This window comes from Streptomyces sp. NPDC048442, assembly GCF_040651475.1.
Classification (GTDB): Bacteria; Actinomycetota; Actinomycetes; order Streptomycetales; family Streptomycetaceae; genus Streptomyces.
The window spans coordinates 115,343-173,013 of sequence record NZ_JBEZKB010000003.1; the positions used below are offsets into that span (position 1 = coordinate 115,343).

At 69.1% G+C, this 57,671-nt stretch carries 43 protein-coding genes (2 of these 43 running past the window's edge); 26 read left to right on the forward strand and 17 right to left on the reverse strand.

Annotation, left to right across the window (positions count from 1 at the left end):
- From AB0D18_RS06505 to AB0D18_RS06515, 3 genes are all read left to right on the forward strand, one after another.
- On the forward strand, positions 1–536 hold the 3' end of the coding sequence (locus AB0D18_RS06505) for an aldehyde dehydrogenase family protein (RefSeq protein WP_362413588.1). Its footprint begins 859 nt before the window's first position; only the last 536 of its 1,395 coding nucleotides appear in the window; the start codon falls outside the window, past its left edge; it ends in the stop codon at positions 534–536.
- A gap of 53 nt (positions 537–589) precedes the next feature.
- The gene (locus AB0D18_RS06510) at positions 590–1,309 is read left to right on the forward strand and encodes a GntR family transcriptional regulator (RefSeq protein WP_362413590.1); all 720 of its coding nucleotides are present in this window, start codon (positions 590–592) and stop codon (positions 1,307–1,309) included.
- A 79-nt stretch (positions 1,310–1,388) separates the two neighbouring features.
- On the forward strand, positions 1,389–1,823 hold the full coding sequence (locus AB0D18_RS06515; protein WP_362413592.1) for a VOC family protein: 435 nt from the start codon (positions 1,389–1,391) through the stop codon (positions 1,821–1,823).
- A gap of 231 nt (positions 1,824–2,054) precedes the next feature.
- Here AB0D18_RS06515 and AB0D18_RS06520 read toward each other — a convergent pair whose 3' ends face one another.
- Positions 2,055–3,392: an aminopeptidase P family protein gene (locus tag AB0D18_RS06520; protein WP_362414048.1), complete on the reverse strand. Its 1,338-nt coding sequence runs from the start codon at positions 3,390–3,392 to the stop codon at positions 2,055–2,057.
- Between the two features lie 253 nt (positions 3,393–3,645).
- Between AB0D18_RS06520 and AB0D18_RS06525 the strand changes: the two genes are divergently transcribed.
- The gene (locus AB0D18_RS06525) at positions 3,646–5,985 is read left to right on the forward strand and encodes a collagenase (protein ID WP_362413594.1); all 2,340 of its coding nucleotides are present in this window, start codon (positions 3,646–3,648) and stop codon (positions 5,983–5,985) included.
- Positions 5,986–6,045: 60 nt separating this feature from the next.
- Here AB0D18_RS06525 and AB0D18_RS06530 read toward each other — a convergent pair whose 3' ends face one another.
- Both AB0D18_RS06530 and AB0D18_RS06535 read right to left on the reverse strand, forming a co-directional pair.
- Positions 6,046–8,109, reverse strand: coding sequence for a prolyl oligopeptidase family serine peptidase (locus AB0D18_RS06530; RefSeq protein ID WP_362413596.1), 2,064 nt, complete (start codon positions 8,107–8,109; stop codon positions 6,046–6,048).
- A gap of 142 nt (positions 8,110–8,251) precedes the next feature.
- Positions 8,252–9,517 (reverse strand): DUF2993 domain-containing protein, encoded by a 1,266-nt coding sequence (locus tag AB0D18_RS06535; RefSeq protein WP_362413598.1) that lies wholly within the window; start codon positions 9,515–9,517, stop codon positions 8,252–8,254.
- 277 nt (positions 9,518–9,794) lie between these two features.
- Between AB0D18_RS06535 and AB0D18_RS06540 the strand changes: the two genes are divergently transcribed.
- A complete protein-coding gene (locus tag AB0D18_RS06540) occupies positions 9,795–10,607 on the forward strand; it encodes a PaaX family transcriptional regulator C-terminal domain-containing protein (RefSeq protein WP_362414050.1) in 813 nt (270 codons plus the stop codon).
- Positions 10,608–10,622: 15 nt separating this feature from the next.
- On the opposite strand, the gene AB0D18_RS06545 is transcribed toward AB0D18_RS06540, so the two are convergent.
- From AB0D18_RS06545 to AB0D18_RS06560, 4 genes are read right to left on the reverse strand one after another with little or no spacing between them, the layout of a single operon-like run.
- Complete coding sequence (locus tag AB0D18_RS06545; RefSeq protein ID WP_362413600.1) at positions 10,623–11,075, reverse strand: MaoC family dehydratase; 453 nt, start codon at positions 11,073–11,075, stop codon at positions 10,623–10,625.
- Between the two features lie 60 nt (positions 11,076–11,135).
- Positions 11,136–12,641, reverse strand: a complete 1,506-nt coding sequence (locus tag AB0D18_RS06550) for a long-chain fatty acid--CoA ligase (RefSeq protein ID WP_362413602.1) — start codon at positions 12,639–12,641, stop codon at positions 11,136–11,138.
- Positions 12,642–12,669: 28 nt separating this feature from the next.
- Positions 12,670–13,605: an amidohydrolase family protein gene (locus AB0D18_RS06555; protein ID WP_362414052.1), complete on the reverse strand. Its 936-nt coding sequence runs from the start codon at positions 13,603–13,605 to the stop codon at positions 12,670–12,672.
- A 23-nt stretch (positions 13,606–13,628) separates the two neighbouring features.
- Positions 13,629–14,564: an SDR family NAD(P)-dependent oxidoreductase gene (locus AB0D18_RS06560; RefSeq protein WP_362413604.1), complete on the reverse strand. Its 936-nt coding sequence runs from the start codon at positions 14,562–14,564 to the stop codon at positions 13,629–13,631.
- A gap of 299 nt (positions 14,565–14,863) precedes the next feature.
- On the opposite strand from AB0D18_RS06560, the gene AB0D18_RS06565 reads away from it, so the two are divergent.
- From AB0D18_RS06565 to AB0D18_RS06590, 6 genes are all read left to right on the forward strand, one after another.
- Positions 14,864–15,289, forward strand: a complete 426-nt coding sequence (locus AB0D18_RS06565) for a MarR family transcriptional regulator (RefSeq protein ID WP_362414054.1) — start codon at positions 14,864–14,866, stop codon at positions 15,287–15,289.
- Positions 15,290–15,372: 83 nt separating this feature from the next.
- Positions 15,373–16,851, forward strand: coding sequence for an MFS transporter (locus AB0D18_RS06570; RefSeq protein WP_362413606.1), 1,479 nt, complete (start codon positions 15,373–15,375; stop codon positions 16,849–16,851).
- Positions 16,848–18,227: an alpha/beta fold hydrolase gene (locus AB0D18_RS06575; RefSeq protein WP_362413608.1), complete on the forward strand. Its 1,380-nt coding sequence runs from the start codon at positions 16,848–16,850 to the stop codon at positions 18,225–18,227. Before AB0D18_RS06570 ends, AB0D18_RS06575 begins: the two co-directional genes overlap by 4 nt.
- Before the next feature lie 26 nt (positions 18,228–18,253).
- The gene (locus tag AB0D18_RS06580; protein WP_362413610.1) at positions 18,254–19,057 is read left to right on the forward strand and encodes an IclR family transcriptional regulator; all 804 of its coding nucleotides are present in this window, start codon (positions 18,254–18,256) and stop codon (positions 19,055–19,057) included.
- A 47-nt stretch (positions 19,058–19,104) separates the two neighbouring features.
- Positions 19,105–20,184, forward strand: a complete 1,080-nt coding sequence (locus AB0D18_RS06585; protein WP_362413612.1) for an aromatic ring-hydroxylating dioxygenase subunit alpha — start codon at positions 19,105–19,107, stop codon at positions 20,182–20,184.
- Complete coding sequence (locus tag AB0D18_RS06590; protein WP_362413614.1) at positions 20,181–21,176, forward strand: PDR/VanB family oxidoreductase; 996 nt, start codon at positions 20,181–20,183, stop codon at positions 21,174–21,176. The genes AB0D18_RS06585 and AB0D18_RS06590 overlap by 4 nt, the downstream gene beginning before the upstream one ends.
- A 47-nt stretch (positions 21,177–21,223) precedes the next feature.
- Here the strand turns inward: AB0D18_RS06590 and AB0D18_RS06595 are convergent, their stop codons facing one another.
- A complete protein-coding gene (locus tag AB0D18_RS06595) occupies positions 21,224–21,868 on the reverse strand; it encodes a MerR family transcriptional regulator (RefSeq protein ID WP_362413615.1) in 645 nt (214 codons plus the stop codon).
- A 113-nt stretch (positions 21,869–21,981) separates the two neighbouring features.
- Between AB0D18_RS06595 and AB0D18_RS06600 the strand changes: the two genes are divergently transcribed.
- Positions 21,982–22,599 (forward strand): DUF4188 domain-containing protein, encoded by a 618-nt coding sequence (locus AB0D18_RS06600; RefSeq protein WP_362413617.1) that lies wholly within the window; start codon positions 21,982–21,984, stop codon positions 22,597–22,599.
- Between the two features lie 3 nt (positions 22,600–22,602).
- On the opposite strand, the gene AB0D18_RS06605 is transcribed toward AB0D18_RS06600, so the two are convergent.
- The 3 genes from AB0D18_RS06605 to AB0D18_RS06615 form a co-directional block, all read right to left on the reverse strand.
- Positions 22,603–24,132 (reverse strand): UDP-N-acetylglucosamine 1-carboxyvinyltransferase, encoded by a 1,530-nt coding sequence (locus AB0D18_RS06605; RefSeq protein ID WP_362413619.1) that lies wholly within the window; start codon positions 24,130–24,132, stop codon positions 22,603–22,605.
- Positions 24,133–24,228: 96 nt separating this feature from the next.
- A complete protein-coding gene (locus tag AB0D18_RS06610) occupies positions 24,229–25,602 on the reverse strand; it encodes an FAD-binding oxidoreductase (protein ID WP_362413621.1) in 1,374 nt (457 codons plus the stop codon).
- A gap of 107 nt (positions 25,603–25,709) precedes the next feature.
- The gene (locus tag AB0D18_RS06615) at positions 25,710–26,603 is read right to left on the reverse strand and encodes a virginiamycin B lyase (RefSeq protein WP_362414056.1); all 894 of its coding nucleotides are present in this window, start codon (positions 26,601–26,603) and stop codon (positions 25,710–25,712) included.
- A 301-nt stretch (positions 26,604–26,904) separates the two neighbouring features.
- Between AB0D18_RS06615 and acnA the strand changes: the two genes are divergently transcribed.
- Entirely contained in the window at positions 26,905–29,616 is a 2,712-nt protein-coding gene (acnA, locus tag AB0D18_RS06620) for an aconitate hydratase AcnA (RefSeq protein WP_362413623.1), read from the forward strand.
- Between the two features lie 73 nt (positions 29,617–29,689).
- Here acnA and AB0D18_RS06625 read toward each other — a convergent pair whose 3' ends face one another.
- A complete protein-coding gene (locus AB0D18_RS06625) occupies positions 29,690–30,622 on the reverse strand; it encodes a VCBS repeat-containing protein (protein ID WP_362413625.1) in 933 nt (310 codons plus the stop codon).
- A 168-nt stretch (positions 30,623–30,790) separates the two neighbouring features.
- Positions 30,791–34,675, reverse strand: a complete 3,885-nt coding sequence (locus AB0D18_RS06630) for a GH92 family glycosyl hydrolase (protein WP_362413626.1) — start codon at positions 34,673–34,675, stop codon at positions 30,791–30,793.
- 429 nt (positions 34,676–35,104) lie between these two features.
- Here AB0D18_RS06630 and ngcE point away from each other — a divergent pair, with 429 nt between their 5' ends.
- The 13 genes from ngcE to AB0D18_RS06695 all read left to right on the forward strand — a co-directional run bounded on the left by ngcE (position 35,105) and on the right by AB0D18_RS06695 (position 53,206).
- Positions 35,105–36,538: an N-acetylglucosamine/diacetylchitobiose ABC transporter substrate-binding protein gene (gene ngcE, locus AB0D18_RS06635; protein ID WP_362413628.1), complete on the forward strand. Its 1,434-nt coding sequence runs from the start codon at positions 35,105–35,107 to the stop codon at positions 36,536–36,538.
- Positions 36,539–36,707: 169 nt separating this feature from the next.
- Positions 36,708–37,649, forward strand: coding sequence for a sugar ABC transporter permease (locus tag AB0D18_RS06640; protein WP_362414058.1), 942 nt, complete (start codon positions 36,708–36,710; stop codon positions 37,647–37,649).
- 21 nt (positions 37,650–37,670) lie between these two features.
- Positions 37,671–38,582 carry a carbohydrate ABC transporter permease gene (locus AB0D18_RS06645; protein WP_362413630.1) on the forward strand — a complete coding sequence of 304 codons (912 nt, stop codon included), beginning with the start codon at positions 37,671–37,673 and terminating at the stop codon, positions 38,580–38,582.
- Positions 38,583–38,842: 260 nt separating this feature from the next.
- Entirely contained in the window at positions 38,843–40,114 is a 1,272-nt protein-coding gene (locus AB0D18_RS06650; protein ID WP_362413632.1) for an extracellular solute-binding protein, read from the forward strand.
- Between the two features lie 54 nt (positions 40,115–40,168).
- Positions 40,169–41,116: a sugar ABC transporter permease gene (locus AB0D18_RS06655; RefSeq protein ID WP_362413634.1), complete on the forward strand. Its 948-nt coding sequence runs from the start codon at positions 40,169–40,171 to the stop codon at positions 41,114–41,116.
- Positions 41,116–41,994: a carbohydrate ABC transporter permease gene (locus tag AB0D18_RS06660; RefSeq protein ID WP_362413636.1), complete on the forward strand. Its 879-nt coding sequence runs from the start codon at positions 41,116–41,118 to the stop codon at positions 41,992–41,994. The genes AB0D18_RS06655 and AB0D18_RS06660 overlap by 1 nt, the downstream gene beginning before the upstream one ends.
- A 271-nt stretch (positions 41,995–42,265) precedes the next feature.
- The gene (locus tag AB0D18_RS06665) at positions 42,266–43,489 is read left to right on the forward strand and encodes an ROK family transcriptional regulator (RefSeq protein ID WP_362413638.1); all 1,224 of its coding nucleotides are present in this window, start codon (positions 42,266–42,268) and stop codon (positions 43,487–43,489) included.
- 121 nt (positions 43,490–43,610) lie between these two features.
- Entirely contained in the window at positions 43,611–44,726 is a 1,116-nt protein-coding gene (locus AB0D18_RS06670) for a substrate-binding domain-containing protein (protein WP_362413640.1), read from the forward strand.
- Positions 44,727–44,889: 163 nt separating this feature from the next.
- Complete coding sequence (locus AB0D18_RS06675; RefSeq protein ID WP_362413642.1) at positions 44,890–45,690, forward strand: ATP-binding cassette domain-containing protein; 801 nt, start codon at positions 44,890–44,892, stop codon at positions 45,688–45,690.
- A 164-nt stretch (positions 45,691–45,854) separates the two neighbouring features.
- Positions 45,855–47,030, forward strand: a complete 1,176-nt coding sequence (locus AB0D18_RS06680; protein WP_362414060.1) for a sugar ABC transporter permease — start codon at positions 45,855–45,857, stop codon at positions 47,028–47,030.
- Positions 47,031–47,267: 237 nt separating this feature from the next.
- Positions 47,268–49,187 (forward strand): 1-deoxy-D-xylulose-5-phosphate synthase, encoded by a 1,920-nt coding sequence (dxs, locus tag AB0D18_RS06685; RefSeq protein WP_362413644.1) that lies wholly within the window; start codon positions 47,268–47,270, stop codon positions 49,185–49,187.
- A 363-nt stretch (positions 49,188–49,550) separates the two neighbouring features.
- On the forward strand, positions 49,551–50,984 hold the full coding sequence (locus AB0D18_RS06690) for an amino acid permease (RefSeq protein ID WP_362414062.1): 1,434 nt from the start codon (positions 49,551–49,553) through the stop codon (positions 50,982–50,984).
- Positions 50,985–51,688: 704 nt separating this feature from the next.
- A complete protein-coding gene (locus AB0D18_RS06695; RefSeq protein ID WP_362413646.1) occupies positions 51,689–53,206 on the forward strand; it encodes a glycosyltransferase family 39 protein in 1,518 nt (505 codons plus the stop codon).
- A 4-nt stretch (positions 53,207–53,210) separates the two neighbouring features.
- Here AB0D18_RS06695 and AB0D18_RS06700 read toward each other — a convergent pair whose 3' ends face one another.
- From AB0D18_RS06700 to AB0D18_RS06715, 4 genes are all read right to left on the reverse strand, one after another.
- Positions 53,211–53,600, reverse strand: coding sequence for an NTP pyrophosphohydrolase (locus AB0D18_RS06700; RefSeq protein WP_362413648.1), 390 nt, complete (start codon positions 53,598–53,600; stop codon positions 53,211–53,213).
- A 128-nt stretch (positions 53,601–53,728) separates the two neighbouring features.
- Entirely contained in the window at positions 53,729–55,861 is a 2,133-nt protein-coding gene (locus tag AB0D18_RS06705) for a 3-hydroxyacyl-CoA dehydrogenase NAD-binding domain-containing protein (protein WP_362413650.1), read from the reverse strand.
- The gene (locus AB0D18_RS06710) at positions 55,858–57,081 is read right to left on the reverse strand and encodes an acetyl-CoA C-acyltransferase (protein ID WP_362413652.1); all 1,224 of its coding nucleotides are present in this window, start codon (positions 57,079–57,081) and stop codon (positions 55,858–55,860) included. The genes AB0D18_RS06705 and AB0D18_RS06710 overlap by 4 nt, the downstream gene beginning before the upstream one ends.
- Positions 57,082–57,361: 280 nt before the next feature.
- Positions 57,362–57,671 carry the 3' portion of a ribonuclease D gene (locus tag AB0D18_RS06715; RefSeq protein WP_362413653.1) on the reverse strand. Its footprint extends 974 nt past the window's final position, so 310 of the gene's 1,284 nt are visible here — the last part of the coding sequence; its start codon lies beyond the right edge, outside the window — the gene reads right to left on this strand; it ends in the stop codon at positions 57,362–57,364.

Consider the following 57,671-nt stretch of genomic DNA (forward strand, 5'->3'; position numbering starts at 1 on the left):
CCCTGCGCGACGCGCTCGCCGACGCCCTGCGTGCGATCCCGGCCGCCGACCCGGCCCAACCCACCACCCTGTGCGGCCCGTTGATCTCGGAACAGGCGCGCCGGAAGGTGCTGGAGGCGGCCCGCGACGTACCCTTGTTGGCGGGCGGAAAGCCCGTGGAGGGACCCGGCTGGTACGCCGGACCGACGCTCGCCGAGCAGGTGCCGTCCGGTCATCCGCTGCTGCACGAAGAGATCTTCGGGCCCCTCGCGGTCCTCCTGCACGCGACCGACCTCGACCAGGCGGTCCGGATGGCCAACGCGGTCCCCTGCGGCCTCGTCACCTCCGTCCACACCGGCGACCTCGACGCCACCCTGCACGGGCTCAACAGCCTCGACACCGGCATGATCCGCCTCAACGCTCCCTCGACGGGCGTCGACTTCCCTCTCCCCTTCGACGGTACGAAGTCCTCCAGCCACGGCCCGCGCGAACAGGGCCGCAGTGCACTGGACTTCTACACTTCCACCCACACGTACTCACTGCACCGGGCCACTTAACCTGCAACGTGACATTGTACGCTGGGCAGTCCGCAGCAACCCGGAGGACCGCCATGGGCGAACTCAAGCAGCAGCGCCACCTGATCACCGCCCAGGAACGGCTCCGCGACCAGGTGGCCAACGCCCTGCGTGCGGCCCTCATCGCGGGCGAGCTCCGCCCAGGATCGGTCTACTCCGCACCCGGCCTCGCCGCGGACTTCGGCGTCTCCGCGACGCCCGTGCGCGAAGCGATGCTCGACCTGGCCCGCGAAGGGCTCGTCGAACCCGTACGGAACAAGGGCTTCCGGATCACCGAGGTGAGCGAGCGTGACCTCGACCAGTACAGCGAGATCCGTGCGCTCATCGAGGTGCCGGTGATCGGGCAGGTCACCAGGACCGCCACCCGCGAGCAGCTGGAGGCACTGCGTCCGGTCGCCGAGGAGATCGTCGCGGCGGCCCGCCGGCACGACCTGATCGGCTACCTGGAGGCCGACCGCCGCTTCCATCTGACGCTGCTCGGGCTCGCGGGCAATGAGCGGCTCGTCGAAACGGTCGGTGACCTGCGCAAACGCTCCCGTCTTTACGGGCTGACCCGGCTCGACGAGCGCAACGAACTGCTGCCGTCGGCCGAGGAGCACATCGAACTCCTCGATCTGATGCTGACCGGGGACGCGGCGGCGGCCGAGGCCTGTATGGCCCGCCACCTCGGGCACGTGCGGTCGCTGTGGGCGCAGTCCCGCGACGAACCGGTGGAGACCGCGCTGCCGACCGCCCGGAAGCTGGGCGTCCGCTAGCGGACGGTGGGGGGTGCGTACCAGGATGGGGACCATGCGGCCGCTCGGCCGTGCAGCGCCCCAATAGCGGAGGCCCCTTATGGAATGGACCCTCGAAGTCGTCGCCGTGCCGGTCTCGGACATCGACCGGGCGAAGGACTTCTACGCGGAGAAGTGCGGATTCAAGGTCGACGTCGACATGCAGATGGGTGCGACGTCCCGGGTCGTGCAGCTGACTCCGCCGGGCTCGCGCTGTTCGATCGCCCTCATGGAGGGGGTGGCCCCGCCGGCGGAATGGGTCACTCCGGTCGTTCCCGGCTCGCTCCAGGGGCTTCAGCTGTGTGTCGTCGACATCGCTGCGGGCCGGGAGGAGCTGGCGGGGCGCGGGGTGGATGTGAGCCCCGTGATGCACCTGGGGGAGAAGGGGTGGGAGGAGGGGAAGGGGGACACGTGGAATTCGTGGGCCTACTTCAGGGATCCCGATGGGAATGGGTGGGTGGTGCAGGAGGTGCCGGCGGGGTTGGGGGAGCGGTAGGGGGTTGGCGGTCGAGGCCGAGGTCGCGGTGGGGCTGGGCCGTGGCGAGCGCGTGCCGGAGCGAGGGGGCGGCTCCGCCGGGGCCGCCCCTGTGCCCACCCTTCCCCAAGCTCTCGGCTTCGCTCGAGCAGGGGAGACCCCAATCGCCCCCAGGGGCGTCCCTGCTGCCCACAGCGGTGGGCGGCGGCGTCCCTGCTGCCCACAGGGGCGGCGGCGGGGCCGCGGTGGGGTTCACCCCAGTAGGTCGCCCATCCAGTTCTCCACGGCTGTTGCTTCGCGGGGGAGTGCGCTCGACATCAGGCGGGCGCCCTCGGACGTGATCACCAGGTCGTCCTCGATGCGGACGCCGATGCCGCGCAGTTCCCACGGCAGTGTTTCGTCGTCCGGCTGGAGGTAGAGGCCGGGTTCCACCGTCAGGACCTGGCCCTCCTCCAGCACGCCGTCGAGGTACTGGTCGGCCCTCGCCTGTGCGCAGTCGTGCAGGTCGAGCCCCAGCATGTGGCCCGAGCTGCACAGCGAGTACCGGCGGTGCAGCCCGCTGTCCGCCCGCAGCGACTCCTCCGGCGAGACCCGCAGCACGCCCCAGTCGTGCAGCCCCTCCGCCAGCACCGCCGAGCACGCCCGGTGGAAGTCGCGGAAGCTCGCACCCGGCTTGAGGGCGGCGATCCCCGCGTCCTGGGCGGCCAGCACCAGGTCGTACACCTGCCGCTGGACCGGTGAGAAGCGGCCCGACAGGGGGAGGGTGCGGGTGATGTCGGCGCAGTAGAGGGAATCGGTCTCCACGCCCGCGTCCACCAGCAGGAGCTGGTCGCGGTCCAGCGGGCCGTCGTTGCGTATCCAGTGCAGTACGCAGGCGTGGGCACCGGCGGCGGCGATGGTGTCGTAGCCGGTGCCGTTCCCCTCGGCGCGGGCGCGCAGGTTGAAGACGCCCTCGATCCAGCGCTCCCCGCGCCGGTGCGCGAGGGCGGTGGGCAGCGCCCGTACGACGTCCTCGAAGCCGACCGTGGTGTGGTCGACGGCGAGCTGGATCTCCCCGATCTCCCAGGCGTCCTTCACGAGCCTCAACTCGCTCAGTGCCGTGGCCAGTTCGGGATCCCGGTCCGCGCGCCGCGCGGTGGTGGCAGGTGCGTAGTCGTCCAGATGGGCGCACCGGATGCCGGTCAGGTGTGCGGCCTCGTCCAGGTCGGGCCGCCGGCCCACCCAGAACTCCCCGTACCTGCGGTCCCGGAAGAACTCGCCGCGCCCGTCGCTGCGGGGCGAGCGCGGCCGTACGTACAGCACCGCGTCCCCGTCCGGCTCGATCACCAGCACGTGGCCCGGCTGGTCCTCGGTCGTCAGCCCGGTCAGCCACGCGTACGCGCTGTGCGGCCGGAATCGGTAGTCGCAGTCGTTCGACCGCACCTTCAACTCGCCCGCAGGTACGACGAGTCGCTCGCCGGGGAAGCGCGCCGCGAGCCTGGCGCGCCGCCCCGCGAAGTGTTCGAAGCCGGGCACCCGGGCGCCGGACGAGGAGGAGGGAGGCGCCCACCGGTCGCCCATGTAGGCATCGAGGGCGGGCGAAACCGGCAAATCGTGGCTGACGGTGTTGAGTTGGGGAGATTCGGGAGATTCGGGGGATTGGGCGGCTTGCGGGGTTTTCGCGAGGTGTGAGGTCACGTTTTCGCCTCCGGAGGCAGGTGAGTTGTCTGAAGTCTTGTCAGTGCAATTTCACATTACTATGTTACGGGTCACACCTCGGGGTGCGGAAGCCGACGGCACTCGTCGACGCCGGCCCCGTCAACTCCCCACACAGATACCGGAGATCCAGGTGTCACACCCGCGTATGCCGCGCAGGATTGTGCTGGCCGCCACTCTCGCCGCCACCCTCGCCCTCCCGGCCATCCAGTCCGCCCAGGCCGCACCCTTGCCGCCCGTGCAGAGCTCCGCCGCTCCGAAGCCGCAGCCCCGTGCGGTGACCTCGGACGCCAATCCGTTCGACGAGGTCCAACGCCTCGCGACCGCACCGAAGTTGGCAAAGGAGGCCGCTCCCGCACCCGGTGCGCTCACCGAGCGGGGCCGGATACCCGGAGCCCAGACGAAGGCCCTGAAGGGGGACGAGAGACCCGGCGCGAGATCCGCCGCGCCGAGAGCGGCCGTCGCCCCCTGCACCCTCGACGGCATCACCGGCCTGTCGCCCGAGCAGTTCGCGGACTTCCTCGCCGACCCGGCCGTCACTGGCGACGGATGTCTGCGCGACCTCATCTGGAAGTGGGACGCCCGGCTTGTCCCGGTCATGTCGGACGCCCACGTACAGGCCGTCGCCCGCCGCGTATCGAGCATCGCGTCGTCCCACGACGGCAAGAACACCACGCACCTGTACGAGATGTTCACGTACCTGCACGCGGTCGCGTACCACGACTTCTCGCGTGACGAGATCGACACCACCGACTCCGCCACCGTCGAGACCGTGCGCCGCGCGGTCAACGCCTTCGGTACCGCGGCCCGCACCTTCGACGTTACTCCGAGCAACGCCACCACCCTGCGCGAGGCGCTGTACGCGGCCAGCGCCCCCGGTCTGCGCCACTCCCAACTGGGCCTGATCCAGAAGGTGCTGGCCACCATGGACCAGTACCACAACACCCAGTACAAGGACCCGGCCTGGGGCGGCGCCGCACTCGCCGCGCTCTCGGTGAACTACCTCGGGGTCTACCCCGGAAACAAGGACACCGCGTTCCACACCGTCGTCACGCAGAACGCCACCTACCGGGAGGCGTTCAAGAAGTTCGCCGGCTACGTCCACCTCAAGGGCACCCCCAACGAGTGGGTGGTGCGCGACGCGCTGGGCGAGTACGGGCGCTTCGGCGAGATCCCGGCCCTGAAGACCGAGACCGTCGCCGGCCTCGGCACGCTCCTCGGCCTCACCAAGCAGAACTTCGGGGAGGGCAGCCAGCCCTGGGCCAAGGTCGCCGGCTGGCTCAACTACTACGGCGCCTGCGAGCAGTACGGGGTGTGCAAGGGCGACATCGAGAAGCGGATCTTCCCGTACACCTACGTCTACGACAACGGCGCCATCAAGGTCCGCACCGCCCTCGACCGCGCCACCGTCGACCAGCTCTACTACGCGTCCAAGCAGGTCAAGGCCCAGTTCCACCGGGTGGTCGGCTCCACCGAGCCGATCGCGGGCGACACCAACACCAGCCTCAACATCGTGCTGTACGCCTCCCGCGCCGACTACGAGACGTACCACCCGCTGCTCACCGGCATGGACACCAACAACGGCGGCGTCTACATCGAGAGGGGCGCCACCTTCTACACCTACCAGCGCCGCGTCCCCCAGGACTCCTCGCTCACGCTCGAAGAGCTCTTCCGCCACGAGTACGTCCACTACCTCAACGGCCGCTTTGCCGTGCACGGTTCCTTCGGCGAGGGCCCCTGGTACCAGAACGACCGCACCACCGCCATGGACGAGGGCACCGGCGAGTTCTTCGACGGGGCCACCCGCGACGACGGCATCGCCGTACGCAAGTCGCTGGTGAAGAGCATCATCTCCGACACCGCGGGCGGCGGGCCCCGCATGACGGTCAATCAGCTTCTGCACGCCACCTACAACGGCGACGGCTTCCGCTTCTACTCGTACGCCGGAACCTTCTTCGAGTACCTGTGGCGCGACCACCCGGGCAAGCTCCAGGAGATGTACAAGCACCTGCGCGCCAACGACCCCACGGCCTTCGACGCCTGGCGCAACCAGCAGGGTGCCGACGCCAATCTGCAGCGCGGCTACGACGCGTTCCTCGACCAGCAGATCGCCATCGTCAACGACCTCTTCGTACCCAACACCCAGTACACACCCAACGGTTCGCTGAGGTACACGTCCGCCGCCGACGTGCAGAGCGCCTTCAAGTCCGCCACCTCCATGGACCCCGCCTGCAAGGACGACGGAGGCAAGGAACTGGGCCGGTTCGTGTGCACCGGCCGCATCACCGCCAACCTCAGCAACTCCGGTGATGCCAGCAAGGTGTTCAAGGACATGACCGAGACGGTGGACTACTTCATCCTCGACCGGTCCAAGCCCGCCGCCAACAACCTCGCCGACATGAACTGCTCCTTCGGCAAGGTCGACGTCTGGTCCAGTGGCCAGGCCGGCAGCGCCGACTACGTCTGCGAAGGCCCGCTGCGCCGCTAGCACGGAAGGGCGGTCCCCCTGGAGGTGCACCTCCAGGGGGACCGCCCTCGCTCTGCGGCCTCAGACCTCCAGAGTCTTTCGCAGGAAGGCGAGTTCACGCTCCATCAGCCGCTCCCGCACGCCGCCGGGCGTCATGTGCGACACCCCGGGCAGGGTGAGCAGTTCGTGCTCGCGGCCCGCGTCCGTCAAGGCCTGGGACAGGGCGAGGCTGTGGGTGGGGTGGACGTTGTCGTCGGCGAGGCCGTGGATCAGCAGGAGGGGACGGCTCAGATTCGGGGCGTCCTTGACGAGGCAGTCCGCCTCGTACACCTCGGGGTGCTCGGCCGGCATCCCCAAGTAGCGTTCCGTATAAGCGGTGTTGTACGTACGGAAGTCGGTGGGCGGTGCGCCCGCGATGCCGACGTGGAACACGTCCGGCCGCCGCAGTACCGCGAGAGCCGCCAGATATCCGCCGTACGACCAGCCGCGCACCGCCACCCGGGACAGATCCAACTCCGGGTACAGATCGCCGAGTTCGCGCAGCGCCGCCACCTGGTCGTCGAGGGTGACCTTGGAGAAGCCCCGGTACATGGCGTACGTGAAGGCCGGTGAGACGTTCGAAGTGCCCCGGTTGTCCACCGTCACCACCGCGAAGCCCTGGTCGGCCCACCACTGGCGGTGCTGCTGTGTGCGCGGGTCGTTCGTCACCGCCTGCGCACCGGGGCCGCCGTACACATCCACCAGTACCGGCAGCCGCCGGCCGCTAACGTGCCCGCGCGGCAGGACCAGAGCGGTCGGCAGCCGGTGCTCGGTGACCCGGGCGAGGCGGGGAACGGTCCGGTACGGGAGCGGCTCGGAGAGGTCCCGAAGGGCCAACTCCCTTCCCTCTTCGGCGTGTACGGTCCGCCGCACCGGCCCGTCGGGGCCGGCGGAGGTGATCAGCAGGGCCCCCGGCGACACCGTGACGGCGTGCACTCCGGGGCCGTACGTGAGCGGGCGCAGCTCGCCACTGTCCGGGCCGACGAGGACGACGTGCTGGTCGGCCGGTTCGTCCAGGGCTGCGGTGACGACCAGAGCACCACCGAATTCCCCTTCGACGGACCGTACTTGAAGATCGTCGCCGGTCAGCAGCCGACCGTCCACGGCCAGGCCGCGCGCCGCGCCGCCCTCGGTGTCGGCGGCCGTCAGCATCCGCCCGTCCGCCAGCCGGGCCGGTGTGCCCGGGAGTCCGTCGACCCACAGCGGATGCGTGGTCCGCGACAGCACACGGGTGGCGCCGGTGGCGGGGTCGGCGGACAGCAGCAGCACCTCGCGCTGGAGCCGGTCCCGCACGGTCAGGAGGATCTCGTCGTCGGACTCCCAGCCCGCGTCCGTGACGTACGGGTACGCTGCCGCGTCCCACTCCAGCCGTACGGGATCCCCGCTCTCCAGCACCCACAGCTGCACGTCCGCGTTCGGCCCGCCCGCCCTCGGGTAGGCGAACTCGCCGCCGTAGTCGAGCCGGGGCAGCGCCGACTCGTCGACCCGGGCGGCGAGCAGCGCACGGCCGCCCGGAGCCCACCAGTGCCCGCGCGAACGGTCCAGGTCCTCCGCCACTGCGGCCTCGGCGATGCCCCAGCGTGCGCCGTCGTCCGGGGAGACCGGGCGCGATGCGCCCCCGGCGCACTCGGCCACGTACAGCCGGTCCTCGCTGACGTACGCGATGCGCGAGCCGTCGACGTTCGGGCGGGGGTCGAAGACGGGCCCGGCGGCCTGGATCTCCTCAGGCTTGCCGTCCGGTCCCGTACCGACCCGGAACAGGCGGCCGTACAGAGCGAAGACCGCGAACAGGCCGTCACCGGAGAGGGAGTAGAGGCCGATCCCCGCAGCGACGAGCCGGATGCGCTCCCTCAACTGCCGCTCGACCAGTGGCGGTTGACCCCCACCGGGGATCAGAGCCTGAGGATCGGCGAGCTGCCGCTCCTCGCCCGAGACGGTGTCGAGCACCCAGAGGCTGTCGCAGGGGTCGGCGGGGCCGGCCGAGCGCAGGAAGTACAGCAGCCGTCCCCCTTCGGTGAAGGTCGCGGCGCGCGGGGCGCCGTGGGTGAACCGGCCGGTGCGGGCGGAGAGGCCGAGGAAGGGGTCGGTGAGGGGTGGCAGAGGCATGAGGAGATCGTCGCCGGTCGTACGGCCACGGTCAAGGATGTGACATATGAAATGGCATTGCCCTTGGCGGGAAGCTTCGGGGCCCTGGAATCGTGGAACAGCGCGAAGGGGCGGGGGAGACACAATCCCCCGCCCCCGTACGTCACTTGTCCTTGCCGGCCACGTCCCCGAACGTCAGCCCCGTCCCGTTGAGGTCGGCCCGGATGCCCTCCGGCTCCACCTTGACCTCCCGCAGCCGCAGCTCGCCCGGCGTCTTCGGCAGCCGGAACGACATCGACAGCTTCTCCGACAGCTCCGGCGGACGCATCGCGAGCAGCGAGGCGATCATCTTCGGGTTGATGCCGACCTTCTCCAGCAGCCACGGGTGGTCGATCACCACATCCACCAGGTTGAGGCTCATCAACTGCTTGACGAACTGCGGCGACCCGGTCAGCCGGTTCAGCTCCGCCTCGCTGCTCAGCGCCTTCTTCACCCACTCCTTCGGTACGCCGAGCCGCTCAACCACCGAGGGAACCGCCAGCAGCGCCTTGATCCGCTCACCCTGCCGGGCCAGTTCCGCCGCCGCCTGCGGGTGCAGCCGCAGCCCGGAGGTGGCACGGTCCTTGCCCGGCCGGTACGTCACGATGCCGGGGAGGTCGAGGCGCATGTGGTCGATGGTGGTGGAGACGGCCTGGTCGCCGTCGCGCTTGATGTGCGCCTCCGCGCCGATCAGCACCTTCGTTCCGGCAATCGGAAGTTCACCGCTGACCTTGATGCGGTCGTGGCCGTCCTTCTTGAACTTGGCCTGGGAGGAGCCGAGTTCACGGTTCAGGTCGTCGAAGGAGAGCAGTACGTCGCCCTCCACGCTGCCGATGACGGCGCCCTGGATCGACGACGGCAGACTGCCCACGATGCTGATGTCGCGAGCCGTCGCCCGCACCTCCGCGATGGACACCCGGTCGGCCGCGACGTCGGGCACGGCGACGTCGACGCGGTCCAGACGCTTGTCGAAGACCTGGGTGAGGAACGGGAAGCCGTGGATCTTGACCTCGGGGGCCGTCGCCAGCTTCATCGACTTCTTCAGCTGGTCCTCGGCCTTGTCCTGCGCGTACATCAGCGCGAACCGGTCCGCGAGCAGCGCGAACGCCACCACGACGACCCCGGTGACGGCCACCTTGAACACCACGGGAACGGCGCGGAGGCGGCTCTTGCCCCGGTGGTTCGGCGGCTGCCACTCGTCGTCATCGTCGTCGTCGGACTTCAGGCCGAGACCGAGGAGCCCTTCGTCCGGTTCGTACGCCGCGTAGTCGGGTTCGGGTGGAGCGAGACGGGCGAGCTCGTCGTACGGATTCCTGGGCTTGCTGGGTCCACTGGGCCCGCTGGGTCCGCTGGGATAACTGGGGTTGCTGGGATTGCTGGAGTTGCTCAATTCATTCCGTATGTGGGGGGATTCGGGATGAGGGTTCATGCGTGTGGGGGTGCGCATCGCGTCATCCCACCATGCGCACTACCCTCGAACGCAAGCTCGATGACCGGCTTCGCCGCGTTTGGGGCGCTTTGTGGTACGGGAAGGGAGTCCGGTCGGCAGTTACGGTGGGCGGGTGACCACCGAAGTGACCGCCGGGCCGAACGCGGAGTCGAACACGGGGCCGAACGCGGGGCCGAGCGTCGGGCCGACCCCCGGGGAGGCCCTCCGGCCCCAGTCGCTGATGCTGACCTTCCTGGGTGACCAGGTGCTGGGCCGGGACGTGTGCGTGTACTCGGGCAGCGTCATCGAGCTGTTCGGGCGGGCGGGCGTGGGGGAGCAGGCCACCCGCTCCACGCTGACCCGGATGGCGGGCCGCGGGCTGCTGCGCAAGCAGCGAGAGGGGCGCCGCATGTACTTCGGGCTGACCGACAGGTCGGAGGCGATCCTGCGCGACGGCGACCACCGGATCTGGCACACCGGTGCGGTCAACAGCGACTGGGACGGCACCTGGACCCTGCTCGGCTTCTCGCTTCCCGAGGCCTGGCAGCGGCAGCGGCACGACCTGCGCTCACGGCTCGTGTGGAGCGGATTCGGGCCACTGTTCAGCGGACTGTGGATCGCGCCGGGAGAGGTCGACGTCGCTGCCCTCGTCGCCGAGCTGGGCCTGTCCTCCCACGCGAAGGTCTTCCGCGCGCACGCCGACGCGGGCACCGATATCGGCGCGATGATCGAGGAGGCCTGGCAGCTGCCCCAACTCGCTTCGCGGTACGAGGAGTTCCTGGGCCGCTGGCTGCCGTTCGCGCAGGACGGCGTGGAGGTCCGCGACGACGACGCGCTGGTGCTGCGGCTGCGGATGGCCACCGAATGGCTGCAGATCGTACGGGGCGATCCACGACTGCCGGTGAAGCACCTGCCGGACGACTGGCCGGCCGAGGAGGCCGAGAAGACGTTCCGCGCCGTGCACACCCGGCTCGACGCGCGGGCGCGGCGGTCGGCGAAACGCCTCCTCGACCTGGTGCCGGTACGGACGGGGACACCGGCTCAGGCATAGAACCGGGGCACCGGCTCAGGCGTAGAACCTGGAAACGCTCTCCAGTACGCAGGCGGGCTTGGCCCCGCCCTCGATCTCGATCGTGCCGCCCACGGTGATCTGCACCCCGCCCGCGACGTCCGTCACTTCGGTGAGCTTCGCGACCAGCCGCAGCCGGGAACCAGCCGGGACGGGCGCGGGGAAACGCACCTTGTTCAGACCGTAGTTGACCTTGGTGCTGACGCCCTCGACGTCGAGCAGCTCGGTGAAGAGCGGAATGAAGAGGGAGAGCGTCAGATATCCGTGCGCGATGGGTGCGCCGAACGGGCCGTCCTTCGCGCGCTGCGGGTCCGTGTGGATCCACTGGTGGTCCCCCGTCGCGTCCGCGAAGCCGTTGATCCGCTCCTGCGAGACCGTGATCCAGTCACTGGCGCCGAGGTCGCTGCCCGCGAGCTTCTTGAGTGCGTCGAGGCTGTTGACTGTGGTCATGGGTGAAGGGCCTTTCAAGTAAGGGGAGTTGGTGGATCACATGCCATGAAGACGGGGGGATCACATGCCGTAAAGGGCGCGGACCCGGGGCTTGGCGAGCTTTCCGGACGCGGTGCGCGGCAGCTCCCGCGCCACCACCACGGATTTCGGGATCTTGTACTTGGCGAGCCGCCCGCCGAGCGAGCCGAGGATCTCCTCGGGCCCGGCCGCCGAACCCTCCCGCACGACGACGACCGCGCGCGGCACCTCGCCCCACTGCGGGTCCGGGACGCCGATGACCGCACATTCGACGACATCGGGATGGGCGAGCAGCACGTCCTCGACCTCGGCGGGATACACGTTCTCGCCACCGGAGACGATCATGTCCTTGAGTCGGTCGACGATGGTGACGAAGCCGTCCTCGTCGACCCTGGCCATGTCCCCGGTACGGAACCACCCGTCGTGGAACGCCTCCGCGCTCTCCGCCGGAAGCCCCCAGTAACCGGGCATGACATGCGGTCCGCGCACCTGGATCTCACCGGTCTCGCCGGGGGCGACGGGCACGAGATCCGGACCGACGACGGTCACGTCGCTGAAGAAGTGCGGCACGCCCGCCGAACCCGCCTTCTCGACGGAGTGCTCCGCGTCGAGGAACAGCGTGCCGGGCGCCGCCTCCGTCATCCCGTATCCCTGCTGGAAGTTGAGGCCGCGCCGCTGGTACGTATCGATGAGGCCGGTCGGCACCGGGGCGCCGCCGCAGTTCAGGTGCCGCATCGAGGACAGGTCGGCGTCGGGCCAGCGGGGGTGGCGGGCGATCCGCTCGTACATGGTGGGCACGCCGAACATGAAGGTGATGCGGTGCTCCTCGATCAGGTCGAGGGTCTCGGCCGGGTCGAAGGACTCCACGAGGACGCAGGTGCCGCCCTTGAGGAGCACGGGCAGCGTGAGCATGTTCAGACCCGCGGTGTGGAACAGGGGAGCGGAGACCAGCGCGCGTTCGTCGGCGGCGAGGTCCTGGTCGACGAGGACGTTGACCGCGTTCCAGACGAGGTTGGCGTGGGTGAGCATGGCGCCCTTGGGGCGGCCGGTGGTGCCCGAGGTGTACATGATGATGCAGATGTCGTCAGGGGAGACGGGCTCGTCCAGCGGTACGGCGGAAGCCCCGGCTATCAGCTCCTCGTACTCCCGACCCACTTCGAGCAGGTCAGGAACGCTTCCGGCGGCATTGTCAGTGGCGTCGTACAGACTGGGTGCGTGGACGAGGACCCTGGCTCCCGAGTCCGCGAGCTGGTACGCGATCTCCGGCGCGGCCAGCCGGATGTTGAGCGGAACGAAGACCGCACCGAGGAGACCGGTGGCGAAGAGGGTCTCCAGGAAGGAGGGGTGATTGGGGCCGAGAAAGGCGACCCGGTCGCCGCGCCGTACACCGCGTGCGTGCAGGACGTGCGCCAGGCGGGTGGTGCGGTCGTGGAGATCGGCGTAACTGAACGCGCGGTGTCCGTCGGCGAGTTGGTGGATCAGCGCGGTGCGGTGCGGGGTCTTGCGGGCACGGCGTGCGGGCCAGGAACCGATTCCCTCGTTGCGCATCGTTGCGTTCCCCTTCGAAGGTGGCGGATCACAGTGGGCCGGAGCCGGAGCCGGAGCCGGAGCCGGAGCCGGAGCCGGAGCCGGAGCCGGAGCCGGGGCCGAGGCCGAGCAGCCGGGCGGCGTTCTCCTTCAGGATCTTCGGCCGGACCTCGTCCTTGATGGCGAGCTTGTCGAAGTCGGCGAGCCAGCGGTCCGGGGTGAGGACCGGAAAGTCTGAGCCGAAGAGGATCTTGTCCTTGAGGAGGGTGTTGGCGTACTGGACGAGCTGCGGCGGGAAGTACTTCGGCGACCAGCCGGACAGGTCGATGTGGACGCCCGGTTTGTGGGTGGCGACCGCGAGGGCCTCGTCCTGCCAGGGGAAGGAGGGATGGGCAAGGATGATCTTCAGATGCGGGAAGTCGGCGGCCACGTCGTCGACGTACATCGGGTTGGAGTACTTCAGCCGAATACCTCCGCCGCCCGGCACCCCGGCGCCGATGCCGGTCTGCCCGGTGTGGAAGAGCGCGACGGCCCCGGCCTCCTCGATCACCTCGTACAGCTCGTAGGCGATGCGGTCGTTGGGGAAGAAGCCCTGGATGCTCGGGTGGAACTTGAAGCCCTTGACGCCGTACTCCTCGACGAGCCGGCGTGCCCGCCGGACCCCCGCCCTGCCGCGGAACGGGTCGATCGACGCGAACGGGATCAGTACGTCCGGGTGGGCGGCGGCCGCCTCGGCGACCTCCTCATTGGGGACCGGCTCGGTGCCGGTGGCGTGCTCGGCGTCCACGGTGAAGACCACCGCGGCCATCCGCCGCTCCCGGTAGTACGCGGCGATCTCGGGCAGCGTCGGCTTGCGGTTGCGGCCCTCGACCTTGAAGTACGCGCTGGACGCGTCGGCCAGGTCGTCACCGAGGGAGGCGTGCCCCTTGGCGGAGACCTCGGCGTGGGTGTGGACGTCGATGGCGACGAGGTCGTCGACGTTCATGGCGTTCGCGGCGGGTGCGCCGGTCATGCGGATCGGGCCTCCGGGGTCGACGGGACCTTCGGGGCGGGGATGCCGACGGTCTGCGGCTCGCTGCCCACCGAGGTGTGCCAGGACTCGGCGATCGTCTCCGGGCTCCAGCCGCCGTCCGCGTACGCCACCGACACCTCCTGCGGGTGCGACCACAGCGCCAGCTTGTCGCCGCCGATGCCGATGCACTGCCCGGTGACCCCGCGCGCGGCCTCCGACGCGAGGAAGGGGACGAGCGCCGCACAGTCCTCGGCGGTGCCGAAGCCCTCGCCCTTGCGCAGGAAGCCGGGCAGCGGCTCGCCGCCGCGCAGTGCCTCCACGTACGGGGCGAACGCCGGGACGGTCTCCGTCATGGCGGTCGCCGCCACCGGCACGATCGCGTTGACGGTGATGTTCGCGCGGTCCAGCTCCATCGACCAGGTGCGGGCCATCGCCGCGATACCGGCCTTGGCCGCCGCGTAGTTGGTCTGCCCGAAGTTGCCGCGCTGCCCGGCGGGGGAGCCGACCAGGATCAGGCTGCCGCCCTCGCCCTGCTCCCGCATCCGTACCGCGGCTGCTCGGGCGCAGGTGAACGTACCGCGCAGGTGCACACCGACGACGGCGTCGAAGTCCTCGTCGGACATCTTCCACAGCACCTTGTCGCGCAGTACGCCCGCGTTGGTGACCAGGACGTCGAGGCGCCCGAACTCGGCGACCGCCCGTGCCACGAGGCGGTCGGCGGCCTCGGTCGTACCCACTGTCACGGCTTCGGCGACCGCGCGGCCGCCCGCCTCCCGGATGGTCTTCGCGGCCTGCTCGGCCACCGCCTCGTCGAGATCGTTGACGACGACGGACGCACCGGCGGCGGCCAGCGCCTGCGCATAGGCGAGCCCGAGGCCGCGTCCGCTGCCGGTGACGAGGGCGACCTTTCCGGTCAGATCGAGAGTGGGCACAGAAGTGTCCTTACGTAGCAGGTGGGTTGGGGGAGCGGGCGGCGGACCGGAGCCGGACTCCGTCGCCCAGATCGAAGCTAAGGACAATCATTGTTGACGTCAATGGTTGTTGGCACATTCGATCTGCGTCATGCTGTGGCCCGTACACGCCGAATGGCCGCCCCGTGCGCCCCGAACGGCCGCCCCGTACGCCACGGCCGCCCCGTACGCCCCGAACGACCAAGGAGTCCGTCATCACCAGGTCAGCAGCCGCCCCGACCTCCGAAGCCGAAGAGCCGATCGATGCCCGTGAGCCCTGGATGCGCGGCCTGCACGCCGACACCGGCTATCTGCTCTACCGGCTCGGCCTGCGCTCCGGTCAGCTCTTCAATGCCTCCCTCCAGGAGTTCGGCCTGCGCCTGCGGCACTACGCGCTGCTGCGTTTCCTGGCCGGCTCAGAGGGTGCGCTGCAGCGTGAGTTGAGTGCCCGGCTCGGCTACGACCCGAGTGCGATCGTCGGCCTCGTCGACGACCTCGAACGCCTCGGGTTCGCCGAACGCCGTCCCGCTCCCGGCGACCGCCGCAGTCGCGTCGTCGTCCTGACCGAAGCGGGCCGCGAGTTCCTCCAGGGTGGCGAAGCCGCAGGTGAGCGTGTGACCGACGAGCTGCTCGCACCTCTCGACGCTGCCGAGCGCGACACCCTGCACGCGCTCCTGCGCCGCGTCTCCGAGGCGGGTCTCGCCTGATTGATGTTGTGCAAAACATTGACGGCGGTGAACAAGGTGCCTAACTTCGCGGTGACATTGGCCCTGCCCCAGGGAGTCCCGTCGTGCAGTCACCCCGTCCCCAAGTCGGACAACCCCCGTCCTCGAAGCAGCAGTTGCGCCGTGTCGCGCTCTCCGGCCTGCTCGGCACCGCAGTGGAGCTCTATGACTTCCTCGTCTACGGCACGGTCGCAGCCCTCGTCTTCGGCGAGCTGTTCTTCCCCGAGGCGGACCCGGCCGTAGGCACCATCGCCGCCTTCGGCACCTTCGCCGCGGGATATGTCGCCCGCCCCCTCGGCGGCATCGTCTTCGGCCACTTCGGCGACCGGGTCGGCCGTAAATCGATCATGCTTCTCACCATGGTCATGATGGGCGCGGGCAGCTTCCTCATCGGCCTGCTCCCGACCTACGACGCCATCGGCGTCTGGGCACCGATCCTGCTGGTCACCCTGCGCGTCGTGCAGGGCCTGGCGATCGGAGGCGAGTGGGGCGGCGCCACCCTGATGGTGGTCGAACACGTCGAGCACGCGGGCGGGAAGCGCCGCGGCCTGTGGTCGAGTGCCACCCAACTCGGCGCCCCGCTCGGCTCGGTGCTCTCCGCCGGCGTCGTCACCCTCGTCTCGGCACTGCCCGACGACGACTTCCGCAGCTGGGGCTGGCGCGTGCCGTTCCTGCTGAGCGTCGTACTGCTCGCCGTCGGCCTCTTCGTACGACTCAAGGTGACCGAGAGCCCACTCTTCAAGGAGGCACAGCTCAAGGAAGCACAGCTCAAGGAAGCACAGCTCAAGGAGGCACAGCTCAAGGACGCACGGCTCGAAGCAGCGCAGCAGAGGCAGGAATCCTCCGAGGCCCCCGCGAAGCCCCCCATCCTCGAACTCCTGCGCAAGCCGAAGCCGGTGCTCCAGGCCTGCTGCGTCGGCATCGGCGCGTTCACCGCCCAGTCACTGCTGACCGGCTTCATGATTTCGTACGCCGTCACCCACGGGTACACCCGCTCGCAGGTCCTCACCGCGGTCACCCTCGCCTCCGTCGTCGCGCTCTTCGTCCTGCCCGCCGCGTCCGCGCTCTCCGACCGCATCGGCCGCCGCCCCGTAGTCCTCGCCGGAGCGATCGCCTCCGCCGCGCTGGCCTTTCCGGTCGTCGCCCTGGTCGACTCCGGCTCACCGGGACTGCTGATCCTGGCGATCTGCCTGGGCCACGGTGTTGCCCAGTCCACGATGTACGGGCCGCTGGGCGCGCTCCTGTCCGAGATGTTCGGCACCCGGGTCCGCTACACCGGTGCCTCGCTCGGCTACCAGGGCGCCACCCTCATCGGCGCGGGCTTCTCGCCGCTGATCGCGAGCAGCCTCCTCGCCGCGTACGACGGCAGCAGTACCCCGCTCGCCCTGCTGCTCTGCTCGGGCGCGCTCATCACCGTCGCCACCCTGTGGCGGATGCGCGAGACCAGCGGCAACACACTGATCACCGACGACATCGCCGCCCCTGCCTCCGCTTCTCCGCAGAGGACGGTCCCGGCGGCAGACACAGAAGGAGTACGTGGATGAAGGCCCGCACCGCCACGCTGCTCGCAGCCGCCCTGATCGCCTCGGTCGTCGCGACCCCCGTCGAGGCGGGATCCACCCCAGCAGGGGCTACCCATGAAGTCCACCTGGAGGGCCAACTCTCCTCGGGCGCAAGCTATGTGATGGACCGCCCGGCCCGCTGGAACGGCACCGTCCTTCTCTACAGCCACGGCTACCGCCCCTCAGGCGCGCCCAACTCCGCAGACAACGCCCCCGGCGCCGAGGTCCGTACGAAGCTCCTCGCCGAGGGATACGCACTCATCGGCTCCTCGTACGCCTCCACCGGCTGGGCGGTCACCGACGCGGTCCCCGACCAGCTCGCCACACTCGACCTCTTCACCCAGCGTCTCGGCCCGGCCCGCCGCACCGTCGCCTGGGGCGAGTCGTACGGCGGCCTCGTCACCACCGCCCTCGCCGAACGCCACCCCGCCCGCTTCGACGCAACCCTCGCCATGTGCGGCCTGGAACAGGGCGGAGTGGCGAACTGGAACAGCACCCTCGACGCCACCTTCGCCCTGAAGACGCTCCTCGCCCCCGCCGTCCCGCTCACCGGCTTCCGCGACCAGCAGGCCGCCCGCGCCGCCGCCGACGCCATGAGCACCGCGACCACCGCCGCCCAGAACACCTCGGCCGGCCGCGCCCGCATCGCACTCGCCGCGGCCCTGCACAACATTCCCGGCCACAACGACGCCGCCCAGAGTGAGCCGTCCCCGACCGACTGGGAGGCCCAACAGGCCAATCAGTTCAGGGCCGTTCAGGGACTCATCAGAACCGGCGGCTTCGCCTGGCGGCAGGAGGCCGAGAGCCGCGCGGGCGGCAACCCGTCGTGGAACACCGGCGTCGACTACACCGCGATGCTCGGCCGCTCACCCCTCCGCAAGGAGGTCACCGAGCTCTACAAGAAGGCCGGACTGCGTCTCGACGCCGACCTCGCCGTACTCCACCGTGCCCCCAGGACCACCGCCGACCAGGCCGCCACCGCCTGGATGCGCAGAACCAGTTCCTTCACCGGCCGCCTCACCAAACCCCAGCTCAACATCCACACCACCGGCGACGGCTTGGTCCCCGTACAGACCGAAAGCGCCTACCGCCGTGCGGTCGACGGTGCGGGCACCCCGTCCAGCCTGTTCCGCCAGGCGTACGTCAGTGCCCCCGGCCACTGCACCTTCACACCCGGCGAGAGTGTCGCCGCCCTGCACACCCTGGAGAAGCGCTTGGACACCGGCCGCTGGAAGACGGCGCCGGAATCCCTCAACTCCCTTGCCCACACTGCGGATCCGGCCAGGCCGGGCCGCTACGTGCGCTACCGTCCGGCCCCGTACCCCCGCCCCTACGACCTCGCCCACGACGCCGGGTGATCGGGCGACCCGGTGACGGCACGGTCATGACCGCCCCCGACCGCCTCCTCGCCGTCCTGGCGTCGTTCGACCATGCGCACCCGGCCCTCACTCTGACCGGCATCAGCCACCGGGCCGGGCTCACCCTCACCACCGCTCACCGCCTCGTCGGCGTACTCACCGACTGGGGCGCCCTGGAGCGCGACGGCACCGGGACCTACCACATCGGGCTCCGCCTCTGGGAGACCGCGGCCCTCGCCCCGCGCGGCCTCGGCCTGCGCCAGGTCGCCATGCCCTACCTGGAGGACCTGTACGAAGCGACCCACGAGAACGTCCAGTTCGCGGTCCGTGACGGCACCGAGGTCGTCTACATCGAGTGGCTGTCCGGCCGTTCCGCCGTCGGCGTCCGCACCCGGGTCGGCGCCCGCTGGCCGCTGCACGCCACCGGCGTCGGCCTCGCACTGCTCGCCCACGGCGACCGCGCGCTCCAGGAGACGTACACGACGCGGCCGCTCGTCTCCTTCACCCCGCACACTCTCATCGACCCGGCACAACTGCGCCGCGTACTGGCCGAAGTCCGGCGTGCGGGCTGTGCGGTGAGCAGTCGTCAGATCACGGAGGACGCCCTGTCGGTCGCCGCACCCGTACGTGGTCCTGGCGGGCCCGTGGTGGCGGCGGTGTCGGTCGTCGTACCCGAACGGGGCGCGCAGGTACCAGCGTTGGTGCCTGCCGTACGACTGGCCGCCCGCGGCATCTCACGGGCACTCGGCTGGCAGCCGGACCCGGCCGCCCGGACGGACCCGGCCGGGCACGAGGATTCCGCCGATCACGAGGACGTCGCTTCCGCCTGACGGAAGTCACCTTGCCGGCAAGCGGCCCGCGTCACGACCGTAGGCACATGACCCCATTCCGGAACTCCCGCACGACGCCCTTCGTCAGGAACCAGTGGTACGTCGCCGCCCACGCCCACGAGGTCGGCCGCGAACTCCTCGGCCGCACGATCCTCGGCGAGCCGATCGTCCTCTACCGCACGGAGGACGAGAACACACCCGTCGCGCTCGCCGACCGCTGTGTGCACCGCCGCTTCCCCCTCTCGGAGAGCCGGCTCGAAGGCGACCGCATCGTCTGCGGCTACCACGGCTTCACGTACGACACGACCGGCACCTGCGTCTCTGTACCCGGCCAGAAACGCGTCCCGCGCACGGCCCGCGTCGCCTCGTACCCGCTGGTCGAGCAGGACGCCCTGATCTGGGTCTGGATCGGCGACCCGGCCCTCGCCGACCCGAGAGCCGTCCCGCGCGCCCGCCACCTCGCCGACCCGGCGTGGACGACGGTCACCGGCATGGAACCCATCGACGCCGACTACGGGCTGCTCGTCGACAACCTCATGGACCTCTCCCACGAGACGTACCTGCACGGCGGCTACATCGGCACCCCCGAAGTCGCCGAAACGCCGATCACCACCGAGGTCGACGAGGACGCGGGCGTCGTGCGGGTCGGCCGGCGCATGGCCGACGCCGAGTGCCCGCCGTTCTACGCCCGCTCCACCGGCATCGAGGGCCGCATCACCCGCTGGCAGGACATCGAGTACTTCGCCCCCTGCCTCTACCTCCTGCACAGCCGCATCGCCCCGGCCGGCGTCCTCCCCGAGGCGGACGGCAGCGATCCGCACGCCTTCCACACCGAGATCACGTACGCCGTCACACCCGCAGCCGAGGGGAAGGTGTACGACTTCTGGGCGGTGTCCCGCGACTTCGCCACGGAAGACACCGAAGTGACCGATTTCCTTAGGGAGTTCAACCACACCGTCGTCATGCAGGACGTCGACGCGCTCAACCTGCTCCAGCGCACCCTGGACACCGAGCCGGACGGATACCAGGAACTCAGCATCAACATCGACACCGGTGCACTGGCAGCCCGCCGCATCCTCGCCCGGCTCGCCGAGGCGGGCGCGAAGCAGGTGGAGACGGTCCGATGACGCTGCCCGACGACCTCGAACTGGTCGTGGATGAAACGCAGTCGGTGGCGGACGGCGTCCTCGCCCTCACCCTCCGCGCCCCGTCCGGCACCGAGCTCCCGGCCTGGGAACCTGGTGCACACATCGACCTCGTACTCACCCAGGACCTGATCCGCCCGTACTCCCTCTGCGGCGACCCCGCCGACCGCCGCACCTGGCGCATCGCTGTACTCAACGAGCCTGCCGGGAGGGGAGGTTCGGCGTACGTCCACCGGAAGCTGACCCCCGGTTCGAAGGTCGCCGTCCGCGGCCCCCGCAACCACTTCCCGCTCCACCCCGCAGCCCGCTACCGCTTCGTCGCGGGCGGCATCGGCATCACCCCGCTCCTGCCCATGCTGGCCGCCGCGGAGGCGGCCGGTGCGGACTGGACGCTGCTGTACGGCGGGCGTACGCGCCAATCCATGGCATATGTCAGTGAATTGACGGAGCGTTACGGCAGTGGCCGGATCCGCATCGCACCCCAGGACGAGTGTGGCCACCTCGACCTGTCCACCGCCCTCGCCGACCCGGCCCCCGGCACCCTCGTCTACTGCTGCGGTCCCGCCCCGCTGCTGGACGCGGTCACGGCCCACTGCGCCGACACCCGGCCACCCACGGCCCTGCACCTGGAGCGCTTCCGGCCCAAGGAGCCGGAGTGGGAGTCGGAGTGGGAGTCGGAGTGCGGGTCGGAGTCGGAAGTCCCCTTGGAATCCTTCGAGTTGGTGCTCGACAGGTCCGCCCGTACCCTCACCGTCGAACCCGGCGTCTCCGTCCTCCAGGCCGTACGGTCGGCCGGTGTCGAGGTCCTCTACTCCTGCACCGAGGGCACCTGCGGCACCTGCGAGACCGAGGTGCTCGAAGGAGTCCCCGACCACCGCGACTCGGTCCTCACCGACGAGGAGCGTGCCGCCAACGAGACGATGCTCATCTGCGTCTCCCGCTGCAAGGGCTCCCGCCTGGTCCTCGACCTGTAAGCAGAGCCGAACCCCTCGCACACAGCAGGGCTGCGCCCCGTCGGGAGCTACAGCCCGTACCTCCGCGCCGACTCCTCCTCCTGGGCCAGCCGGTGCAGGGCGTCCAGTACCGGCCGGAAGAGAATCGCCGCCGCGACCGCCGTCTCGACCTTCTCCGCCTCCGACGGGTGCGTCTCCACGAAGTCGAGATCGCGGATCGCCGCCTGGTGCATCAACTCGGCGTACGGCGCCATGAGTTCGGCGTCCCACTGGTAGCCGAGCCGCATCAGTGTGGCCACCGCCACCACCAGCGAACGGTGCACGGGCGAGAGCGCACCGATCTCCCGCGCCGAATCCCAGCCCAGCTTTCCGAGCAGCCGGTCCACCTCCACCTGCGCGGCCGCCGTCGACTCGTCCTGCTCGGCCTCGGCCTCCGTCTCGTGCGGCAACTCCCACAGGGCCGCGCCCAACCGCATCGTACGGCCGAGGGAATCGTCGTCGACGTGCCCGAGCACCTTGCGTGCCGTCGCCACCGGCAGCCGCCCCACCTGCAGCAGCGCGCGCACCAGCCGCAGCCGCCGCAGATGGCTCTCGTCGTACTCGGCGGTCGTCGCGCTGATCCGGATGCCGGGTGCCAACAGCCCTTGCCGCAGGTAGTACTTGATGGTCGCGAGAGAGACCCCGCTCCGCTCGCTCAACTCGGCCAGCCGCATCCCTTGCCCCTCTCCTTGGGGAGTGCCAGTATCCAACCATCGGCGCTTGGATAGTTCTGTTATCCAACCAGAGTGAAGGCCAGAGCGAAGGCCAGAGTGAAGGGCAGAGCGGTATGTCCGGCAAAGTGAGCATGGGGCGCACCACCGCAGCCGTCGAGGGCGACGTCGTCGTCCTGCTGATCGGGATGCGGATCAACCACTTCTGGGCGGTGCACCACTGGCTGCCGGTGATGCTGTCGATGTTCCGGATGCTCGGCGAGCTGAAGAAGGACCGCGGCAAGGGAATGCGCGGCCACGTCCTGCTCACCGGCTCCCCGCGCACGTACTACGTGGTCCAGTACTGGGAGTCCAAGGAGAAGCTCTACTCCTACGCCTCCTCGCCGGAGATGTTCCACCACCGGGTGTGGAAGTACATCAACGGCAAGGAGCGCGCGGGCAGGGTCCCCGGCCATGTGGGCCTGTGGCACGAGTCGTACATCTCGCCCGAGGGTTCGCATGAGTCCATCTACGCCTACATGCCGCCCTTCGGCCTCGCGGCGGCGACCGGCGTCCTCCCGGTCGAGGAGCGCGGCCGGCGCGCCAAGGACCGCTTCGAGCACCGGGCCGCGCAGAAGACGGAACAGGCGCAGAAGACGGAGCAGTCGCCGGAGCCGGAGCAGGTACCGAAGCCGGAGCAGGTGCCGAAGGCGGACGCCGGCGCGGACGCCGACGCGGGTGCGCCGCAGCCGTGACTCCTAGATGTCCCGGAAGATCTCGATCTGCGCACCCACGGAGTTGAGCCGCTCCGCCAGGTCCTCGTAACCCCGGTTGATCACGTACACATTGCGCAGTACGGACGTGCCCTCGGCCGCCATCATGGCGAGGAGGACGACCACGGCCGGCCGCAGTGCGGGCGGGCACATCATTTCGGCGGCGCGCCAGCGGGTCGGGCCCTCAACCAACACCCGGTGAGGGTCGAGGAGTTGGAGGCGGCCGCCGAGCCGGTTGAGGTCCGTGAGGTAGATCGCGCGGTTGTCGTAGACCCAGTCGTGGATCAGGGTCTGGCCCTGCGCGGTCGCCGCGATCGCCGCGAAGAACGGCACGTTGTCGATGTTGAGGCCCGGGAAGGGCATCGGGTGGATCTTGTCGATCGGCGCTTCGAGCTTCGAGGGGCGGACCGTCAGGTCGACGAGGCGGGTGCGGCCGTTGTCCGCGGTGTACTCGGCGGAGCGGTCGTGGTCGAGGCCCATTTCCTCCAGGACCGCGAGCTCGATCTCCAGGAACTCGATGGGGACGCGACGGATGGTCAGCTCGGACTCCGTGACGACGGCCGCGGCCAGCAGGCTCATCGCCTCGACCGGGTCCTCGGAGGGGGAGTAGTCGACGTCCACGTCGATCTTCGGCACGCCGTGCACGGTCAGCGTGGTCGTGCCGACGCCCTCGATTTCGACGCCCAGTGCCGCCAGGAAGAAGCACAGGTCCTGGACCATGTAGTTGGAGGACGCGTTGCGGATGACGGTCGTGCCGTCGTGCCGGGCGGCGGCCAGCAGCGCGTTCTCGGTCACCGTGTCGCCGCGCTCGGTCAGCACGATCGGGCGGCCGGGGCCTGCCGACTTCTCGACCTCGGCGTGGTAAATGCCCTCGGTGGCCGTGATGTCCAGGCCGAACCGGCGCAGCGCGATCATGTGCGGCTCGATCGTGCGCGTACCGAGGTCGCAGCCGCCCGCGTACGGCAGCTTGAAGTGATCCATACGGTGCAGCAGCGGACCCAGGAACATGATGATGGAGCGCGTGCGGCGGGCCGCGTCCGCGTCCATCGACGCCATGTCCAGCTCGGCGGGCGGGACGATCTCCAGGTCCTTGCCCTCGTTGATCCAGCGCGTACGGACGCCGATCGAGCTCAGTACCTCCAGAAGGCGGTACACCTCCTCGATCCGCGCCACCTTCCGCAGGACCGTGCGGCCCTTGTTGAGGAGGGTGGCGCAGAGCAGCGCCACGCACGCGTTCTTGCTGGTCTTGACGTCGATCGCGCCGGACAGGCGGCGGCCGCCGACCACTCGCAGATGCATCGGGCCCGAGTACCCCAGCGACACGATCTCACTGTCGAGGGCTTCACCGATTCGGGCGATCATCTCAAGGCTGATGTTTTGATTGCCGCGCTCGATCCGGTTCACCGCACTCTGGCTGGTGCCGAGCGCGTCCGCGAGCTGCGTCTGGGTCCAGCCCCGGTGCTGACGGGCGTCACGGATGAGCTTGCCGATGCGTACGAGGTAGTCGTCTGCCATGAGCGGAAGGCTATCTCAGATATGAGATGACAACTCACCCGGCCGGTCCAGGGGGGTGACGGATCTGCCGGTCCGTCAGCTCCGCCCCGCTTCCGTTCAGTCCGTCGCCGGAACGATGTTGCGGTTGTGCCGGAAGAGGTTGCCGGGGTCCAGGCGCCGCTTGAGCTGCGCCAGTCGCCGGTAGTCCGCAGCGCCGTAACCGCTCCTGGTCTGCGCCTGAGAGGCCCGCTCGCCGTCCCCGAACTCGAAGAGCAGCGCCCGGCCCAGCGCCCGCGGCGCGAGCGCCGCCCGTACGTCCCCGTGTACGGAACGGGCGGCCTCCAGTTCCGCGTTCCCGTCGATCGGTGTGACGAGGTGCACAAGGTACTGGGCGTCCCGGTGGCCCACCGCACCCCCGCCGTCCGCCGGAGTCCGCGACATCGCACCGCCGAGATGCCGCACGCCGAGCACGACCATGAGGTCCGCTTCCGGTCCTGTGGCCTTCAGTACGGCGTCGAACGCGTCCTCGTCGAGACCGTCGAGCAGCACGCTCGTACCGCTGTACGCATGCGGGAAGGGCGGCTCGCGGTAGATCTCACCGGCATCGGTGTACGGCATGTCGCCGAGGTCGTCGGAGAGCCGGGGGGCGACCGCGCGCAGCGGTGCGACGAGCCGTTCGCCCTCCTGCGCCGGGCCGTTGAAGACGATCCGGACATGTGCGACGTACCGGCCGCGCAGATCGTCGGGGAGGAACGGCAGGTCCGGGTACGGGATGAAGCCGATCGACGAGGTCAGCGTCTCCGGCACGGTCGCCGACCACTGTGCGTACACCCGCATCAGCTCCGCCGCGTGCTTCCCGTCGAAGAGCAGCCCGCCGCCGTAGATCCGCTCGACCGGGACCAGCCCCACCTCGATCGCGGTCACCACCCCGAAGTTGTGCCCGGCCCCGCGCAGCGCCCAGAACAGGTCAGGATCGCTCGCGGCGTCGACAGTCCTCAACTCCCCGTCGGCGGTGACCACTTCGACCGTACGGACATGGTCCGACGCGTATCCGAACTCCCGCCCCAGCAACGGGACGCCACCGCCCAGTAGATACGAAACGGCGCCCACCCCGGGGAACGAGCCGCTCAGCGGCGCCAGCCCGAACCGGGCCGCCTCCTCGACCACCCGCCCCCACTGCACGCCCGCCCCGATCCACGCGGTGCGCGTCTCGCTGTCGATCCGGACGCCGTCAAGCGCCCGCGTGCTGACGACGACCCCGCCCTCGCTCGCCACGGACAGCCCGTGCCCGGTGGCCTGCACGGCGACCGGCAGTCCGTGCTCTTGTGCGTACGTCACGGCGATCCGCACGTCCTCGGCGCCGCGCGCTGCGACCACCAAGGCCGGACGGTGCCGGTAGGCGGTCTGGAACCCGGCGAGCTCCGTGTCGTACCCCTCGTCGCCGGGGAAGAACACGGAACCCTCAACGGTCGGAAAGTCCTTGCTCGTCACTGTGCTTCGCTCCTCAAGTCTGCGCCGCGACCGCGGCGTTGGGCCTGTGAGAAGCATGATCTCCCGGATACATGACAGGTGCCGTCATATATCCGGGAGCAGCCACGTCAGCCGACGGCGACCTCGACGCGTGCCAGCGAGCCGCTCTCCATCGCCAGCCACAGCGCCCCGTCGGGACCCAGCGCGATGCCGTGCGGTTCCGCTGCGGGGGAGGGGAGGTCGTAGGAGTCGATGCGGGAGCCGTCGAGGGTGATCCGGCCGACCCGGTTGGCACCCCACTCGGTGAACCACATCGCCCCGTCGGCCCCCGCGGTCAGCGCGTGCGGCCGCGCGGCGCGGTCCGGCAGCGGGAACTCGTCGATCGTCCCGGTGGCGTCGATCCGCCCGATCTGCCCCGCCATGATCTCGACGAACCACATCGCCCCGTCGGGACCGGCCGCGAGGCCGACCGGACCGGCGGCCGGGGTGGGCAGGGGATGGATCTCGGCGTCGCCGTCGAGGGTGATCGAGCCGATCGCATTGGCCTGATTCAGCGTGAACCACAGCCGGTCGCCGCCCGGACTCGCGGCGATGACGGACGGGAAGGCCCCGGGCTCGACCGGCAGTGCGAAGTGGGTGATCGTGTCGTCGGCGGCGATCCGGCCGATCCGGTCGGTGTTCATCTCGGTGAACCACATCGCGCCGTCGGGCCCCGCCGTGATCCCGTACGGCCCAGCCGCAGGCAGCTCGTACGCGATCAGCTCGCCGCCGGTCGTGATCCGGCCGATCCGGTGGCCCTGGTACTCGGTGAACCACAGCGACCCGTCGCCGGGGCCCGCCACGATCACCGTGGGTCCGCCGTCCGCGTGCGCGAGCGGGTACGAGGTGACGGCGCCGTCGGGCGCGAGGCGCCCGATGCGGCCCCCGTGCACCTCGGTGAACCACATCGCGCCGTCCGGACCGGCCGCGACTCCGTACGGCCCCGCCTTGCCGTCGGACACGGGAACGTCGGTAATGGATATGCGGGGGCGTGACACGGGCACTCTCCTTGACCGGGTACGAGGCATGGTGGCCGGGTACGAGGGCATGCGAGAACGCCCGACCCGCGCCGCGGCCGCCTCAGAAGGCGACCGGGCATGACCGTACTGCGGTCATGTACTAGAGTTATCTCGACATCGAGATATCTACCCAGCGCGCCGCAGTCGCCACTTCCCGGTAAGGGTTACCTAACTAAGCCTTACCTTAGCGGGTCTGCCCGGAGTCGTGACGGCAGGATTGCTGTATTGCGGTAGAACGCGCACTTTTTTGAAGAAGGAGACTGTCGTGTCGGCGAACAGCTTCGACGCCCGCAGCACGCTGCGCGTGGGTGACGAGTCGTACGAGATCTTCAAGCTGGACAAGGTCGAGGGCTCCGCGCGCCTCCCTTACAGCCTGAAGGTGCTGCTGGAGAACCTGCTCCGCACGGAGGACGGCGCGAACATCACCGCCGACCACATCCGGGCGATCGGCAGCTGGGACTCCCAGGCCCAGCCCAGCCAGGAGATCCAGTTCACGCCGGCCCGCGTGATCATGCAGGACTTCACCGGCGTGCCCTGCGTCGTGGACCTCGCCACGATGCGTGAGGCCGTGAAGGAGCTGGGCGGCGACCCGGCGAAGATCAACCCGCTCGCCCCGGCCGAGCTGGTCATCGACCACTCCGTCATCGCCGACAAGTTCGGCACGGCGAACGCCTTCCAGCAGAACGTGGAGCTGGAGTACGGCCGCAACAAGGAGCGCTACCAGTTCCTGCGCTGGGGCCAGACCGCCTTCGACGAGTTCAAGGTCGTCCCCCCGGGCACCGGCATCGTCCACCAGGTCAACATCGAGCACCTCGCTCGCACGGTCATGGTCCGTAACGGCCAGGCCTACCCCGACACCCTCGTCGGCACCGACTCGCACACCACCATGGTCAACGGCCTGGGCGTGCTCGGCTGGGGCGTCGGCGGCATCGAGGCCGAGGCCGCGATGCTCGGCCAGCCGGTCTCCATGCTGATCCCGCGCGTCGTCGGCTTCAAGCTGACCGGCGAGCTGCCGGCCGGCACGACCGCCACCGACCTGGTCCTCACGATCACCGAGATGCTGCGCAAGCACGGCGTCGTCGGCAAGTTCGTCGAGTTCTACGGTGAGGGCGTCGCCGCCACCTCGCTGGCCAACCGTGCCACCATCGGCAACATGTCGCCGGAGTTCGGCTCCACCGCCGCGATTTTCCCGATCGACGACGAGACGCTGAAGTACCTGCGTCTGACCGGCCGCGACAAGCAGCAGGTCGCGCTCGTCGAGGCGTACGCCAAGGAGCAGGGTCTGTGGCTGGACCCGGCCGCCGAGCCCGACTTCTCCGAGAAGCTGGAGCTCGACCTCTCCACGGTCGTCCCCTCCATCGCCGGCCCGAAGCGCCCGCAGGACCGCATCGTCCTGGCCAACGCCTCGCAGCAGTTCGCCCAGGACGTGCGCAACTACGTCTCCGACGACGAGGAGGCCGGCAAGGAGTCCTTCCCGGCGTCCGACTCCCCGGCGACCTCCAACGGCGTTCCCACCAAGCCGACCCTGGTCACCATGGCGGACGGCTCGTCCTTCGAGATCGACCACGGCGCGGTGACGGTCGCGGCCATCACCTCCTGCACCAACACCTCGAACCCGTACGTGATGGTCGCCGCCGCGCTCGTCGCGAAGAAGGCCACCGAGAAGGGCCTGACCCGCAAGCCGTGGGTCAAGACCACGCTCGCCCCGGGCTCGAAGGTCGTCACCGACTACTTCGACAAGGCCGGTCTGACGCCCTACCTCGACAAGATGGGCTTCAACCTCGTCGGGTACGGCTGCACCACCTGCATCGGCAACTCGGGTCCGCTGGACGAGGAGATCTCGAAGGCGATCAACGACGCCGACCTCGCGGTCACATCGGTGCTCTCCGGCAACCGCAACTTCGAGGGCCGGATCAACCCCGACGTCAAGATGAACTACCTGGCGTCCCCGCCGCTGGTCGTCGCGTACGCCATCGCCGGTTCGATGAAGGTCGACATCACCAAGGACGCGCTCGGCACCGACCAGGACGGCAAGCCGGTCTTCCTGGCCGACATCTGGCCGACCGAGGCCGAGGTCAACGACGTCGTCGCCAACTCCATCGGCGAGGACATGTTCAACAAGTCCTACCAGGACGTCTTCGCGGGCGACGCCCAGTGGCAGGCCCTCTCGATCCCCACCGGCAACACCTTCGAGTGGGACAACGAGTCCACCTACGTGCGCAAGCCCCCGTACTTCGAGGGCATGACGATGGAGACGACCCCGGTCGCCGACATCGCCGGTGCACGCGTGCTGGCCAAGTTGGGCGACTCGGTCACCACCGACCACATCTCCCCGGCCGGTGCGATCAAGGCCGACACCCCGGCCGGCAAGTACCTCACGGAGCACGGCGTCGAGCGCCGCGAGTTCAACTCGTACGGCTCGCGCCGTGGCAACCACGAGGTCATGATCCGCGGCACGTTCGCCAACATCCGCCTGCGCAACCAGATCGCGCCGGGCACCGAGGGCGGCTTCACGCGTGACTTCACGCAGGCCGACGCCCCGGTCTCGTACATCTACGACGCCTCGCAGAACTACCAGGCCGCCGGCACGCCGCTGGTCATCCTGGCGGGCAAGGAGTACGGCTCGGGCTCGTCCCGCGACTGGGCGGCCAAGGGCACCGCGCTGCTCGGCGTCAAGGCCGTCATCGCCGAGTCGTACGAGCGCATCCACCGCTCGAACCTGATCGGCATGGGCGTCCTCCCGCTCCAGTACCCGGAAGGCGCCTCGGCGGCCTCCCTGGGCCTGACCGGCGAGGAGACCTTCTCGATCACGGGCGTCACCGGCCTCAACGACGGTGGCATCCCGGAGACGCTGAAGGTGAAGGCGGGCGACGTCGAGTTCGACGCGAAGCTGCGCATCGACACCCCCGGCGAGGCGGACTACTACCGCAACGGTGGCATCCTGCAGTACGTGCTGCGTTCGCTGATCCGCAGCTAGTACCGGAAGCCACATGAAGAAGGGCCGCATCCCCGACCTCGGGGATGCGGCCCTTCTTCATGTGGTGGACCGATCAGAACATCAGGCGGTACTGCTGGTAGCCCGTGCCGACCTGGCCGCGGGCGGCGACCGGGGCGGCGGCGTTGCCGGTGCCCGAGTGACGCCACAGCGTGCCCGACGAGTCGCGCGCGATGATGTCCACGATGCCGTCCATGTCCAGGTCGCCCGCGCCCTGGATCATGTTGTACTGGTTCCAGCCCGTGCCGATCTTGGTCGGGTAGCTGAACGGCTTGGCGATGTCGCCGGTTCCGGCGTGCAGCCACAGCGTGCCGGAGGAGTCCCGGGCCACGATGTCGGCGTTGCCGTCACCGCTGATGTCGCCCAGGCCCGCGATCTGCGTGTACTGGCCCCAGCCGGTGCCGACCTTGGTGCGGCCGGTGGTGCGGCCGTCCGCGGTGCCCTGGTGGACCCAGAGGCCGCCGGTGGCGTCACGGCCGACGAGGTCGTACGCCGCGGTGCCGCCCAGGTTGCCGGGGGAGAAGGAGCGGTTGTAGGTGTTCCAGCCCGGCCCGACCAGGTAGCTGTCGACGTCGCCGGAGAAGTAGAGGTCACCGGTGGACGTCCAGTCCCAGATGCCGTCGATGGCGCCGTCGCCGTCGGTGTCCACCTGGGCGGCGTTGGTGGCTTCATAGCCGGTGGTGACGAAATTGCGTGCGGCCAGACCACCGTTGAAGTCCGGCTTGTGCATGTACAGGTCCGAGCCGACCAGCCCGAACGTGCCCTTGACCACCGCGGGGGCGGCGGCCGCGACAGCCGCGCGCGACTGCTGCGGGGCGGCGGCACGGTCCGTCTTCTTGACGGAAACGGCCGCATCGGCCGCCTTGTCCCGCTGCGGGTTCTCCGCGGCGTGGGCACCGGTCGTGGTGGCCACGAATGCCGCGGCGAGCGCCGCGACGGTGACGCGGGACAGGAAACGTCCGCGCTGACGGCCAGAGAGTTCGGCCACGTATGACTCCAGAGGCATGAAGGAGCCGTGACGCATCCTCATGGGTGCGTCACGGCTCCGGCAGGATCTATCCACGTCATCTTCACATGCCAATTACCGTCGCGGAATTGGTATATGAAGCACGGAAGAGATCATTCTGGGGCAATTACTGATCAGTTGGGGGCGTGATCAGGACAGCAGTTCCAGCTCGGCCAGCGTCCTTGCGCCGGTGTCCCGAGCGTCCTTCACCAGCCGGTAGTGCCGGTAGTCGCCCGGGGCGGCCACGGTGAAGACCCGGGTCTGCCGGTCCCAGGCGAACGTCTCCTTCCGGCGCTCGTCCAGCACGTCCCACTTCGTGCCGTCCGCCGAGCCCTGGAGCACCCAGCCCGTCGGCGCCTTGGCCGCTTCAGCCGATGTCAGCGTGTACTGCACGGCCTTCACCGGCGACTTCACCGGCAGGTCGAGCGAGGTGAACGCGCCTTCGGTGACGGAGGAGTTGTCGAAGAGCGGACCCGCGCCCTCGACCGCGTCGGTGCGCGGCGACGGCGCCGCGTCGCCCTGCGTGATCGAGACGGGAGCAGCGTTCTTCCCGGTGCCCCAGGCCGACGGCCTCGGACCCATCTCGAACTCGACGGTGCCACCCCGGGCGAGCGTGGCGTGCGGCAGTGCGGTCGACGTCCACCGCTTGCCGTTGACCTTGACGCCCTGCACGTAGATGTTCTGCGCACTGTTCTTCGGAGCCTTCACCACCAGCTTGCGGCCGTTCTCCATGCGGACCGTCGCCTTGGTGAAGAGCGGCGAGCCGATCGCGTACTCGCCGCTGCCCATGACCAGCGGGTAGAAGCCGAGCGAGGAGAAGAGGAACCAGGCGGACTGCTCGCCGTTGTCCTCGTCGCCGTGGTAGCCCTGGCCGATCTCGCTGCCGGTGTAGAGGCGGGAGAGCACCTCGCGGACCTTGGCCTGCGTCTTCCAGGGCTGCGAGGCCGCGTTGTACATGTACGTGGCGTGGTGCGCGACCTGGTTGGAGTGGCCGTACATGCCCATCCGTACGTCACGCGCCTCGGTCATCTCGTGGATGACGCTGCCGTACGAACCGGCGAACTCGGGCGACGCGGTCTCCGGAGTGGTGAAGTACGAGTCCAGCTTCTGGCCCAGGCCCGGCCTGCCGCCGTACAGGTTGGCCAGGCCGCGGCTGTCCTGCGGGGCGGTGAAGGCGTAGCCCCAGCCGTTCGTTTCGGTGTAGTCGTAGCCCCAGATGCGGGGGTCGTACTTCTCCGAGGGCACCCGCCAGTCGCCCTTGAGGTCGCGGCCCTGGAAGAAGCCGGCCTTGGAGTCGTACAACTTCACATAGTTCTGGGCCCTGTTGAGGAAGTACGCCGACTCCTCCCGATAGCGGGCCTTCTTCGTCTTCTTGTAGAGGGCCTCGCCCATCTTTGCGAGCCCGTAGTCGTTGAGGTAGCCCTCCAGGGACCAGGACAGGCCCTCGTGGGTCTTGGTCGAGGCGTAGCCCTGGAAGGGCGAGGTGTCCATGCCCTTGCGGCCGACGCCGGAGAAGGGCGGCAGGACGGTGGCGTTCTTCAGCGCCGCCTCGTACGCGGCGCCCGCGTCGAAGTCGACGCCCTTGACGTACGCGTCGGCGAACGCCACGTCGGACGAGGTGCCGGTCATCAGGTCCGCGTATCCGGGCGAGGACCAGCGGGAGATCCAGCCGCCGTCCTTGTACTGCTGCACGAAGCCGTCGACCAGCTTCCCCGCCTTCTTCGGGGTGAGGAAGGAGTACGCGGGCCAGGTGGTGCGGTAGGTGTCCCAGAAGCCGTTGTTGACGTACACCTCACCGTCGACGATCTTCGCGCCGGTGTGGGTGGGGGTGTCCGGGCCGGTCTGCGGGGAGAAGGGACTGGCGTACTTCGTGGTCGAACCCACCTTCTCGTGCCCGGAGTTGGGGTACAGATACAGCCGGTACAGGCTGGAGTAGAGGGTGGTCAGCTGGTCGTGGCTTGCGCCCTCGACCTCGACGCGGCCGAGGATGTCGTCCCAGGCGTCCTGCGCGCGGTCCTGGATCCGCTCGAAGCGGGAGCCCGCCGGGATCTCCGCCGCCAGGTTCTGCTTCGCCTGGTCCACGCTGATGAGTGAAGTGGCGAGACGGAGCGAGACCTGCTTCTGCGCGGAGGGCTTGAAACGGAGGTAGCCCGTCACGTCGTCGCCCCCGCCGCCGCTCAGCTTCCCGCTCGCGGTCACCGGCGCGTCGAAGACGCCGTACACGAAGAGCCTGGTGGCGCCGGTGGAAAGGCCGCTCTTGACGTCGGAGAACCCGGTGAAGGAACTGCTCGCGGGGTCCAGCGTCAGCCCGCCGTCGTTCGACACGTTGTCGAAGACGATGCTGGCGTCCTCACCCGGATAGGTGAACCGCATCATCGCCGCGTGATCGGTCGGCGTCATCTCGGTCCGCAGACCGTTCTCGAAGGTCACGCCGTAGTAGTGCGGCTTCGCCGTCTCCTTCTCGTGCCGGAAGGGCAGCGCGCGGGCCGTCCGCGAGGCGTCCGGGGTGCCGGGGACCGCGGAGGGCATCACCTGGAAGGTCTGCCGGTCGCCCATCCACGGGCTCGGCTCGTGGCTGGCGCTGAAGGCCTGGAGGGTGGGGAGGTTGTCGGCGTTGTTGCCGCGCGCGTAGTCGTACAGCCAGCTGGTGGAGCCCGCGTTGGTCACCGGCGTCCAGAAGTTGAAGCCGTGCGGCACGGCCGTCGCCGGGATGTTGTTGCCGCGGGAGTACGAGCCGCTGGAGTTCGTGCCCCGGGTGGTGTTCGCGTAGTCCGACAGGCGGGACTGGGGCTTTTCCGGAGCCTTCTCGATGATGCGTACGTCGTCGATCCAGCCCCGGAACTTCGCCGGGCCCTTCGGGTTGTCGTACGCCACCAGGATCCGGTCGACCGTCTTTCCGGCCGCGACCGCGCCGATCCGGGCCGCCTTGTGGTTCCACTGGTTCGCGTACAGCGACTTGGAGGCGCCCTGGCCCTGCGGCGACAGAACCGCGCCGTGCTGGTCGAGGGCGCGCAGGTCACTCAGATAGGTGCCGTCGGTGAAGGCCAGGTCCACCGACACGTTCGTGGCGGGGTAGTTGAGGTCCGCGCCCTTCTCGTCGGCGGGCAGCGAGGGGAAGACGCGGTAGGACAGCTCGGTGTTGCGGCCGATCCGCGTGTTCACGTCGAAGACCTTGTTGTACGAGTACGCCCGGCCGTCCGCCTTGTGCGTGCCCGCGTAACGCAGCGCCCGCTTTCCCGTGAAGCCCGCACCCGACTTCGCGGTGGGGGAGCCCGACGGGCCGCGGTCGACCTGGCTGCGCATGTCCTCGGGGGTCGGCGTCGAGGTGTCCCCGTTCGAGAACTGAACGTCCGCGAGCTGGAGGATCGGAGCGCCGCCGTTGGCCGTGATGTCGAGCCGGTAGTGCGGGTACGCCGTGTCGTTGGCGAAGTCGTACGTCTTGGTCTGGAAGCGCGAGGTGAAGGTCTCGCCCTTCCGGGTGTCCAGCGTCTTCCATGTCTTGCCGTCGGTGGAGCCCTGGAGCGTCCAGTCCTTGGGGTCGCGCTCGGCGTGGTCGTTGGCCGAAGTCAGCGCGTACGTCACCACCTTGGCGGACTCGTCGAGGTCGAACTCGACCCAGCCGGCCGGCAGGAAGGACAGCCATTTGCTGCCCGGCGTGACGTCGATCAGGTTCTCCTTCACCTCGCCGCCCGCCGCGTTCTCGGCGCTCGCGCGGAGCTCGGTGACCCGGTCGGTGACGCTGCCGGGGATTCCGGCGGTGTCACCGCCGTCGACACCGGAGGCCCTCTTGCGGCCCTTCGCATCGGTTTCGACGGTGTTGCGCCAGGTGGGGGCGGGCTCGTCCGCCTCGAAGGAGGAGCTGAACCCCCTGTCGGCAGGCGCGGGTTGGGCGGGCTGTGCGGGTTGCTTCGGCAGGGCGGCCGCGGCCGGAGGGGCCAGTGCGGTCATCGTCAGTGCGGCCGTGACGAGGCTCGCGAGGGCCGCTGCGGCGCCCCTGCCCCGTCTGGATCCGAAAGGTCTGGGTCTGGGCTGCATCCCGAGCGCTTCCTTTACTCAGACAACGTTGTCAAGAGCGTACGTAACACCAGTAGGGAGTCAAGTGGCCAGTGGTGTCAAGGGTGTTCATGGGCGCGTCAGTTGGACAAATGTGCGCCCAGATATCCAAGAGGTCTCAACTCGGGAAAGAACGACGCGCAACCTTGCTTTCGATCTTGCCCAGTTGACGGGAAGTGGACTATACCTATCGGCGTCCGTACTGCTCGGGAAACCGGCGCGGACCAGGGGGTAAGGGACCACGGGGGTGGCATCGAGTGCCCCCTTCGGGCCCCGGAAATCCCGCTGAATCAGCTGAATCCAGAATCGATCGAGTCGTCTGACCGCGGTGGCGGGGCTTCGCCCGAGGTGAATTCTTGTGCGGGCGCACCGGTACACCGCCTGAGTCCTGGAGAGGGCGGGGACTTGAGCATGGGACCCACCAACGTCAACCGTCGTGATGTGCTGAAGAGGACGGCCGCCGCAGGCCTTCTCGCAGTGCCCGGAGTCGGCGCACTCAGTTCCTGCGCCAGTGGTGGCGGCAGTGGCGGGGAGAAGGCCGAGAAGGGCACGAAGTCCGCCAAGAACCCGCTGGGGGTGAAGGAGGACGCCGCGCTGGCGGTCTACATCTTCAACGGTGGCTACAAGGACAAGTACGCCCAGTTCGTCACCGACATGTACAAGAAGACGTACCCGGAGTCCAAGGCCACGCAGAAGGCCACGGAGAAGATCGCCACCCAGCTCCAGCCGAAGATCGTCCGCGGAAAGCCGTCGGCCGACGTCATCAACAACTCCGGTGCCGAGCAGATGAACATCGGCAAGCTGGTGACCAACAAGCAGGTCGCCGACTTCACCGAGATGCTTGACTCGCCCTCCTGGGACGACCCCAAGGTCAAGGTCCGCGACAGCCTGTACCCGGCGATGCAGTCGATGGGCGCCTTCGGCACCAAGGGCTGCTACCAGCTCAACATCGCCATGACGGTGTACGGCAACTGGTACTCCAAGCGGATGCTGGAGGAGACCCTGGAGGTCGCGTACCCGAAGACCTGGGACGAGATGATCGCGGTCTGCAAGAAGGCCAAGAGCAAGGGCATCCACGGCTGGAGCTACCCGGGCGGCCACCCCCGCTACATGCTCTTCTCCATGTACGCGATGTTCGCGCAGGCCGGCGGACGCAAGGTCGTCGAGGCGATGGATTACCTGGAGCCGAACGCCTGGAAGCACGACGCGGTGAAGTCCGTCTTCGAGGCCTTCGAGGAGATCGTCGCCAAGAAGTACGTCCTCACCGGCTTCGACAGCACCGAGGGCCACACCGAGATGCAGACCGCCTGGACCAAGGGCAAGTGCGTCTTCGTGCCCAACGGGTCCTGGGTGGAGAACGAGGCCAAGGACACCACCCCCAAGGGCTTCGGGATGACGGTCGGCGCCACGCCGTCGCTCGACAAGGGCGACGCCCTGCCGTTCGGCACGCTGTACTCGCCGCCCGGCGAGCCCTTCATCGTCCCGGCCAAGGCCGCGAACGTACAGGGCGGCCTGGAGTGGATGCGGATGATGTACAGCAAGGAGGCGTCCGTCAACCTCTTCAAGGAGACCGGCGGAATTCCGGCCCTCAAGGGCGCCATTGACGGAATGCAGCTGCCGTCCGGCACCGACAGCGCGCAGAAGGCCATCACCGCGGCCGGCGACAACATCGTCATCCCCTTCTTCAAGGAGTGGTACAGCGAGCTCTTCACCGAGGACTTCGACAAGACGATGGGCAAGTTCATGAGGGGCGAGATGTCGACGAAGGAGGCCATGGACGCCATGCAGAAGGCCTCCGACCGGGTCGCCAAGGACGACGACATCACAAAGATCAAGAAGGCCTGACAGCCGGACCGGGAATCAGCCTGGGAATCAACGGCCCGACAACTACCGGGCCGAGTACGTGTGCACGCGCGCGGCGCGTGCACGGAGCGGGTGGAATCGGAGCGGCGTGAGTATCGAGAAAAGGGCAGAAAAGCCCCCCAACCAGCTGTTGTTCCTCGCGGCAATTCTCCTGCCGCCCCGATTCACCCCCGAGCGGGTCCGTTACGACCGCAGATACCGCACACTCGACAAATACCGGTTCATCGCGGGATTCCTGGTGATTCCGCTGGTGTTCTACGGAATCTTCGTCATCTCGCCCTTCATCCAGGCGATCTACTACTCGTTCACCGACTGGGCGGGCGGGCCGATAGCGAATTTCAACGGCTTCGGCAACTACGTCAAGATGTGGAACGACGAGCGGTTCTGGGACTCCACGAAGACCAGCCTCACCCTGCTGGTGGTGGCCCCGCTCGTGACCCTCGTCCTCGGCATGTTCTTCGCGTACATGATCACCGCGGGCGGCCGGCACCGTAAGGGCCAGGCCATCGCCGGTGTCGCGGGCTCGTCGTTCTACAAGGTCGTCTACTTCTTCCCGCAGGTCCTCTCCGTCGCGATCATCGCAGTGGTCTGGGGGCGGGTCTTCAACACCAACAGCGGTCTGCTCAACGGCTCGCTGTCCACGTTCGGCATCACCGGGCCGGCCTGGCTGGGCGGCGAGCACATGCTTGCCCTGATCGCCGTGCTCACCGTCATCTGCTGGAGCTTCGTCGGCTTCTACGTGGTGCTGTTCTCGGCGGCGATGGGCGCCGTCCCCAAGGACATCTACGAGGCGGCGCTGCTGGACGGCGCGGGCCGCGGCACGACCTTCTTCAGGGTGACCCTCCCGCTGATCTGGGACACCGTGCGCACCGGCTGGATCTACATGGGAATCCAGGCCCTGGACTCCTTCGCGATCGTCCTCGTGATGATGCCCAAGCACGCCCTGAAGGTGACCCCGGTCTTCCTCTACGAACGGTTCCGGGAGGGCCAGTTCGGCTACGCCACCGCCATCGGCGTCGTACTTCTCGTCCTCAGCGTGGTGTTCTCCCTGATCATCATGCGGGTCGGGAACCGTGACCGGATCGAATACTGAGAGCGCGGGAGCCGCACCACCATGACCACACTCGACACCCAAGCCCGCGCCGAAGGACCCGCACCGGCCGCAGCCGGCAAGTCCGGCACGTCCCGGAAGGGCAAGGAGGGCGCCACCCTCAACGTCTTCTCGCACGCCTTCCTGGTGCTCTGGACGGTGATGGCGGCAGGTCCCCTGATCTGGGTCGCGATCACCGCGTTCCGCACCTCGGTGGACATTCTCAACGATCCGATGGGTCTGCCGGTCTCACTGCACTGGCAGAACTTCGTCAATGCGTGGACCACCGCGCACATCGGCCAGTACGCCATCAACTCGCTGATCATTCTGGCCGGTTCGCTGACCGGGACCATGCTGCTCGGCTCGATGGCGGCCTACGTCATCGCCCGGTTCAGCTTCCCCGGGAACAAGCTCGTCTTCATGCTGTTCGCCGGCGGCATGATGTTCCCGGTCATCCTGGCCCTGATCCCGCTGTTCGCGGTGATGGAGAACTTCCAGCTCCTCGACACCAGGCTCGGCCTGATCGTCTCGTACATCGCCTATTCGCTGCCGTTCACCATCTTCTTCCTGACCTCCTTCTTCCGCACACTGCCCACCGGCGTGCAGGAGGCGGCGATGATGGACGGCGCGTCCCACACCCGTACGTTCTTCCAGATCATGCTGCCGATGGCCAAGCCGGGACTGGTGAGCATCGGCATCTTCAACTTCCTCGGCCAGTGGAACCAGTACCTGCTGCCGCTGCTGCTCAACAACGAGAACGAGTCCAGCTACGTACTCCCGCAGGGTCTCGCCTCGCTGGCCATCGCGCAGGGCTACCGGGGTGACTGGGGCGCGCTGTTCGCGGGCCTGACCATCGCGATGGTCCCGGTGCTCGTCGTGTACGCGGTCTTCCAGCGCCAGGTGCAGGCGGGGCTCACCGCGGGGGCGCTCAAGTGAGGTCCGTGCAGGCAGTCGGGTGACGTCGCCGCAGGCAGTCGGGTGACGTCCTGCGGGGGCAGTCAAGTGACTTGCGAAGGGACCCTGTTGAAGGGTGATTTCGGCTTGGACACGAAAGTGGTCTAGGCCTGTTGCGCTCTCGCGCGGCGTGAGTAGTGTCTGCGCCACGGAGCTGCGGGAGATCTTCGCCCGCCCGGTGGGTCCGGGGGCCTGTCCCGGAAAATGCAGCAAGTCGACTGTGGGTCGAAGGGTTGGACAGCATGAGGAATCGGGTTATCGCCACCGGTGCGGCAACGCTCGTGATGGCACTGGGACTGAGCGCCTGCGGCGGCGACAGTGGCGGCGGCGAGGCCAAGGGCAAGACCATCAAGGTGGTCGCCGCCGACTACGGCACCACCGCGGCCGACGCCTCCAAGCCGTTCTGGGACAAGGTCGCCAAGGACTTCGAGGCCGCCAACGCCGGGTACAAGGTCGAGGTCCAGGTCATCAACTGGACCGACATCGACAAGACCGTCAAGAACATGATCGCGGCAGGTAACGAGCCCGACATCCTCCAGACCGGCGGTTACGCCGACAAGGTCGCCGACGACCTGCTCTACAAGGTCGACGACGTCCTGTCGCCCGCGACCAAGGCCAACCTCTCGCCCGGGTTCGCCAAGGCGGGCGAGGTCAAGGGCGCCGCGTACGGCATCCCGTGGGTCGCCTCCACCCGCACGCTCTTCTACAACAAGAAGGCACTGGCGGCTGCGGGCGTCGCGAAGCCCCCGACCACCTGGGCCGAGGTCGCCGACGCCGCGAAGAAGCTCAAGGAGAAGAAGGCCGCGGAGATCCCGTTCGCCCTCCCGCTGGGCCCCGAGGAGACCCAGGGCGAGACCCTGATGTGGGAGATGGGCAACGGCGGCGGCTACACCGACGCCTCAGGCAAGTACACGATCAACAGCGCCCAGAACGTCGAGACGTTCAAGTGGCTCCAGGACAACCTGGTCAAGCCCGGCCTCACCTACCCCAACCCCGCCTCCACGGACCGCAAGACGGCCTTCGCCGACTTCGCGGCGGGCAAGGTCGGCATGATGAACGGCCACCCGAGCGTCATCAAGATGGCCGAGGACGGCAAGGTCGAATACGGGATGGCGAAGATCCCGGGCAAGACCGGACCGCTGGAGAGCACTCTCGGCGTCGGCGACTGGACGATGGCCTTCAAGGACGGCAAGGGCGAGAAGGAAGCCATCAAGAAGTTCCTCGACTTCACGTACACCAAGCAGAACCTGGTGAAGTTCGCGTCGCTGTACAACTTCATCCCGGTCACCACGGACGCCGCAGCCGAGATGCAGGCCAACCCGAAGAACGCCAAGCTGAAGCCCTTCTTCGACGCGCTGCCGACCGCGAAGTTCTACCCGGTCAACGACACCTCGTGGGACGTCGTGTCCGCCGAGATCAAGAAGACCGGCGGCAAGGCCGCCAGCGACGACCCGAAGACGGTCCTGGACGACCTCCAGAAGAAGGCAGAGGGCGCGGCGGCAGCCGCCAAGTAACGCGCCGACCAGGCTCGTTCACCTCCTACCTCGCACCCTCTCCCAGGAGAAATCGTGTCACTCAAGGCCCCTCCGTCCCCCGCCGAGACCGGCGAGGGACGGGGCGGGCGCGCCCCCAGGCCGGTGAGCCGCCGAAGCGGACTGGCCAGGCTCGGCCCGCTGCCCTGGATTGCGCCCGTCATCCTGCTGATCCTCTTCGTAGTCGTCTGGCCGGTCATCGAGCTGGTCCGCACCTCGTTCCTCAACATCTCCATCTCCGGCAAGGTGCGCGGCAGCGCCGGGACCGACAAGTACAAGAAGCTCTTCGAGGAGACCGACCTCGGCGCCGTCCTGACCTGGACGGTGATCTGGACGGTCGTCGTCGTGGCCTGCACCATGCTGATCTCGCTGGCCCTCGCCCAGCTCTTCAACCAGAAGTTCCCCGGCCGCACGATCACCCGCTGGGCGCTCATCGCCCCCTGGGCCGCCTCCGTCCTGATGACCGCCATCGGCTTCAAGTGGATGCTCAACCAGACCGCGGGCGTGCTCAACACGGTGATGATGGACCTCGGCCTCATCGACGGGCCCGAGGACTGGCTGGGCACCGCGTCCACTGCCTGGCCCTGGATGATGGCCGTCGCCGTGTTCGTGTCGCTGCCCTTCACCACGTACACGCTGCTCGCCGGGCTCCAGACCATTCCCGGCGAGGTCTACGAAGCTTCGCGCATCGACGGCGCCGGGACCTGGCAGACGTACCGGCACATCACCCTGCCGATGCTGCGTCCGGCGTTCCTGATCGGCGTCGTGATCAACCTGATCAACGTCTTCAACTCCTTCCCGATCATCTGGGCCATGACCCAGGGCGGGCCGGGCTACGACACCTCGACGTCGATGGTGTTCATGTACAAGCTCAAGGAGACCGATATCGGGGAGTCGGCCGCCATGTCGGTCGTCAACTTCCTGCTGGTCGTGGTGCTCGTACTGATCTTCCTGAAGGTCAGCCGCTGGAACGAGGAGGACTGATGGCCATCGCGACGGCCGCCCGGCCGAAGACGACGGGCCTCTCTCTCAAGGCTCCCCGGCGCCCCTTCCGGCCACGCACCCTGGTGATCGCCGTGGTGGCCTGGGGACTCGCCGCGCTCTTCCTGGCCCCGTACCTGGAAATGATCATTACCGCGCTGCGCCCCAAGTCGGAGCTGCGCGACCGCACCTATCTGCCGAGCAGCTTCGAGTGGTCGAACTTCATCAACGTCTGGAAGGAGTCCGAGCTCGGGCAGAACCTCCAGGTGACGCTGCTGGTCGCGGGCGGGGCGACGGTGCTGGTGCTGCTGGTGGCCCTGCCGGCCGCGTACTACACGGCACGGATGAAGTTCCGGGGGCGGAAGATCTTCCTGCTGCTGGTGCTGGTCACCCAGATGTTCCAGCCGACCGCGCTGCTGATCGGGCTGTACCGGGAGTTCTACCAGCTGGGCATGCTCAACTCGGTCTGGACGTTGATCGTCACCAATGCGGCGTTCAACCTGGCGTTCGCGGTGTGGATCCTGACCGCCTACATCGGCTCCATTCCGGCGGAGCTGGAGGAGGCGGCGATGGTGGACGGCACCAGCAGGTTCGGCGCGATGATCAGGGTGACGCTGCCGCTGGCGCTGCCGGGTGTGGTGACCGCGCTGATCTTCACGTTCATCACGACCTGGAACGAGTTCGCGATGGGCCTGACCCTGACCACCGACCCGGCCAGCCAGCCGCTGACGGTGGGCATCAACAACTTCATCGGCGCCTACACGGTGCAGTGGAACTACCTCTTCGCGGCGTCCGTGGTGGCGATCGTGCCGGTGATCATCCTGTTCGCGTTCATCGAGCGGCATGTGGTGTCGGGACTGACCGCGGGGTCGGTCAAGTAGGAGCGAAGCAGGGGGAAGCACCCCTGGGAAGCACCCCCCGGAAGCACCCCTGGGAAGCACCCCCTTTCCGTACGGTACGCAGCGCCTGTCGACTCCGGTCGGCAGGCGCTACGTTGCGTTCCGGCCCCGCTTCGCTCAAGGTCTTGACGGGAGTAGAGCGAAAAGACTCTGCTTAGGGTTCATATGTTGGAAGAACGGCGGGGCCCCACAGTCGTGGCCCCGGAGCGGGCGGCCGTCGCGCCGTCCGCCGGTAACGGGAGTGGATGAGTCGATGGAGACTCCGGGGTCGCAGACGTCTCTGCACCGGGCCAACCTTGAGCGGGTCGTGCGCGCGGTACGCATGGCGGGCTCGCTGACCCAGGCCGAGATCGCGAGAAGCACCGGGCTCTCCGCCGCCACGGTCTCCAACATCGTGCGCGAGCTGAAGGAGGGCGGGACCGTCGAGGTCACCCCCACCTCGGCGGGCGGCCGCAGGGCCCGCAGCGTCTCGCTCAGCGGTGACGCGGGCGTCGTCATCGGCGTCGACTTCGGTCATACGCACCTGCGCGTCGCGGTCGGCAACCTGGCCCACCAGGTCCTCGCCGAGGAGTCGGAGCCCCTCGACGTCGACGCCTCGGCGGCCCAGGGCTTCGACCGTGCCGAACAGCTGGTGAAACGCCTGATCGCCGTCACCGGCATCACCCAGGACAAGGTCATCGGCGTCGGCCTGGGCGTCCCGGGACCGATCGACGTCGAATCGGGCCTGCTCGGCTCCACCGCGATCCTGCCGGGCTGGCAGGGCATCAACCCGAGCGAGGAGCTCTCCGGCCGCCTCGGCGTTCCGGTGTACGTCGACAACGACGCGAACCTCGGGGCGCTCGGCGAGCTGGTCTGGGGCGCGGGCCGCGGGGTGCGCGACCTCGCGTACATCAAGGTCGCCAGCGGTGTCGGCGCGGGTCTGGTGATCGACGGCCGCGTCTACCGGGGCCCCGGCGGCACGGCCGGCGAGATCGGCCACATCACGCTCGACGAGTCGGGCCCGGTCTGCCGCTGCGGCAACCGCGGCTGCCTGGAGACCTTCACTGCCGCGCGGTACGTACTGCCGCTGCTGATGCCGGGCCACGGTCCTGACCTGACCATGGAGCGCGTCGTCCAGCTCGCCCGGGAGGGCGACCCTGGCTGCCGCCGGGTGATCGCGGACGTGGGCCGCCACATCGGCAGCGGCGTCGCCAACCTGTGCAACCTCCTCAACCCCAGCAGGGTGGTCCTCGGCGGCGACCTCGCGGAAGCGGGCGAGCTGGTGCTCGGCCCGATCCGCGACTCGGTGTCGCGCTATGCGATCCCCAGTGCGGCACGGCACCTGAGCGTGCTGCCGGGGGCGCTGGGGGGCCGGGCGGAGGTGCTGGGCGCGCTCGCGCTCGTACTGAGCGAAATGGGCGATTCGACCCTGTTGGACACCGCTCGGACGGGCAATTCCCTTGGTGTGGAGCAGAGTTCCACCCCTGCCTTCACTTAGATAACGAATGGCACCGTTGTCATCTCGTTAAGGGTTTACTCCTTGACGCTATGGCGGCGCGCGAGTTGACTTCCGGATACCTCGGCCGCAACGACGCGGCCTCGTCAGGGAGGCTTTCCACATGAACGCAATGACGCGCCGCGTCGTCATAGCCACGGCCGCGCTCTCCATGGCCGTCTCGCTCTCCGCCTGTGGCAAGGCGGGCGAGAGCGACAAGGCCGGCGGCGGTTCCTCGAAGGGCAGTGGCGACCTCGGCAAGACCATCGGTCTGCTGCTGCCGGAGAACAAGACCACGCGCTACGAGACCTTCGACCGCCCCATCATGGAGGCGAAGATCAAGGCGCTGTGCTCCGACTGCGACATCAAGTACAACAACGCCGCGCAGGACATCGAGCAGCAGAAGAAGCAGTTCGACGCGCTCGTCACGCAGGGCGTCAAGGTGATCATCTTCGACGCGGTCGACTTCAAGGCCCCCAAGGCCTGGATCACCCAGGCCGCGAAGCAGGGCGTCAAGGTCGTCGCGTACGACCGCCTGACCGAGGGCCCGATCTCCGCGTACGTCTCGTACGACAACGAGAAGATCGGCACCCTCCAGGGCCAGGCCCTGGTCAAGGCCCTGGGCGCCAAGGCCAAGGACTCCAACGTCGTCATGATCAACGGCGCCCCCACGGACCCGAACGCGGGCTTCTTCAAGAGGGGCGCGGAGAACGTCCTGAAGAAGGAGACGAAGAAGATCGTCTACTCCCTGGACATCCCGGACTGGTCCCCGGACGAGGCGAACAAGAAGATGGGTGCCGCCATCGACTCGCTCGGCAAGGACGGCTTCCAGGGCGTCTACTCGGCCAACGACGGCATGGCCGGCGGCATCATCACCGCCCTGAACAAGCAGGGCATCAAGGTCCCGGTCGGCGGCCAGGACTCCGAGCTCGCCGGTCTCCAGCGCATCCTGACGGGCGCCCAGTCCTTCTCGATCTACAAGCAGATCAAGCCGGAGGCCGAGACCACCGCCGAGATCGCGGTGCGGATCCTCAAGGGCGAGAAGTTCGACGACCTGGCGCCGACCAAGGTCGACAGCATCTCCGGGGAGTTCAAGGCCACCCCGTCCAGGCTTTACGACGCGCAGATCGTCACCAAGGACAACATCGCGAGCACGGTCATCAAGGACAAGGTCTACAAGTCGTCCGAGCTCTGCACGGCCGAGTACAAGAAGGCCTGCGACGCGGCGGGTATCAAGTAACTCGCTTTCCCCGTACGGAGGTTGACGGGCCACACGGCCCGCAGTGACCCGTACGCAGTCGGGCCGGCGCGCCACCCCCGCACGGACCGGCCGCCGGCCCCGCCCCCCCGCAAGCTCTTGTGCACCATGCACCACCATCCCCGCCGGTCAGGCGGCGAAGGAGATGATTCACGTGTCCGCTACGCCCGTGCTGGCGTTGCGCGGAGTCTCCAAGCGGTTCGGCGCCGTCCAGGCGCTCACCGACGTAGATCTGGAGATTCAGCCCGGTGAGGTGGTCGCCCTCGTCGGCGACAACGGCGCCGGAAAGTCCACCCTCGTCAAGACGATCTCGGGCGTCCACCCGATCGACGAGGGCACCATCGAGTGGGAGGGCAAGCCGGTGCACGTCAACCGGCCGCAGGACGCCCAGCACCTCGGAGTCGCCACCGTCTACCAGGACCTGGCGCTCTGCGACAACCTCGACGTCGTCGCCAACCTCTTCCTCGGCAGCGAGATCCGCCGCGGCTCGGTGCTCAACGAGATCGCGATGGAGAAGCGCGCCAAGGAGCTCCTGGACACCCTGTCCATCCGGATCCCTAGCGTCCGTATCCCGGTCGCCTCGCTCTCCGGCGGTCAGCGCCAGGTCGTCGCCATCGCGCGCGCCCTGGTCGGCGACCCGAAGGTGGTCATCCTCGACGAGCCGACCGCCGCCCTCGGCGTCGAGCAGACCGCGCAGGTCCTCGACCTGGTCGAGCGGCTGCGCGAGCGCGGCCACGGCGTCATCCTCATCAGCCACAACATGGAGGACGTACGCGCCGTCGCGGACAAGGTGGCGGTACTGCGCCTGGGCCGCAACAACGGCGTCTTCGACGTGAAGACGACCTCCCACGAAGTGATCATCTCCGCCATCACCGGCGCCACGGACAACGCCGTGACCCGCCGCCAGGCGCGTACGGCCGCGGCCACGAAGGAGGACGCGAAGTGAGCGACCTCGCCAAGACCCCCGAGAAGAAGCCCTCCGGGACGGACTCCTCCGGGACGAAGCCCGCCGGCAAGCCCGCGGCTCCCGCGGCGGACGCCGCGGCGGGCCCGGCGGCCCCCGCCGTCGACCCCCGTCTCCTCGTCCGCGAAGAGGGCTTCAAGGGCTACCTGACGGAGTTCGGCCGCAAGGTGCGCGGCGGTGAGCTCGGCTCGCTGCCCGTCGTCGTCGGCCTGATCGTCATCGCGGTCGTCTTCCAGCTGCAGAACAGCAATTTCCTCTCCGCCAGCTCCCTCGCCAACATCGCTGTCTACAGCTCCGGCATGGGCATCATGGCGGTCGGTATCGTCTTCGTCCTGCTGCTCGGCGAGATCGACCTCTCGGTCGGCTCGGTCGCGGGCGTCGGCGCGGCGATATGGGCGGTGCTCCAGGTCTCCAACGGCTGGAACGGCTGGCTCGCCATCGGCGTGGCCCTGCTCGCCGGCCTCGCCCTCGGCCTCCTGCACGGCTTCTTCTTCGCCAAGATCGGCGTCCCGGCCTTCGTCGTCACCCTGGCCGGATTCCTCGGCTGGAGCGGCCTGCAGATCTGGCTGATGGGCAAGGAAGGCTCGATCAACACCCCGACCGGCAGCGTCGTCGAGAACCTGACGAACTACTACTTCGAGGACAAGTTCGCGGCCTACGGCCTGGCCGTCGTCGCGATCGTGCTCTACGCGCTCTCGACGTTCCTGGACAGCAAGCGGCGCCGGGCCGCCGCCCTGCCCGCCCGTCCGACCAGCGAGATCGCGCTCCGTACGGTCGTCGTCGCGGTGCTCTGCCTGCTCGTCGCGTACTTCCTGAACGAGCCGGTCGGCGCCCGCGGTCTGCCGCTCGCCCTGGTCCTCTTCCTGGCCGTCCTGCTGATCGCGGACTTCGTGGCCCGCCGCACCGCCTTCGGCCGCCAGGTCTTCGCGGTCGGCGGCAACGCGGAGGCGGCACGCCGCGCGGGCATCAGCGTCGACCGGGTCCGGATCATCGTCTTCGGCATCTCGGGGCTGCTCGCCGCCTTCGGCGGACTCTTCCTGGCCAGCCTCTCCGGCGGTGCCACCAAGAGCCTCGGTGCGAACAACACCCTGATGCTCGTCATCGCCGCGGCCGTCATCGGCGGCACCAGCCTCTTCGGCGGCCGGGGCAAGGTCTGGTCCGCGCTGCTCGGCATGATTGTGATCCAGTCGATCCAGCAGGGCCTGAACATGCTCGGCATGGCCAGTGAGATCCAGTACATGATCACCGGCGCGGTCCTCCTCGCCGCCGTCGTCATCGACTCGCTGTCCCGGCGCACCCAGAAGAGTGCAGGTCGCGCCTAGGGTCCGTCCGCATGCGGGCTGATCCGCGGGACCTGCCCCAACAGCCCAACCCTCATGTGCCCGGCACCGACACACCCGGTGCCGGGCACCTCTGTGCCCTTTGTGACCCGTTCGAGTGATCCAGGTCGCACAACCCGCCGATCGTCGCCGCGCGCGGAACATTAGACTCGGCAGATCGGCACGAACGTCCAAGCACTTGATGTGCAAGTAAGCCAGTTCAACCGCAAGGAGGCACGGGTGGCTCTGCTGACCCGCATCAAGGGACCGCGCGATCTGGACCGGCTGTCCCCGGAGCAGCTCGACCGGCTCGCGGCGGAGATCCGGACCTTCCTCGTCGACGAGGTGTCCAAGACCGGCGGCCACCTGGGCCCCAACCTGGGCGTGGTCGAGCTGACCATCGCCCTGCACCGGGTCTTCGAGTCGCCGAAGGACAAGGTCCTCTTCGACACCGGACACCAGAGCTACGTGCACAAGCTGCTCACCGGCCGTCAGGACTTCTCCCGGCTGAAGATGAAGGGCGGCCTCTCCGGCTACCCGGCGCGCGCCGAGTCCGAGCACGACATCATCGAGAACAGCCACGCCTCCACCGTCCTCGGCTGGGCCGACGGCCTCGCCAAGGCCAATGAAGTGCTCGGCAAGGACGACGCGGTCGTCGCCGTCATCGGTGACGGCGCCCTGACCGGCGGCATGGCCTGGGAGGCGCTGAACAACATCGCCGTCGCCAAGGACCGCCCGCTGGTCATCGTCGTCAACGACAACGAGCGCTCCTACGCACCCACCATCGGCGGCCTCGCCAACCACCTGGCCACCCTGCGCACCACGGACGGCTACGAGCGCTTCCTCGCCAAGGGCAAGGACCTCCTTGAGCGCACCCCGGTGGTCGGCCGTCCGCTGTACGAGACGCTGCACGGCGCGAAGAAGGGCCTCAAGGACTTCATCGCCCCGCAGGGCATGTTCGAGGACCTCGGCATCAAGTACGTCGGCCCGATCGACGGCCACGACATCGAGGCCCTGGAATCCGCCCTCCAGCGCGCCAAGCGCTTCGGCGGCCCGGTCATCGTGCACTGCCTCACCGAGAAGGGCCGCGGCTACCAGCCCGCCCTCGCCGACGAGGCGGACCGCTTTCACGCCGTCGGCAAGATCCACCCGGACACCGGCCTGCCGATCGCCTCCTCCGGTGTCGACTGGACCTCGGTCTTCGGCGAGGAGATGGTCAAGCTCGGCAAGGAGCGGGGGGATATCGTCGCGATCACCGCGGCCATGCTCCAGCCGGTCGGCCTGGACAAGTTCGCCAAGGCGTTCCCCGACCGGGTCTACGACGTGGGCATCGCCGAGCAGCACGGTGCCGTCTCCGCGGCGGGTCTCGCCACGGGAGGCCTGCACCCCGTCTTCGCCGTGTATGCGACATTCCTCAATCGTGCCTTCGACCAGGTCCTGATGGATGTCGCCCTCCACAAGTGCGGTGTGACTTTCGTACTCGACCGGGCCGGCGTCACCGGCACCGACGGCGCCTCGCACAACGGCATGTGGGACATGTCGATCCTCCAGTGCGTGCCGACCCTGCGGATCGCCGCCCCGCGCGACGCCGACCAGGTCCGCGCCCAGCTGCGCGAGGCCGTCCAGGTCGAGGACGCACCGACCGTCGTCCGCTTCTCCAAGGGCGCGGTCGGCCCGGCGGTCAACGCCGTCGGCAAGGTGGGCGGCATGGACATCCTGCGCAGGCCCGCCACCGACGTGGCCCGCCCGGACGTCCTGCTGGTCTCCGTCGGCGCCCTCGCCCCCATGTGCCTGGAGATCGCCGAGCTCCTCGACGCGCAGGGCATCTCCTCCACCGTCGTCGACCCCCGCTGGGTCAAGCCGGTCGACGAGGCGATGGCCCCGCTCGCCGAGCAGCACCGGGTCGTCGTCACCGTCGAGGACAACTCCCGCGCCGGTGGCGTCGGTTCCGCCATCGCCCAGGCGCTGCGGGACGCGGACGTCGACGTACCGCTGCGCGACTTCGGCATTCCGCCGCGGTTCCTGGACCACGCCTCCCGCAAGGAGGTCATGGCCGAGATCGGGCTGACCGCCCCGGACATCGCCCGCCAGGTCACCGGCCTGGTCGCGAAGATCGACGGACGGCTGGACCACACGGCGGCAGAGGTCGCCCGCGACTGACGCACCGCGTCCCGCACAGTGGCACCGCGGTATGAGCACAGTGGCACCGCGGTAGGAACAGTGGCACCGCAGCATTAAGCGTCCGGGCCGGAGGGAAACCTCCGGCCCGGACGTTTTCGTACATTCGTCCCATCGAGTGAAACCGCCTCCTCGCACTCGCGAACCGGGACGAATGATCACGATGATTGCGGGGACCCGTCCACTCACACGCATCCAGATCGTGGGCGACGGCCGACAGACGGAGGTGCTTCGGTGAGTACAGGACCCCAGGAATCCACGGGCAGTGGTACGGGCAGAGACCCGAGCAGCGGCGGGAGCAGGACCCGTGCGGGAGTTCTCCGTACCAAGACGGTCGAGCAGTCGATCCGCGACACGGAAGAGCCGGAGCACGCGCTCAAAAAGTCCCTCTCCGTGCTCGACCTGACGGTCTTCGGCGTCGGTGTCATCATCGGCACCGGCATCTTCGTCCTGACCGGCAAGATCGCCAAGGAGACGGCCGGGCCCTCGGTGGCCCTGGCCTTCGTCGCCGCGGGCGTCGTCTGCGGCCTCGCGGCGCTCTGTTACGCCGAGTTCGCGTCGACGGTCCCCGTCGCCGGATCCGCCTACACCTTCTCGTACGCCTCGCTCGGCGAGCTGCCCGCCTGGATCATCGGCTGGGACCTCGTCCTGGAGCTGGCGCTCGGCTGTGCGGTGGTGGCCGTCGGCTGGTCCGGGTACATGCGCTCGCTGCTCGACACGGCGGGCGTCCACCTCCCGGACTTCCTCACCGGCACCCACGACGGGAAGTTCGGCTTCGACCTGCTGGCCTGCATCCTGGTGCTGGTCATCACCGTGATCCTGGTCGCCGGAATGAAGCTCTCCTCCCGGGTGACCGGCATCATCGTCGCCATCAAGGTGACCGTCGTCCTGCTCGTCATCATCGTCGGCGCCTTCTTCATCACCGGCTCGAACTACAAGCCCTTCGTCCCGCCGGCCCAGGAGACGGACGGCGGCGCGGGCCTCACCGCACCCCTCGTCCAGCTGATCTTCGGCTTCACCCCGACCAGCTTCGGCGTGATGGGCATCTTCACTGCCGCCGCGGTCGTCTTCTTCGCGTTCATCGGCTTCGACATCGTCGCGACCGCCGCCGAGGAGACGCGCAACCCGCAGCGCGACGTGCCGCGCGGAATCCTCGGCTCGCTCGTCATCTGCACGCTCCTCTACGTGGCCGTGTCGGTCGTCGTCACCGGCATGCAGAAGTACAGCGACCTGTCGACGAACGCACCGCTCGCCGACGCCTTCAAATCGGTCGGCCACCCCTTCTGGGCAGGCCTGATCAGTTTCGGCGCGGCCGTCGGCCTGACCTCGGTCTGCATGATCCTCCTCCTCGGCCAGTCCCGGGTCTTCTTCGCGATGAGCCGCGACGGCCTGCTCCCGAGGACGTTCTCGCAGGTCCACCCGCGCTTCGGGACCCCCTACCGCTCGACGATCCTGCTCGGCGGGATCGTCGCCGTCGTCGCCGGCTTCACTTCCATCGACGAGCTCGCCGAACTGGTCAACATCGGCACCCTCTTCGCCTTCGTCGTGGTCGCCGTCGGCGTCGTCATCCTGCGCCGCAAGCGCCCGGACCTGCCCCGCTCGTTCAAGACCCCGCTGGTCCCGCTGGTCCCGGCGCTGTCGGTACTGGCCTCCCTGTGGCTGATGCTGAACCTGCCGGCGGAGACGTGGCTGCGGTTCGGGGCGTGGATGGTCATCGGCGTGGTCGTGTACTTCGCGTACGGCAAGAGGAACAGCAAGCTGGGGAAGCTGGAGGGATAGATCGCCGGGATAGCCGAACGAAGCTGGCCGCGCGCGGACCGGCCCCCTTCGGGCCTGCCCGCGGACCTGCCCCCTCGGGCCGGATACGTGCCGCGGCCTCCCCGACCCGGGGCCCGGGCCGGGGCCCCGGACTCGGCGTCCCGGCTCGATGTCCCCGCGCGGCACGTGGCCCTCGTGGTCCGGCTCGGTGTTCGGGCTTTGTGCCGTGGGTCGGTACCCGGGTTTCGTGCTTCGGGCTCGGGGTCTCGTTCTTCGTGTCGCGGCCCGGTTTCCGGGCCTCGCACCCTGGGCTCGGTGTCGCGGTTCCGTGCCCCGGCGCGGCACCTGGCCCTCGCACCCCGGACTCGGTGTCCCGGCTCCATGTCCCAGCCCGGTACCTGGCCCTCGTGGTCCGGCTCGGCGTTCCGGCTTGTGTCCTGGGCCGGCGTCCGGGGCCAGTGCTCCCGGCTCGGTGTGCCGGTTCTGTGCCCTGGGTCGGTGTCCGGTCCTCGTGCTCAGGCTCCATCTCCCCGCTTTATGTCCTGGGCGGCGTCCGGGCCTCGCACCCTGGACTCGGCGTCCCGGCTCCGTGCCCCGGCCCTTGCGTCCCGGCCCGGTACTCCGGCCCTTGCGTCCCGGCCCTGCGTCCCGGCCCCCCCGCCCCAGCCGCACCCCGTCCCGGCCCGGCACCCCGTCCCCCTGGCCCGCCCGATAAATTTGGCCGCATGTCCGTCGAGCAGCCCGTCTCCGTGCGCCCCGCGCCTTTCTCCGGCCCCGGGGGGTACTGGGGGCGGCTGCTTCCCGTGCTCCTTCTGCTGGCTGCCGTCACCCGGCTTCCCTCCTTCGTTCACCCGCTCTGGAATCCGGACGAAGGTTTCCTCGCTGTGCAGGCGCGTCAGCTTGCTGCCGGGGGAGTGCTCTACGACACCGTCGTCGACCGGAAGCCGCCGTTCGTCCCCTGGCTGTACGAGGGGGTCTTCGCCGTCTTCGGGGACGGCTCCCTCGTCCCCGTCAAAATCCTTGCGATCCTCGCGCTCTTCGCGACGGCAGGCCTTCTCGCCTCGCTCGCCCGCCGCAGGTGGGGAGACCGTTCGGGAGTGGTGGCGGGCGTTGGCTTTCTGCTCATCTCTGTGGGGCTGCACCCGGAGGACACCCAGGCGGCCGGCTTCGGGCTGTTCATGCTGCCGTTCACGGCGCTCGCGGTGTGGTGCGCCGACCGCAGGGCCTGGACCTGGGCGGGGGTCGCGGTCGCGGGCGCGTTCCTGACGAAGCAGACCGGTGGTGCGGTGCTGGTCCCCGTGGTGTGGCTCGCCTGGACCACCGCTTCCGGCGCACGGGGGCGGGCCCTGCTCCGTATCGTGGCGGGATTCGCCGTACCCGTGGCGGCCACCGCGTTGATCACCGGCCCGTCCGGCTTCCTCTTCTGGGTGGTTACGGGTTCCGGTTCGTACGCGGATCTCACCGGCTCGGGCCTGCACGCGCTCGGCCGGGGCTTCGGCAACGCGCTGATTCTGGCGGGCGCCTGCCTCGGCCTGCTGATTCCGCTCGTACGACGCCTCAGGGCGCCCGGCGCGGACCTGTGGCTCTGGCTGGCGGCCTCCGCCGTCGCCGTCATGACCGGATTCCACTTCTTCGGCCACTACTACCTGCAGCTCATGCCGCCGCTCGCCCTGCTCGGCACGGCTGCCCTGCACGCCCTGCCCCGGCGTTGGACCCCGGCCGCTCTGACTCTCACCGCCTGTACCTGCGCGGCTTTCCTGACCTGGGGCTTCCTCGCCCCACGGCCCGAACTCGCGCACGCGCAGCGCGTCGCGGAAGCCGTCCGTGCCCGCACCGCGCCCACCGACCGCGTCCTGATCTGGGGCATGCACCCCGAGACGTACTGGCTGGCCGACCGCACCCCGGCGAGCCGTTACCTCACCGCGGGCCTGCTGACGAACTTCAGCGGCGGCCGCACCGGCTCCCAGGTGGGCGAGGAGTACGGAGTCGAGGGCAGCTGGCCGCTCTTGCGCACCGAGCTCGCCCAGCACCGCCCGGCCGTGATCGTCGACGACTCACGCGGCAAGCCGTACGCCCCGGACCGGATGCCGACGCTCCGGCAGGTGCTGGCGGCGGACTACGTACGGGCGGCGACGATCGACGGCACCGTCATCTACGTACGCGCGCCCGCCAAGGACGTAGGCGCGCCCGCCAAGGACGTACGCCCGCCCGACGTGGACGTACGCCCGCCCGGCAAGCCGTAGCAACCTATTCCCGTACGGAACGCGGCCCCGCGCACTGGGCGCCGAGCGCCTCCACCCGCCGCCGCAGCTCGCGGTCGGCGGTGACGACCAGGCAGTCCCGGTCCGCGTCCCGCTCCGCGACGACCTCGACGATCCGGTCGTCACCGCTGCCGGACGCGGCGACCACCCGTACCCCCGGCACGGACTCCACGCCCCGGGCCGCACCCTCCACGACGAGCACGAGCTCGACGGGCCCCGGCCGCCCGGCGACACCGTCGGCGGCGTACGCGGGAAGCCGGTCGCGCAGCCGCTCGGCGGCCCCGTGCCGGTCCTTCCACCAGCCGTCGGGCACGGAACCGACGACGTTGGCGGCGTCGACGACCACGAGGGTCGGCAGGGGCGGGTGAGATGTCATGGGGTCAGCGTCCCACGTCCCGGATGTCCGGATCTTCCACCGCGGCCCCTCGAACCGGCCCTCGCCAAAATGAGCGAAGGGGCTGTGCGGAAACCAACTCCGCACAGCCCCAAGGCACTTCAAGCAAGCTACGCCGGGACGCTCGCCACGCCCTGCGCCAGGAACTTCTTGCCCGTCGCCCGCTCGGAGAAGCCCTCGCGGTCCAGGTACGGCGTGATGCCGCCCAGGTGGAACGGCCAGCCCGCGCCCGTGATCAGGCAGAGGTCGATGTCCTGGGCCTCGGCCACGACGCCCTCGTCGAGCATCAGGCCGATCTCCTGCGCGACCGCGTCCATGACGCGGGTGCGGACCTGCTCCTCGGTCAGGACGGTGTCGCCCTGCTTGAGGAGTGCCGCGACCTCCGGGTCCAGCTCCGGCTTGCCGGAGTCGTACACGTAGAAGCCGCGCTTGCCGGCCTTGACCACGGCCGCCAGGTTCGGCGAGACCGTGAAGCGGTCGGGGAAGGCCCGGTTCAGGGTCTCCGAGACGTGCAGGCCGATGGCCGGGCCGACCAGCTCAAGGAGGACCAGCGGCGACATCGGGAGACCGAGGGGCTCGACGCCCTTCTCGGCGACGGCGACCGGGGTGCCCTCGTCGATGACGTTCTGGATCTCGCCCATGAAGCGGGTCAGGATGCGGTTGACCACGAACGCCGGGGCGTCCTTGACCAGCACGGCCGTCTTCTTCAGCTTGCGGGCGACGCCGAAGGCCGTGGCCAGCGACGCGTCGTCCGTCTTCTCGCCGCGGACGATCTCCAGGAGCGGGAGGATCGCGACCGGGTTGAAGAAGTGGAAGCCCACGACCCGCTCGGGGTTCTGCAGCTTCGACGCCATCTCCGTGATGGAGAGGGACGAGGTGTTGGTGGCGAGGATGGCGTGGGCGGGGGCGACCGCCTCGACCTCCGCGAACACCTGCTGCTTGACCGACATCTCCTCGAAGACCGCTTCGATGATGAAGTCGGCGTCGGCGAAGCCGTCGGCCTTGTCGAGGACGCCGGAGACCAGGGCCTTGAGGCGGTTGGCCTTGTCCTGGTTGATGCGGCCCTTGCCGAGCAGCTTCTCGATCTCGGAGTGGACGTAGCCCACACCCTTGTCGATGCGCTCCTGGTCGATGTCGGTCAGGACGACCGGCACCTCCAGGCGGCGCAGGAAGAGCAGCGCGAGCTGGGACGCCATCAGACCGGCACCCACGACGCCGACCTTGGTGACCGGGCGGGCCAGGCTCTTGTCCGGGGCGCCGGCCGGGCGCTTGGCGCGCTTCTGGACCAGGTTGAACGCGTAGATGCCGCTGCGCAGTTCGCCGCCCATGATCAGGTCGGCGAGCGCCTGGTCCTCGGCGTCGAAACCGGCGGACAGGTCACCGGACTTGGCGGCCTCGATGATGTCGAGTGCGCGGTAGGCGGCCGGGGCCGCGCCGTGCACCTTGGAGTCGGCGACGAAACGGCCGCGGGCGACCGCCGCGTCCCAGCCCTCGCCGCGGTCGATCTCCGGACGTACGACCTCCAGCTCGCCGCGCAGGACCGAGGAGGTCCAGATCAGCGACTGCTCCAGGAAGTCGGCACCCTCGAAGATCGCGTCGGCGATGCCGAGCTCGAAGACCTGCTTGCCCTTGAGCTGGCGGTTCTGGTTGAGCGAGTTCTCGATGATGACCGAGACGGCCTTGTCGGCGCCGATCAGGTTCGGGAGCAGCGCACAGCCGCCCCAGCCCGGGACCAGGCCGAGGAAGACCTCGGGGAGCGAGAAGGCCGCGATGGAGGTCGAGACCGTACGGTACGAGCAGTGCAGGCCGACCTCGACGCCGCCGCCCATCGCCGCACCGTTGTAGTACGCGAAGGTCGGGACCGCGAGGCCCGAGAGCCGGCGGAAGACGTCGTGGCCGCCCTTGCCGATGGCGAGCGCGTCCTCGTGGCGCCCCAGAAGCTCCACGCCCTTGAGGTCGGCGCCGACGGCGAAGATGAACGGCTTGCCGGTGATGCCGATGCCGACGATGGAGCCCTCGGAGGCCTCCTTCTCGACCTGGTCCACGGCGGCGTTCAGGTTGGCCAGCGACTGCGGGCCGAAGGTGGTCGGCTTGGTGTGGTCCAGGCCGTTGTCCAGCGTGATCAGCGCGAAGTTGCCGGCGCCGCCCGGGAGCTGCAGGTGGCGTACGTGCGCCTGCGTGACGACCTCGTCCGGGAACAGCTCGGCCGCACCCTTCAGGAGCTCAGTGGTGGTGGTGCTCACTTGTCGTCGCCTCCGTTGAAGTGCGGGTTCTCCCAGATGACCGTTCCGCCCATGCCGAAGCCGACGCACATGCTCGTCAGGCCGTAGCGGACGTGCGGCTGCTCCTCGAACTGCCGGGCCAGCTGCGTCATCAGACGCACACCGGAGGAGGCCAGCGGGTGGCCGAAGGCGATGGCGCCGCCGTACTGGTTCACGCGCGCGTCGTCCTCGGGGATGCCGAAGTGGTCGAGCATGGCCAGCACCTGTACGGCGAAGGCCTCGTTGATCTCGAACAGGCCGATGTCGTCGATCGACAGGCCCGCCTTGGCGAGGGCCTTCTCGGTCGCCGGGACCGGGCCGATGCCCATGACCTCGGGCTCGACGCCGGCGAAGGCGTAGGAGACCAGGCGCATCTTGACCGGGAGGCCGAGCTCGCGCGCGACGTCCTCGGCGGCGATCAGGGAGGCGGTGGCGCCGTCGTTCAGACCGGCGGCGTTGCCCGCGGTGACGCGGCCGTGCGGGCGGAACGGCGTCTTGAGGCCCGCGAGGGACTCCAGCGTCGTGCCCGGACGCATCGGCTCGTCGGTCGTGGCCAGGCCCCAACCGGTCTCGCCCGCCGCGTCGTTGGTGCGACGCACCGACACGGGGACCAGGTCGGCCTGGATCTTGCCGTCGGCGTACGCCTTCGCGGCCTTCTCCTGCGAGCGCACCGCGTACTCGTCCGCGCGCTGCTTGGAGATGCCCGGGAAGCGGTCGTGCAGGTTCTCGGCGGTCATGCCCATGAAGAGGGCGGACTCGTCGACCAGCTTGTCGGAGACGAAGCGCGGGTTGGGGTCCACGCCCTCGCCCATGGGGTGGCGGCCCATGTGCTCGACGCCGCCCGCGAGGGCGATGTCGTACGCACCGAAGGCCACGCCGCCCGCGACGGACGTCACGGCGGTCATCGCGCCGGCGCACATGCGGTCGATCGAGAAGCCGGGCACGGTGGTCGGCAGACCCGCCAGGATTCCGGCGGTACGGCCGAGGGTCAGGCCCTGGTCGCCGATCTGGGTGGTCGCGGCGATGGCGACCTCGTCGATCTTCGCCGGGTCGAGGTCCGGGTTGCGGCGCAGCAGCTCCCGGATCGCCTTCACGACGAGATCGTCGGCCCGGGTCTCGTGGTAGATGCCCTTCGGGCCCGCCTTGCCGAACGGGGTGCGGACGCCGTCGACGAAGACGACGTCCCTGACGGTACGAGGCACGATTGGCTCTCCTCCGGGGTGCGGGGTGGTGCTGCTGCCGGTACGCGGATACGCCGAGGTGGGCGCACCGCACAGCCCCATGCTACTTACGAGTAACCAAGCTGCCCACCCCTCACGGCCGGAGCGGCGAAGGTCACATTCGGCGCGGGCGGCCCCGAGGGCGCTCCGGGGCTGCGAAAGCCCCCGGTCACCGCAGTGGCCGGGGGCTTCTCCCGAGGTGTGCCGGGGGGTCTCCCGAGGTGTTACGAGGCGGAGCGCCGGCGGCGGGGCCGGCGCCTGCTCAGGCCTCCGGGGCCTGCGCCGCCAGCGCCGTCACCAGCAACGGGGTGACCAGTTCGATCTGCCACTGGCGCGCCCCGTGCGCCGCCAGTGCCTCCGCCACCTTCTCCTGTGTCGCCGGCTTCGGCGGCTCCCAGCAGACCCGGCGCACCGTGTCCGGGGTGATCAGGTTTTCCTGCGGCATGGTGAGCTCCTCGGCCTTCGCCGAGACCGCCGCCCGCGCGGCGGACAGCCTGGCCGCCGCCGCGGGGTCCTTGTCGGCCCAGGAGCGGGGCGGCGGAGGGCCCGCCACCGCCTGGCCGGGCTGCGGA

Excerpts from the sequence above, each read along its gene's own strand:
- AB0D18_RS06510 (WP_362413590.1), top strand. The coding sequence starts at position 590 with ATGGGCGAACTCAAGCAGCAGCGCCACCTGATCACCGCCCAGGAACGG.
- AB0D18_RS06515 (WP_362413592.1), top strand. The coding sequence starts at position 1,389 with ATGGAATGGACCCTCGAAGTCGTCGCCGTGCCGGTCTCGGACATCGAC.
- AB0D18_RS06525 (WP_362413594.1), top strand. The coding sequence starts at position 3,646 with ATGCCGCGCAGGATTGTGCTGGCCGCCACTCTCGCCGCCACCCTCGCC.
- AB0D18_RS06530 (WP_362413596.1), bottom strand. The coding sequence starts at position 8,109 with ATGCCTCTGCCACCCCTCACCGACCCCTTCCTCGGCCTCTCCGCCCGC.
- AB0D18_RS06545 (WP_362413600.1), bottom strand. The coding sequence starts at position 11,075 with ATGACCACAGTCAACAGCCTCGACGCACTCAAGAAGCTCGCGGGCAGC.
- AB0D18_RS06550 (WP_362413602.1), bottom strand. The coding sequence starts at position 12,641 with ATGCGCAACGAGGGAATCGGTTCCTGGCCCGCACGCCGTGCCCGCAAG.
- AB0D18_RS06555 (WP_362414052.1), bottom strand. The coding sequence starts at position 13,605 with ATGAACGTCGACGACCTCGTCGCCATCGACGTCCACACCCACGCCGAG.
- AB0D18_RS06565 (WP_362414054.1), top strand. The coding sequence starts at position 14,864 with ATGCGCGGCCTGCACGCCGACACCGGCTATCTGCTCTACCGGCTCGGC.
- AB0D18_RS06575 (WP_362413608.1), top strand. The coding sequence starts at position 16,848 with ATGAAGGCCCGCACCGCCACGCTGCTCGCAGCCGCCCTGATCGCCTCG.
- AB0D18_RS06580 (WP_362413610.1), top strand. The coding sequence starts at position 18,254 with ATGACCGCCCCCGACCGCCTCCTCGCCGTCCTGGCGTCGTTCGACCAT.
- AB0D18_RS06585 (WP_362413612.1), top strand. The coding sequence starts at position 19,105 with ATGACCCCATTCCGGAACTCCCGCACGACGCCCTTCGTCAGGAACCAG.
- AB0D18_RS06590 (WP_362413614.1), top strand. The coding sequence starts at position 20,181 with ATGACGCTGCCCGACGACCTCGAACTGGTCGTGGATGAAACGCAGTCG.
- AB0D18_RS06595 (WP_362413615.1), bottom strand. The coding sequence starts at position 21,868 with ATGCGGCTGGCCGAGTTGAGCGAGCGGAGCGGGGTCTCTCTCGCGACC.
- AB0D18_RS06600 (WP_362413617.1), top strand. The coding sequence starts at position 21,982 with ATGTCCGGCAAAGTGAGCATGGGGCGCACCACCGCAGCCGTCGAGGGC.
- AB0D18_RS06605 (WP_362413619.1), bottom strand. The coding sequence starts at position 24,132 with ATGGCAGACGACTACCTCGTACGCATCGGCAAGCTCATCCGTGACGCC.
- AB0D18_RS06630 (WP_362413626.1), bottom strand. The coding sequence starts at position 34,675 with ATGCAGCCCAGACCCAGACCTTTCGGATCCAGACGGGGCAGGGGCGCC.
- ngcE (WP_362413628.1), top strand. The coding sequence starts at position 35,105 with ATGGGACCCACCAACGTCAACCGTCGTGATGTGCTGAAGAGGACGGCC.
- AB0D18_RS06645 (WP_362413630.1), top strand. The coding sequence starts at position 37,671 with ATGACCACACTCGACACCCAAGCCCGCGCCGAAGGACCCGCACCGGCC.
- AB0D18_RS06650 (WP_362413632.1), top strand. The coding sequence starts at position 38,843 with ATGAGGAATCGGGTTATCGCCACCGGTGCGGCAACGCTCGTGATGGCA.
- AB0D18_RS06660 (WP_362413636.1), top strand. The coding sequence starts at position 41,116 with ATGGCCATCGCGACGGCCGCCCGGCCGAAGACGACGGGCCTCTCTCTC.
- AB0D18_RS06665 (WP_362413638.1), top strand. The coding sequence starts at position 42,266 with ATGGAGACTCCGGGGTCGCAGACGTCTCTGCACCGGGCCAACCTTGAG.
- AB0D18_RS06670 (WP_362413640.1), top strand. The coding sequence starts at position 43,611 with ATGAACGCAATGACGCGCCGCGTCGTCATAGCCACGGCCGCGCTCTCC.
- AB0D18_RS06675 (WP_362413642.1), top strand. The coding sequence starts at position 44,890 with ATGATTCACGTGTCCGCTACGCCCGTGCTGGCGTTGCGCGGAGTCTCC.
- AB0D18_RS06695 (WP_362413646.1), top strand. The coding sequence starts at position 51,689 with ATGTCCGTCGAGCAGCCCGTCTCCGTGCGCCCCGCGCCTTTCTCCGGC.
- AB0D18_RS06700 (WP_362413648.1), bottom strand. The coding sequence starts at position 53,600 with ATGACATCTCACCCGCCCCTGCCGACCCTCGTGGTCGTCGACGCCGCC.